Raw genomic sequence first — 56515 nt, 5'->3', positions numbered from 1 at the left:
CGGCGGCGGGCAATTGGCGATGGATGCGGTGACGGCCGATGTCAGGGTGGTTGCTGTTCAAATGGGTGACGAAGTTCGGTGGCAGCTGTCGATTGCCGGAGACGGAAGGCAAGCGAAGCCGGTCGGCACGGTCGATGAGGACGCAGCGTGCGACATCGCTGTTGGTGCACTCAGGATGGTTGCCGAGAAAGGTGGAGAAGCTCACGCGAGAGATTTGCCGGAGAGGCAATTGGCATCTCTCGCAGGCTGGCATTCCTTCGCGCCCCCCTCTGTCCTGACGGACATCTCCCCCACGAGGGGGGAGATCAAGCTCTCATCGCGACCCTCGCCAGTAAACAGCGTTGCAAGAACAGCGCCGGCATCGGAGCTGCCAATCTCCCCCCTTGCGGGGGAGATGTCCGGCAGGACAGAGGGGGGTGGGACGGAGTGCCGTCCTATCGGTCTATTCACCCTGAGAACTGGCCTAGCCCTCGGCATCGGTCTGCCGTTTGGCAGCATGCCGGCGGATAAGATCGTCAGCCTGGCGCAAAGGGCCTTCGCCTTCGGCGCCACGGAAATCCGCCTCGCCCCGGGCCGCGCCTTGCTTTTCCTTGGTCAGCCAGCGGATACCAACCAGCTCCTTCAGGACGCCGCCGCCGCCCTCGGCTTCGTCACCACCCCCGCCGACCCCCGCACCCGAATCGCCGCTTGCCCCGGCACGCCGGCCTGCGCCTCCGGTCGGATCCCCACACGCGACATCGCCGAGGCGATTGCCGTCGGGAATGCCGGCATTCTCGACTTTATCCTGCACATTTCGGGCTGTGCCAAGGGGTGCGCGCATCCCGGCCCGGCAGCACTAACCATCGTCGGCGGCGAAAACGGAGCCGGACTTGTCGTGAACGCGACGGCAAAGGCCCTTCCTGCCGGCTACAGGCCGGGCTATGACGCCGCGCGCGGCATCGGCCGCGTCGCGGCGGTGATCCGCAGCGCAAGATATCCAGGCGAAACCGCCGCCGCTTGCCTGACAAGGCTCGGGCTGGCCGGCATCGCAGAGGCTTACCGACAGGAATGAGCATGGCCGCCTACGACTACATCCACGACGGCACGGCGATCTACGAGCGCTCCTTCGCCATCATCCGCGCCGAGGCCGACCTGTCGCGCTTCTCGGAAGCCGAGGCCGATGTCGCCATCCGCATGATCCATGCCTGCGGCCAGGTCGAAGCATCAAGTCATTTTGTTTTCTCCCCCGATTTTGTTGCCGCCGCGCGCAAGGCACTTGCCGCCGGCGCACCGATCTTCTGCGACGCGGAGATGGTGTCGCATGGCATCACCCGCGCCCGCCTGCCGGCCGGCAACGAGGTGATCTGCACCTTGCGCGATCCGCGCACGCATGAAATCGCCAGGGATATCGGCAACACCCGCTCGGCCGCTGGCATCGACCTCTGGGGCGAGCGCTTGGCCGGCGCGGTGGTCGCCATCGGCAACGCGCCGACAGCGCTCTTTTACCTCCTGGAAAAACTGCGCGACGGCGCGCCGAAGCCAGCGGCCATCATCGGCATGCCGGTCGGCTTCGTCGGTGCCGCCGAATCCAAGGATGCGCTGGCCGAGAATTCCTACGGCGTACCCTATGCCATCGTGCGCGGCAGGCTTGGCGGCAGTGCGATGACCGCCGCCGCGCTCAATTCGCTGGCGAGGCCGGGCCTGTGAACGCCCCCGTCAAGGAAGGATTGGCAAAAGGCCGACTCGTCGGCGTCGGCACCGGTCCCGGCGATCCCGAACTGTTGACGCTGAAGGCCGCGCGCGCCTTGGCGGAAGCCGATGTGGTGGCGTATTTCGCCAAGCGCGGCAACAACAGCAATGCCCGCGCCATCGTCGAAGCGCGCTTCCGGCCGGATATGCTGGAACTGCCGCTGCTCTACCCCGTGACCACCGAAATCGACAAGGATCACGACGATTACCGCTCGCAGATCACCGGCTTCTACGAGGAGTCGGCCGAAAAGGTCGCCGAACATCTCGAAGCTGGCAGGATCGTGGCTGTGCTGTCCGAAGGCGATCCGCTGTTCTACGGCTCCTACATGCATCTGCATGTCAGGCTGGCGCATCGTTTCCCGACCGAGGTTATTCCCGGCATCACCGCCATGTCCGGTTGCTGGTCGGCGACCGGCCTGCCGATCGTCCAGGGCGACGATGTACTGACGGTGCTGCCCGGCACTATGAGCGAATTCGAGTTGAAGCGCCGCCTCGCCGACACCGATGCCGCCGTCATCATGAAGGTCGGCCGCAACCTGCCCAAGGTCAGGCGGGCACTGGAGGCCACCGGCAAGCTGGCACGCGCCGTCTATGTCGAGCGTGGCACCATGGCCGGCAGCGTCTCGATGCAGCTGTCCGACAAGCCGGATGACAAGGCGCCCTACTTCGCCATCGTGTTGGTCGCCGGCTGGTCCGGCCGGCCCGGCGTCCTGGGAGCGCAGGCATGAGCGGCCGCCTCACCGTCATCGGCCTCGGCCCCGGCAATGCCGATCAGGTCACGCCGGAAGCCCGCCGCGCCGTAGCGGAAGCAAAATTCTTCTATGGCTACAAGCCCTATCTCGACCGGCTCGAACTGCGCCCCGACCAGACCCGCGTCGCTTCCGACAATCGCGAGGAACTCGCCCGTTCCAAGGATGCGCTGGTCAAAGCCGCCGAGGGCCATGACGTCGCCGTCGTTTCCGGTGGCGATCCCGGCGTCTTCGCCATGGCGGCCGCCGTCTGCGAGGCGATCGAGGCCGGTCCGGCCGAATGGCGCGCGATAGATGTCGCTGTCGTTCCCGGAATCACCGCCATGCTTGCCGTCGCCGCCCGGATCGGCGCCCCGCTTGGCCATGATTTCTGCGCCATATCGCTGTCGGACAATCTGAAGCCATGGGAGCTGATCGAACTGCGTCTTCTGGCGGCGGCGGGCGCCGGCTTCGTCATCGCGCTCTACAACCCGATCAGCAAGGCGCGCCCCTGGCAGCTTGGCCGCGCCTTCGAATGCTTGAGCGCGATCCTGCCCGGCACCACGCCGGTGATCTTCGGCCGCGCCGCCGGCCGCCCGGACGAACGCATCGAGGTTTTCCTGCTGGCCAATGTCGACGCGCAAAAGGCCGACATGGCGACCTGCATCATCATTGGTTCACCGGAAACCCGGATCATCAAGCGTGGCGACAAGCCGGCGCTGGTCTACACGCCGCGTTCGGCCGCGGGCTCGACGAAATGATCCACCATCGCGGCCAGGGCTTCGACGGTTTTAGCCGAAGGCACTTCCGGCAGCGCTGGCCTGCGGACCATGATCACCTCGATGCCGAGCGCCCGCGCGGCGGCAATCTTTCCGTAGGTGGCCGCGCCGCCGCTGTTCTTGGAAACGACAATCTCGATGCGCCGTTCGCTGAGCAGAGCGCGCTCGTCCGGCTCACGGAACGGACCGCGCGCCAGCAGATAATCAGCATCGGGCACGGCCAGTTTCGGCTCAATCGGATCGACGCTGCGGATGAGATAGCGGTGCTGCGACGCGGCCTCGAAAGCCGCGACCTCTTGCCGCCCAAGCGCCAGGAACACCCGGCGCGGCGTATCGCCAAGCGCCTGCACGGCAGCACCGACCGTATCGACCTCGATCCAGCGGTCGCCTTGGACAGGCTCCCAACCGGGGCGGCGCAAGGCAAGGATCGGCACACCGGTGATCCGCGCGGCTTGTGCCGCGTTGGCGGAGATTCGCGCCGCATAGGGATGCGTGGCGTCGATCAGCAGGCCGATGGACCTGTCCGTGAGGTAAGCGGCCAAACCATCGGCACCGCCAAATCCGCCGCTTCGCACAGGAACGCCTTGAGCGACCGGACTTTCCGTGCGGCCGGCCAGCGACAGCGTGACCGCGGCGCGCGTGACCAGCTTTCCCGCCAGTTGCCGGGCTTCAGTGGTGCCGCCAAGGATCAGGATCGTCTTCATAGGCACCCTAGTGAACCAAGTCGGCGCCGCCCCTCACCCTTACCCTTTCCCCGTGCGGACAGGGAGAGGAGGATCGCCAGCGTTGCGGCTAGTCCCTTCTCACCGTCTCTATACGGGGAGAAGGTGCCGGCAGGCGGATGAGGGGCAGCGCTGGCATGTCAAACAAGAAGCAGCCAACACTTCGATGGCTCACGATCATCGGCATTGGCGAGGACGGTCTAGCCGGTCTCGGCGACGAGGCCAAGCAGCAGATTGCCAAGGCGGAAATCATCTTCGGCGGCAAGCGGCATCTGGCGCTGGTCGCCCCCTTCGCCAAGGGCGAGCCGCGTCCCTGGCCGATCCCTTTCGATGCCGGGATGCGCGACGTGCTGGCGCTGGCCGGCAGGCGCATCTGCGTGCTCGCCTCCGGCGATCCCTTCTTCCATGGCGTCGGCGCCACGCTGGCCCGCAAGGTCAGGCCCCAAGAGATGCATGTCATCCCCGCGCCATCGGCCATTTCGCTGGCCGCCGCCCGGTTGGGCTGGGCGCTGCAGGATATCGAGACCGTCTCCCTGCATGGCCGGCCGCTCGACCTGATCCGGCCGCTGCTGCAGCCGAATGCGCGCATCCTGGCGCTGACATCCGATGGCGAGACGCCGGCGGCAATCGCCCGCCTGCTTGCCGAACTCGACTTCGGCGCCTCGCGGCTCACCGTTCTGGAGGCGTTGGGCGGGCCGAACGAGATCCAACGTTCGGCCCGCGCCGATGCCTTCGACCTCGAAGACATCAATCCGCTCAACGTGCTGGCCATCGAGATTGATTCGAATCCGCAAGCCCGAGTCCTGCCGCTCAGATCGGGCCTTGCCGATCACCTGTTCGACCATGACGGCCAGATCACCAAGCGCGAAATCCGCGCCGTCACCCTTTCGGCGCTGGCGCCGAGGCGCGGCGAATTGCTGTGGGATATCGGCGCCGGCTCAGGCTCCATCGGCATCGAATGGATGCTGGCCCACCCCGCGATGCGCGCCATCGCCATCGAGGCTGACCCAAGCCGCGCCGCCCGCATCGCCCGCAACGCCGCCGCCTGCGGCGTTCCCGGCCTTGTCGTGGTGGTGGGCAGCGCGCCCAAGGAGCTGGCCAGGCTGGACACACCCGACGCGATCTTCATCGGCGGCGGCGGCAGCGACACCGGCGTGCTGAACGCCGCCATCAAGGCGCTGCGCAACGGGGGCCGTCTGGTCGCCAATGCGGTAACGCTGGAGATGGAAGCCCTGCTTCTTGCCCAACACGTCAAATTGGGTGGCGATCTCACCCGCATCGCCATTTCGCGCGCCTCGCCGGTCGGCTCGATGCAGGCCTGGCGGCCGGCGATGCCGGTCACGCAGTGGGCTTGGGTGAAGCCATGATGGGGAGCCGGGTGAAGTCATGATGGTCGCGGGCATCGGCAGCCGGAACGGCGTGAGCGTGGAAGACGTGCTTGCCGCGATAGAAACAGCGCTCGAAGCGCATGGGCTGGCGATTTCCGCCCTTTCGGCACTGGCCACAGCTCCGCTCAAGAAGGATGAAGAATCGATTGCTGCCGCCGGTCGCACGCTGAACCTCCCGGTCATCATCGTCGATGACGCTGCCCTACAGGCTGCCTCGTCGGGGACGCTCAGCAACTCCAGCCTGTCGCAGGAATCGGCCGGCACGCCATCGGTTTCCGAAGCGTCGGCCCTTGCGGTTGCCGGCAAAGGCGCGACGCTGCTCGGTCCCCGGACCGTGCTCGGTCCGGTCACATGCGCCATCGCCATCAGCGGAGACGCGCCATGACCGTCCATTTCATCGGCGCCGGTCCGGGTGCGGCCGACCTCATCACGCTGCGTGGTGCGAGGCTCCTGGCAAGCTGCCCGGTCTGCCTCCATGCCGGTTCGATCGTGGCACCCGAATTGCTGCAGCACTGCGCGCCCGGGACAAAGCTGGTCGACACCGCGCCGATGTCGCTCGACGAGATCGAGGCCGCGTATCTCGATGCCCATAATGCCGGCCATGATGTCGCCAGGCTGCACTCGGGCGATCTGTCGGTGTGGAGCGCGGTTGCCGAGCAGATTCGGCGGCTTGAAAAGCACGGCATCCCTTACACGCTGACGCCAGGCGTTCCTTCCTTCGCGGCCGCCGCCGCAGCACTTCGCCGCGAACTGACCATTCCCGAAGTCGCGCAAAGCCTGGTGCTGACCCGCATCTCCGGCCGCGCCTCGAAAATGCCGCCCGGCGAAACGCTGGCCGGTTTCGGCCGCACCGGCGCAACGCTGGCCATCCATCTTGCCATCCACGCCATCGACCGCGTCGTCGCCGAATTGACACCTTACTATGGCGGTGATTGCCCGGTCGCGATTGTCTTTCGCGCCTCCTGGCCGGACGAGCGCGTGCTGACCGGTACGCTGGAGACGATAGAGGCACGGCTCGCGGCCGATCCGATGGAGCGCACGGCGATCATCTTCGTCGGCCGCTCCCTGGCGGCGGAAGGTTTCGGCGAGAGTTCATTGTACGACGCCCACTACCAGCGGCGTTTTCGCGGACGGGACGGATTGTGAACGGCAGTACCAGCAACAAAGGCGAAAACGCCACGCTCGAACAGGCGCTCGCGCGGCTGAACTTCAAGCCGCGTCCGCTTGAGCCGGGCCATGTCTGGCTGGCCGGCGCCGGTCCCGGCGACCCCGGCTGCCTGACCCTGGAAGTGCTGGCGGCGCTGGCCGAAGCGGATGCGCTGGTCTACGACGCGCTGGTTTCACCTGATGTCGTGGCTGTTGCCGGAAATGCCGAGCGTTTCTTTGCGGGCAAGCGCGGCGGCAAGCCCTCGATGAAGCAGGATGACATCACCGCCCTGCTGGTGCGGCTGGCATGTGAAGGCCGCCGCGTCGTCAGGCTGAAGGGCGGCGATCCCTATATTTTCGGCCGTGGCGGCGAAGAGGCTTTGGCACTGGCACGCGAAGGCATACCGTTTCGTGTTCTGCCGGGCCTGACATCGGGCCTCAGCGCGCTGGCCGCCACCGGCATTCCGGCCACCATGCGCGGCATCAACAAGGCGGTGATCCTGGCGACCGGCCACGCCGCCGGCACAGACGATGACATCGACTGGGCGGCAATCGCCCGCACCGGCCAGCCTGTCGTGGTCTATATGGGCATGGCCAATCTGCCGCTGATAGCAGCGGCACTGCTCGATGGCGGCCTGGCGCCGTCGACACCGGCGGCTGTGATCGTCGCCGCGACCACGCCGCGGGAACGGACCGTCGTCGCCACGCTCGCCACCATTGCCGAGGAAGCGGCCGCTGCCGGCCTCGCCTCGCCGGCATTGATCGTGGTCGGCGGCATCGTCGCCATGCGCGCGGCACTGGCGGGCGGGGTATGACGGCGCGGGCCATCATCATCGGCGCTCCGCGCTCCGGCTCGGGCAAGACCAGCGTCACCATCGGCATTCTGCGCGCGCTCACCCGGCGCGGCCTGAAGGTGCGCGGTGCCAAATCGGGCCCTGACTACATCGATCCCGGCTTCCATACCGCCGCCACGGGCCTGTCCGGCGTCAACCTCGACAGTTGGGCGATGCCGCCCTCGTTGCTCAACGCGCTCGCCGCGCAGGCGGCCGACGATGCCGATTTCGTTATCCTCGAAAGCGCCATGGGCCTGTTCGACGGCATTCCGGCCGCGCCAGGGCGCACCGGTTCGGCCGCCGATCTCGCCCGCCTCTACGGCCTGCCGGTGCTGCTGGTGCTCGACGTTTCCGGCCAGTCGACCACGGCGGCGGCCGTCGCCAAGGGTTTTGCCACTTACGATCCGGATGTGCGCATGGCCGGCGTCGTGCTCAACCGGTTGGGCAGCGAGAGGCACCGGCGGCTTTCCGGCGACGCCATCGAGGCGATTGGCCTGCCGGTGGTCGGCGCCATACTGCGCGATCCCACGCTCAATCTGCCCGAGCGCCATCTCGGCCTCGTCCAGGCCGGCGAATATGATGACCTGATGGCGCATCTGGACAGGCTGGCCGACATGGCGGAGAAGTCGCTCGATCTCGATGCCGTCATGGCGCTGGCAACACCGCTCAATCCGGCAGTCGGCGATTTCACCGATGCGCTGCAGCCGCCCGGTCAACGCATCGCGCTGGCCGAGGATGCCGCCTTCACCTTCCTCTATCCGCATGTCGCGGCCTATTGGCGCAAGGCGGGCGCGGAGATCGTTCCGTTCTCGCCGCTCGCCGACGAAGCGCCCGAAGAGAATTGCGATGTCTGCTGGTTGCCAGGTGGCTATCCCGAGCTTCACGCCGGGCGGCTCGCCGCAGCCGCGAATTTCCGTGCCGGGATGGCTCGTTTCGTGGAGGCGAAGCCCGTCCATGGCGAGTGCGGTGGCTTCATGGTGCTTGGGGAAGCGCTGGAGGATGCCTCCGGCGAAACGCATCGCATGCTGGGCCTGCTTGGCCACGCCACCAGCTTCGCCAGGCGGAAGATGAACCTCGGCTATCGCGAGGCGCGGCTGCGTGCGGACTGTCCGCTGGGGCCGCAAGGCGCGCTGATCCGTGGCCATGAATTCCACTATGCGCAGATGATGGCAACCGGCAATGACGAACCGCTGGCCGACCTCGCCGATGGCCAGGGCAATCCGATCGGCGCTTCCGGCTACCGGCGCGGCCATGTCAGCGGCACCTTCTTCCATGCAATGGCGAGGGCTGGCGCGTGAAGCTTCCAAATCTGATCCTTTCGCCCCGGCAGATCCTCGACGATGTCGCGCTCTGTCTGATGTTTTTTACCCGCCTGCCCCTGCCCGCCCTAGACTTTCGCGGCCGCAGTCTCGCCGCCGCGATCTGGGCCGCACCGGTTGCCGGCGTCGTCGTCGGCTTGATCGGTGCCATCGTCTTTGCCACGGCGGAACGGTTTGGCCTTGCCATGGGGCCGGCGGCCGCCCTTGGCCTCGTCTCAACCGTCATCACCACAGGCTGCCTGCATGAAGACGGACTGTCGGATGTCGCCGACGGATTTGGCGGTGGCAAGTCGCGCGGCCGCAAACTCGAGATCATGCGCGACAGCCGCATCGGCGCTTACGGTGCGGTGGCCCTGGCTCTGTCGCTGCTGATCCGCTGGAACGTGCTTTCTGAATTCACCGACCCCACACAGGCGCTCTTTGCCCTTGTGGCTGCCCACGCCGCCTCGCGCGGGGTGCTTGGCGCCTTCATGCATCTCTTGCCGGCGGCTCGGTCCGACGGCCTGTCGGCCGGCGCTGGTCCCGTCTCGCTCGACACCGCCATTGCCGGCGCCGTGCTTGGCGCGATTCCCCTGCTCCTGCTCGGCTCCGGCGGCGCCATCGCCGCGCTGATCTTGCTTGGCCTGCTGTTTGCGGCGTTCCACGCCCTTTGCCTCAACCAGATCGGTGGCCAGACCGGCGACACGATCGGCGCCCTGCAACAGGTGAGCGAAATCGCGGTGCTTCTCGTCGCTTCCGTCGCCCTTTCCTGATTTTCATTTGGAGACCTTGCCCCCATGCCCTTCAAATCCCTCGATGAATTGCGCGCCGCCTGCCTTGACCTGCCGGCCGGCAGCGATGCCGCGGCAAACGCGGTTGCCCGCCGCCAGGACACGCTGACCAAGCCGCAAGGCAGCCTCGGCCGGCTGGAGAGCCTCGCCGCATGGCTGGCGCGCTGGCAGGGCCGCGACATGCCGAAACTCGACCGGGTGAAGGTGTTCGTCTTCGCCGGCAACCACGGCGTCACCGCTCAAGGCGTCTCGGCCTATCCTTCGGAAGTCACCGTGCAGATGGTGGCGAATTTCGCCGGCGGCGGCGCCGCCATCAACCAGCTCGCCCGCGTCGCCGGCGCCGAACTCGACGTCATCCCACTCGATCTCGATCATCCCACCGGCGACTTCACGCAAGTGCCGGCAATGGACGAGAAAACATTCCTTGCCGCCGTCTCGGCCGGCTATGATGCGGTCACAAAAGACCTTGACCTCGTCTGCTTTGGCGAGATGGGCATCGGCAACACCACGCCGGCCGCCGCCATTTCGGCGGCGCTGTTCGGCGGTGGCGCGGAAAAATGGACCGGGCGCGGCACCGGCGTCGACGACGCCAGCCTGAAGCGCAAGGTGGTCGCCATCGAAGCCGGCCTGAAGCGCCATGCCGCCGCCCTCGCCGACCCGCTGGGGATTGCTGCCGCGCTCGGCGGGCGCGAGCTTGCCGCCATCTTCGGCGCCACGCTGGCCGCACGGCATCTGGGCATACCCGTGCTGCTCGACGGCTTCGTCTGCACCGCCGCGGCCGCTCCGCTGGCAAGGCTGCATCCGACCGGGCTCGCTCACACCATCGCCGCCCATGTTTCGGCCGAATCGGGCCACCGTGGCTTGCTCGAAGCCCTCGATCTGCCGCCGCTGCTCGATCTCGGCATGCGGCTCGGCGAAGGCTCCGGCGCCTGCCTCGCCGTCAACATCGTCCGCTCGGCGCTGGAGTGCCATGCGCGCATGGCAAGCTTTGCCGAGGCAGGTGTTTCGGAGAAATAGGCTCAGGCAGCAAAGGCGGAATTGGCGCTGACGATGCTGCTGCCCTGGAAAAGAGCATTGCTTTCCGGTTGGGCCGTTTCTAAGCCGCGTTTTTCAGCGCGGCCGGTTCGTCAGAGCGCAGCGTCAGCACCGATACACCGGAAGCCGTGACGGCGACGGTGTGCTCGAACTGCGCGGAAAGCGACCCGTCTCTGGTCACGACAGTCCAGCCGTCAGCCTCGGTTCTGACAGTCCGTCGGCCTCGATTGAGCATCGGCTCGATCGTGAAGACCATGCCCTCGCGGAGCACGAGGCCGGTTCCCGGTTTTCCGAAGTGCAGAACCTGCGGTTGCTCATGCATCTCCCTGCCGATGCCGTGACCGCAATAGTCATGCACCACGGAATAGCCATTTTGCTTGGCATGGCGTTCGATCGCCCAGCCGATGTCTCCGAGCCGTGCGCCCGGGCGAACAGCCCGGATGCCCATCCACATGGCCTCGTAGGTGGTCTGGACCAGCCTCCCGGCGGCTGGAGTGACCTCGCCAACGAGATAAGTCTTGCTGGAATCGGCGATATAACCGTTCTTCTCCAGCGTGATGTCGAAATTGACGATATCGCCGTGCCGAAGCACGTCCGATTGCGACGGAATGCCGTGGCAGACCACATCGTTCACCGAAGAATTCAACACAAAACCATAGCCATATTGGCCCTTGCTCGCGGGTCGGGCCTGGAGATCGTGAACGATGAAACGCTCGACCATGTCATTGATCTGAAGTGTCGACACACCGGCGAGTGAGGTTCGATCCAGCAGCCCGAAGACGGACGCCAGCAGCCGGCCGGATTCGGCGAGCAAGGCCAGTTCCCGGGGCTGCTTCGTCATGCTTCGCTGAAAGCCAGTGATTGAGCCGAAACACCTGCGGAACTGAGTTCGCGCTCGATGATCTCCGTGAAACTGAGCGTCGGATTGGTCTCGCACAGCATGCCGACCTTGATCCAATAGGCGGCCTGCGCATTGATCGAACGATACGATACCTTGCTCGTCCTGCGCAGTTGATCGTGCAAATCATCATCAATGTTCACGATGCCCATCGGAAGCTCCATATACGGTTCATATATGGAACATATATATAATAGACGAGAAAGCCAAGGGCATCAGCCGTCACCGCAAGCCGCTTAACAGGCCCTGACTATATGGTCCGCCACGATGGCCAAGTGTCGTTGCAGGTCAAAAGATTACGACAAGACGCATGGCCCGAGACGCGCCAAACGTGTCTCGCTTTCAGGGTCTTTCCACCAAGTCTTTGAAGAATTTGGTGGGTGCGCACAGGATTGAACTGTGGACCCGCTGATTAAGAGTCAGCTGCTCTACCAACTGAGCTACGCACCCACTCGGCCGGCAAAAACCGGCGTTGGCGGGCATATAGCCGCCGATACCGATCCTGTCCAGCCCTGCCGGAATCATTTCCCGACAAATCGTACCGAGGGTCTCTCAAACCTTTGGCGAAGCCCGGCAGATCACCCGAAAAGCTTGCCTTCCGCCACCTTGATTGCATGGCCGCCAATGCGCGCGGAGGCCAGTTTTCCGCCCTCCACGTTGAGTTCCAGGCGGATGCGCGACGGGCGGCCCATTTCGAGCCCCTGCTCGATCCACAGCTGCGAAACCCCGTCCGTCGGGCCGTCGAAATGCATGATGGCGCCGGCAAAGGCCGCCGCCGCCGAACCGGTAGCCGGGTCTTCATAGGAGGGCGTGCCGGGGACGATCATGCGGACATGGAACGCGCTTTCGTGATTCACGGTCTCGCGGCAATAGACGTAGGGACTGGCGAAGGCCCATTCGCTCTTGCGCGGCGCCAGTTCCGACCAGGCCTGGTTGTCCAGCCGGATGCGGGCCGCCGCTTCGAGGTTGGCAACCGGAATGGTCACATACGGCACACCGGCCGACCAGAACGCGACGCGGTGATTCTCGAAACCGATCTCATGCGGCGCCAGCCCGAGCGCGGCGCCGATCGCCTGCGGATCGGCGGACAGGTCCAGGGGTTCCGGCAGTTTGGCGAGATCGAACTCGGCGAAGGTGGCGCGATCATGCTTGCTGACGGCGCAGCGCACCGGTCCGATATTCTCTTCCAGCACGAAAATGCCGGCGCTGCCCTCCCCCTCCAATTCCGTCAGCGCGATGGCCGACCCGACAGTCGGATGACCGGCGAACGGCATTTCATAGTCGGGTGTGAAAATGCGGATGCGGTTTCTATGCTTGGGGTTGTCCGGCGGCAGCACAAAAACCGTTTCCGACAGATTGAACTCGCGCGCTATGGCCTGCATCGCGGCCGTGTCCAGGCCTTTGCAATCCAGCACCACGGCCAACGGGTTGCCGGCCAGCCGCTCGGTCGTAAACACATCGTAAAGCAAGTAATTCCGGGTTTGCATTCCTGCCTCAATCCCAACATGGGCGAAATTTAATTTGATATTTGAACCGTCAAGCCTGATCTGTGCACGGATAGGGACATTGCGCTTCAATAGGGGTCCGACGTGGACCAGATTGTCAATCCGCCAAAGACGGAATCGGGTTCCGCCATCGAGACGGCGCTCGGCCTCGACAGCAAGGGCCGGCGCAAGACGCGCCAGCGCGGCTGGCTCTATGCGCTGCTGACCCTGATCGCGCTGGCCGCCGGTCTTGGCCTGTACCAGTGGTATGCCGGTACGCCGGCCAGGATCGACTACACCACCGTGCCAGCCGCCAGGGCCGACCTCACCGTCCAGGTGTCGGCAACGGGCAAGCTGCAGCCGCTCACCCAGGTCGACATTTCCAGCCAGCTCTCCGGCATCATACGCTCGGTTTCGGTCAACGAGAACCAGCAGGTCAAGAAGGGCGACGTGCTGGCCGCGCTCGACACCGCCAAGCTGCAGGTCCAGATCGAGCGGGCGCAGGCCTCGGCCAAGGCGGCGGCCGCCAATGTCGAGGATGCAAGGGTGACGCTGGCCGAGAACGAGAGCGCACTGGCGCGCGCGGCGGCCCTGACCAAGCGCGGCATGGCCACCGACCAGTCGCTGGAGGCGGCGACCGCGACGCGCGACCGCTCCAAGGCCGCACTCGACAGCGCCCAGGCCAATCTCGCCATCGCCAACGCGGATCTCAAGTCGCAGCAGACCGATCTTGCCAACAGCACCATCTACGCGCCGATCGACGGCATCGTGCTGACGCGCTCGGTCGACCCGGGCCAGACCGTTGCCTCCTCGTTGCAGGCGCCGGTGCTGTTCGTCATCGCCGCGGATTTGAGGAACATGGAACTGGTGGCGGCGGTCGACGAGGCCGATATCGGCGCGGTCAAGCCGGGCCAGCATGCGCGCTTCACCGTCGATGCCTTCCCCGACCGGCCATTCGATGCCGAGATCCGCGACATCTCCTATGCCTCGGTCACGACCGATGGCGTCGTCACCTACAATGCGCGGCTCGAGGTCGACAACAACGAGCTGTTGCTGCGCCCCGGCATGACCGCCACTGTTTCTGTGGTCACAAGGCAAACCAAGGATGTGCTCACCGTACCCGCAACCGCCTTTCGCTATCGCCCGGCGCAACAGGCCGCGCGTGGCTGGAGTCTCAGCGATCTGTTCACCGGCCGCATGGGTCGTCCCGGCGGCAATCGCCAGCGTCAGGCGGCAACGGCCCCCACCGACGGCTCGCGCACGCTCTATGTGCTGGAGAACGGCCGGCCGCATCCGGTCAACGTCAAGATCGGTTCGACCGATGGCGAACTGACCGAGATCACCTCGGGCCTGGAGGAAGGCGCACAGGTGATCACCGCCTCGCAGTTGCGGAGCTAAGCCGTGGCCGCGGGTGCGCCCCTCATCACGTTCGACAAGGTCTGGAAGAGCTATGGCCAGGGCGAGGCTCGGGTGCACGCGCTGGCCAGCGTCGACCTTGCGATCCGGCGCGGTGAATTCGTCGCCATCATGGGGCCGTCCGGCTCCGGCAAGTCGACGGCAATGAACATCATCGGCTGCCTCGATACGCCGACGGCCGGAACCTATTCCTTCATGGGTGTCGACGCCGGCCGGCTCGACCGCAACCGCCGCGCCATGCTGCGCAACCTCTATGTCGGCTTCGTCTTCCAGGGCTACAATCTGCTGGCGCGCACCACCGCCGCGGAGAATGTCGAACTGCCGCTGATTTATCGCGGCGTCGCCGCCCGCGAGCGCCGCGACCTTGCCATGCAGGCGCTGGCCCAGGTCGGCCTTGTCGGCCGCGAACACCACACGCCGGCGGAACTCTCCGGCGGCCAGCAGCAGCGCGTGGCGATCGCGCGCGCCATCGTCACCAGGCCGACCCTTCTGGTCGCTGACGAACCAACCGGCAACCTCGACACTGCCCGCACCCATGAGATCATGGAATTGCTGACGCAGCTGAACAAGGAGCTTGGCTTGACCATCGCCATGGTCACACATGAGGCCGATGTCGCCGAATATGCCGAACGCACAATCCGCTTCCTGGACGGTCACGTCGCCTCCGACACCATGAATCTGGAGACGGCCTGACCATGATCTGGGAAACCGTCCGCCTCTCGCTTCGTTCCATCCGCCGCAACGTGCTGCGCTCGTTCCTGACGCTGCTGGGCATCGTCATCGGCGTGGCCGCCGTCATCGCCATGCTGACCATCGGCTCCGGCACCACGCAAAAGGTCAAGGCGGACATCTCGAAGCTCGGCAGCAACCTGCTGGTCGTCAGGGCCGGCCGCCCTGCAGGTCCGGGAGGCCCGGGCGGGCTTGACCAGGTGGTGCGTCCGTTGGCCGAGAAAGACCTGGCGGCGCTGGTCGCGCATCTCACCGGCGCGCGCGCTGTCTCGCCAGCCTCGCAGAAACAGGTGCGCGTCATCTTCGGCACCGAGAGCCTGACTTCGGGCGTCACCGGCACCGACAGTGCCTATCTCGACGCACGCGACTGGAAGCTGGTGTCCGGCCGCCCCTTCAGCGATTCCGAAACCCGTTCCGGCACCGGCGTGTGCCTGATCGGCGAGACGGTGCGCCAGCAATTCTTCGGCGCCGGCGATCCCGAGGGCGAGATCATCCGCGTCAACCGCACCTCCTGCAAGATCATCGGCCTGCTCGAGCCCAAGGGCTATACCGGCTTCGGCCAGGACCAGGACAACGTCGTTTTGATGCCGCTGCATGCCTATCAGCGTCGCATCGCCGGCAATCGCGATATCGACAACATTTATATCGCCGCAGACGATCGCACGCCAACCAGCGAGTTGCAGCCGCGCGTCGAGGACATTTTGCGTGACGCACGCCGCGTCACGCCCGACCGCGAAAGCGATTTCGCCATCCGCGACATGACGCAGATCGCCGACGCCATGGCCAGCGCCACCACCACCATGACCGGCATGCTGGGCGCGGTCGCCGGCGTCAGCCTGTTGGTCGGCGGCATCGGCATCATGAACATCATGCTGGTCTCGGTCACCGAACGCACGCGCGAGATCGGCATCAGGCTCGCCATCGGCGCGCATGAAAAGCACATCCTCATCCAGTTCCTGGTCGAGGCCACGGTGCTGTCGCTGCTCGGCGGCATCATCGGCATCCTCATCGGCCTGGCACTGGCCGGCCTCGCCTCGGTGACCCTGACCATCCCCTTCGCGCCAAGCCCGGCCGTCATCCTGCTCGCCGTCGGCTTCTCCGCGCTGATCGGAATGGTGTTCGGCTTCTTTCCGGCGCTACGCGGCGCCAGGCTCGACCCGATCGACGCGCTGCGGCACGAGTAGAAGGCACCGAGGCCAGGACTATCCTACTTGCCGCTTTCGAAATGCCACTCGACCAGCGGCTTCATGTGCGGCGCCAGGCCATCCGGAAGGTCGGCGGCATGGCGGATGATCACCGGCCCCTCGATCTCCGGATCGGTTTCGGTGGCAACGAAGGCCGAGATTCGCCGCGCGATCTCGTCGGCCGGTTCCGTCTGGTGATAGCGGCGGAAGATCACCGTACCGCTTGCCGTCGACAGGGCATGGTAGCGCTTGCCTCGTTCGGCATTCGACAGGTCGAGGCCGGTTTCCTCGCGCACCTCGCGGATCATGTTGAAATCGACATCGACCCGCCCGTCGCGGAAGTCGAGCGGCTCGAACGAGCCGGCGGCGAAATAGACGCGGCCGGGACTGACCGTTCGCGCGCCCATACGGATCGCCACCAGCGCGTTGTCGCCGGCCACCAGCATGGCATGGGCATAGGCGTGCTCGGCACCGGAATTCTCGCGCCGCTTGCGCCAGAGCATGAAGGTGGAATAGTTGACCGCATGGCAGCGGCCGACGAGGCGGTTGTCGCCCCAGGCAAGTCGCGAGAGCAACACCACGGTGCCGTCGAACAGCGCCGGATTGGCTGCTATCTCGCGCTGCCAGTTTTCGGCGATTGCGCATTCATTGTCCCGCGCGAAAGGGTGCGGGCCGGGATAGAGCCGGACGTCGATAGTATCGACCGGCAGGATGACATTGCGCGGCAGGTCGAAACTCATCTGTATCAGCCCCGGTGCCGCCTATCGAACCATGTCCAGTGCGATCGCCACCGGGCAATGGTCGGACGCCTTTGGCCGGTCCCAGCCGGCGCGTGGGAAGCGCTCGACCTCCTGGCCTGCCGGAAAGATCGTGCGCCAGGGCTGGCCACTGCGGATGATGTCGGGAACGGCGGTGGCATGCCTGGCCGCCAGTCCCCTGGAGAGCAGGATATAGTCGAGCTGGCAGAGATGCCGCTCTTCGGGCCCACCGGTATGGTAAAAGGTCCAACGGTTCATTTCCGGCCGCCGCTCGACGACGTTCTCGCAGAAGCCGCCAGCCGTCAGCACGTCGATGCTGGACCGGGCCTCGTCGACCACCTCGAAACGGTAGCCGCCGACATCGTCGCCGGCAATCTTCACCCGCTGGCGGTAATCATTCATGTCGCCGCAGATCGCCCACCGCTTGTCGGAGGCGTGCTCCTTGCCGAAGCGCTCCTCGATGATGCGGCGCACCGCTTGCGACTCGGCGATGCGGACCGGCATCGTCGCCTCGCGACCGTCGAGCCCGTTGCGGGGCGGCCCCATCGATTTGAAATGCACGAGATAGAGCGTCAATGGGGCACCGCCCACGGTGATGTCGACTTCAAGGCAGTCGCGCCGGAAGATGCGCTCATTGGCCTGCTTACCGAGCGCCTCAAGTTCCGGCGTGTGCAGCCCGAACTGCTCGTAGGTGACATAGGCATGGCTGGTCATGCGTACGAATTCGATCGGCTGTCCCTGCGCGGTCTCGTTGCGCATCATCACGGCGACGTCGATGCCGCGCGAATCATTGCCTGACGTGGTGTATTTCTGGCGGTAGCCCTGCCCCACCATCTTGAACAGATAGCCGTATTCGAAGGCCTTAAGCGCCTCGATATTGTCGACCTCCTGCATGCAGATGATGTCGGCCCGGGTGGCGGCGATCGCCAGCGCCGTCAGCTGGCGCGTGTCGTCTGATTGCGCGATGGCTCGGGCCTGCTCCAGCATCTTGTACTCGGCCTCGCTCTGGATATCGAACAGCGCCAGCGTCCGATCCTCGTTGAGCTGATTGCGATAGCCGGAAAAATCGAACCTGTTCATCAGGTTCTCGACATTGAAAGTGGCAAGGCGCAGCGACATGCCGTGACCTTTGCCTGCAAGCGGCGGAGAAAACAAGCCGGCAGGGCCACAAGCCCAGATCGTCTGGACCTGTGGCATTTCGCGCCATGGTTGACGGAACCTTTCCGTTCATCCGCCGTTCAGACGCAAACATCCACATTGGCTCCATTCCCAGGGTAGGCGTGGGGCCTGTACCTCTTGGAGAGTGCAATGAACTCGCTCTTTTCTTCCACCATCAAATCCGGGCTGATTGCGCTCGGCATTGTCTCCGGCATAACGGCGCCGTCCGCCGCCGGACCGATCCTGCAGCCGGACCTGTCGATTCCCGCCAGCACAGCGGCGCCGACCGTCACGCCGGTCCGCGAAGACTGGGCGGGCAACAACAACGGAACGTTCAACAACGAATGGAGATGGCGCCGGTCTGGCAACTGGAACCGTGGCAACTGGAACCGCGGCAACTGGAATCGTGGCGACTGGAACCGCGGCGACAATTGGCGTTGGCGCCATCGCCACTATCGCGGCGGCTACTACGATGATGGCGCGGGTGCCGCAATCCTGGGCCTTGGCCTGGGGCTCGGCCTTGGCAGCCTGTACAATAACTACGACTATTATGCGCCGCCGCCGCGCCGCTATTATCGCGCGGGCCGGCTTTCGAGTGCCCATGTCCGGTGGTGCTATAACAGGTACCGGTCGTATCGCGCCTGGGACAATACGTTCCAGCCCTACAATGGCCCGCGCCAGCAGTGCTGGTCGCCTTATAGGTGAGGTGCGACCAGATCGGTCGGGTCGAAATGAAAACGGCGCCGCGAGGCGCCGTTTTTGGCTTGATATCACCCAGGTCTCTGGCCTGGTCCACCAGCTTGGTCCTGAAGATACCTGCGACCGCTGGGCGGAGCCCTTAGTTCTTGGCCTTGTCGACCAGCTTGTTCTTCGAGATCCATGGCATCATGGCCCGCAGCTTGGCGCCGACTTCCTCGATCTGGTGGCTGTCGTTCATGCGGCGGATGCCCTTGAAGCGCGACAGGCCGGCGCGGTATTCCTGCATCCACTCCGAGGTGAACTTGCCGGTCTGAATGTCCTTGAGCACGCGCTTCATCTCGGCTTTGGTCTCGGCGGTGATGATGCGCGGACCCGAGACATACTCGCCCCATTCGGCGGTGTTCGAGATCGAGTAGTTCATGTTGGCGATGCCGCCTTCATAGATCAGGTCGACGATCAGCTTGACCTCGTGCAGGCACTCGAAATAGGCCATTTCCGGAGCGTAGCCGGCTTCCACCAGCGTCTCGAAGCCGGCGCGGATCAGTTCGACCAGGCCGCCGCACAGCACGACCTGCTCGCCAAACAGATCGGTTTCGCATTCTTCGCGGAAATTGGTCTCGATGATACCCGAACGGCCGCCGCCGACGCCGCAGGCATAGGAGAGCGCGAGGTCAAGTGCGTTGCCCGACGCGTCCTGGTTGACGGCGACCAGGCACGGCACGCCGCCGCCCTTCTGGTATTCGCCGCGCACCGTGTGGCCCGGGCCCTTCGGCGCGATCATCACGACATCGACGGTCGACTTCGGCTCGATCAGGCCGAAATGCACGTTGAGGCCGTGCGCGAAGGCGATCGCCGCGCCATCGCGAATGTTCGGCGCGATCTCGTTCTTGTAGATGTCGGCCTGCAGTTCGTCAGGCGTCGCCATCATCATCAGATCGGCCCATTTGGCGGCATCGGCCACGCTCATCACCCTGAGCCCGTCGGCCTCGACCTTCTTGGCGGTCGCCGAGCCGGCCTTGAGGCCGATGGCGATTTCCTTGGCGCCGGAATCCTTCAGGTTGAGCGCATGCGCCCTGCCCTGGCTGCCATAGCCGATGATGGCGACCTTCTTGCCCTTGATCAGGTTGAGATCGGCATCACGATCGTAATAAACGCGCATTTTACTTCCTTCCCGTTTTGAAGCTAGAGCATGATGCCGAAAAGCGTGAAGCGGTTTTCGGACAACATCATGCTCTAGCTCTTTGATTTAGAACTGGATTCAGATTTCAGCTCGACTTGACCTGAAATCATCCGGTTCTAAGGGCCTTGCGGCCCGGTTTTTGCTCCGAAAAGAGCGAGAAACTGCTGCGTCGCCCGGGCGGCGTCGCCGCCGATCGCCGCATCAGTCAATTCCAGCCGGTCGCCGAGCAGCAGACGGATCTGCACGTCCCGGCCAACCAGCCCGAAAAAGGTACGGAACGCCGTCTCGGCATCCGTGAACTCCAGCAGCCCGGCCTTGCGCCCGGCTTCAAGCACCGGCTTCAGCCGTCTCGCCAGTGCGAAACGGCCATTCTCCAGCACGACGGCGCCAAGATCGTCCTTGCCCGATCCAGCATGGCCAACCGCGACCCGGTTCAGAGCGATCGATGTATCGCTCGAAATGACACTGAGCCAGTCAGACGCGAAGCGCTCGAGGCTCGCCGTCAGCGAGGCAAGATCCAGCCCCTTGCCGTCGACCGAAGCAACACGCACCTTCGAGGCCTGCCACTGCACCGTTGCCGTCAGCAGCCCGTCGCGGTCACCGAACCATTTGTACAGCGTTTCCTTCGAGCAGCTTGCCCGTCGCGCCACCGCCGTCATGGTCAGCTTGTCGCCCTCCTCGACCAACAGCCGCAATGCCGCGTCCAGAACGGTCTTCTGCCGGTCCGTCAGCGCCTGGCTGTTGTCGATGTCGGCGTTTGCCAGCAACACGGTCTTTCCTCGGGCAGGCTGGCCAGCAGGCGAGCCGTACCGTACGTTACGGTTCGGCATGCTATGGCGTATTGCACCGGACCTTGCAAGCCCTATTTCTATCCGGACGGTTTCGCTGTCGGCACCCCTGGGGCGAAGAAATGCTGATCGGGTTGCTTGCCTTGACCATAGCCGCCGTTTTCGCCGGCGCCGCGATCTATGTCAGCGTCGCCGAACAGCCGGCGCGGCTTCGCCTTGATGACGGGGCGCTGCTGCGGGAATGGCAACCTTCCTACAAGCGCGGCGCAGCGATGCAGGCGTCGATCGCAATCGTCGCTTGCGTCCTTGGTCTTATCGCCTGGTGGCGGACTGGCGGGCACGCTTTCCTGGCTGGCGCGATATTGATCATCCTGCCATGGCCATGGACCTTGATCGCGATGATGCCAACCAACAGGGTGTTGGAAGCGATGGATGTCGGCGCCGACAATCCGCGGGCCAGGCCCCTGATCGTCAAATGGGGCAATCTGCACCTCGTTCGCGTGGCACTCGGCGTGCTGGCGACGCTGGCCTTTGTCTGGGGCAGTCGTCTGGGCTGATGTCGGGTTCATCCAACGAAACGGTCAGGCCACTGCGCTTCGGCAAGCCCAGCCTGCCTGAACGGATCGATCGCCGTGCCGGCGACCATCGAGGCGAGGAACCGCGGAACCGGCGGGATCTTCGCGATGGTCGCCACCAGCCGGTCGCGGATGAAAGGGCAGCGCCACGTTGGCCCCTTGCCCGGGTTGGGGCTCGTCGAATGCGCGGCATCGCCGATGACAGCCTACCTCCGGCCGACGGGAAGCTTCATCGTGCGCCAACTGGCGGCACAGTCCCTCATGGAGGCAGCCAAGGCAAGCTGGCGCTTTTACGCTTACATCAGGCGCAAGCCGGGCTCAGGCTTGGGCGGCATCAAATCCCTTGCGCGCCTCGCGCACTGCATCGTGGTTGAGCTCGGCCCACTGGAGCAATTGATGTAAGGCGCCGAACATCGACCGGCCCAGATCGGTGAGGCTGTATTCGACGCTCGGCGGCTTGGTCGGGAACACTTCGCGATGCACATAGCCGTCGCGCTGCAGGTCATAGAGTGTCTGGGTGAGCATGCGCTGCGAGATATCAGGCACCAGCCGCCGCAGCTCGCCGAAGCGATAGGGTTGTTCGGCGAGCGCTGCCATCAGCAGCGAACTCCATTTGCCGCTAAGACCCTGGATCACGTCTCTGACCGGGCAGTCGGATAGATCGCCGCCGCCGGTGATCGCTTTGTAGATGTCCAGTTTCGATTTCAGGCTGACGATCCGGCTGTCCATGGCTGGTTCCCTGCGTGTGCCTACCTCCCGAAAAACTGCCTTCTTTACGGGGACTGGTCAATTCCTATTTTAGAGCTGGTCTCTTTTAGAGACCTACGAAAAACCAAAGAGAATCCCGCCCCTTCGGCACAAAATCAGGATCCTTCCATGCCCTTCTCGTCACCGGCGCGTCCGGCCAGCTTGGCCGCAGCGTCGTCAACCACCTGCTGGACACCTTCAAAGTGCCGGCATCCCGGATCATCGCCACCACCCGCACGCCGGCGAGCCTTGCAGATCTCGCCGCGCGCGGCGTCACCGTGCGGGCAGCCGATTTCGACGATCAGGCATCCCTCCCAACGGCCTTCGCGGGCGCCGACCGCGCGCTGATCATCTCGACCAACGAATTGGCTATCCAGGGAAAGCGGCGCGCGCAGCAGGTCACAGCGGTCGCGGCAGCGAGGCAGGCCGGCGTCAAGCACCTGCTTTACACCTCCTTGCCCAACACCGAGCCCGGTTCGCCCGTGCTCTTCGCGCCCGACCACTACGGCACGGAACAGGCCATCAAGGCGACCGGCATCGCCTACACGATCTTCCGCAACGGCTGGTACGCCGAGAACCTGTTTGTGGCCCTGCCACAGATCCTGGCGTCCGGACATTGGTATACCTCGGCCGGCGACGGCCGTATTTCCTATTGCGCACGCGACGACATGGCGACCGCCATCGCCGCCGGGCTCGCCTCCGGCAACGGTGAGAACAAGACCTACACACTGACCGGCCCCCAGGCCTACACTGTCGCCGAGGTCGCGACGCTTGTCAGCGACGTCACCGGCAAGTCGATCGAGGTTGTGCAACTGTCCGACGAGGCCTTGACCGAGGGAATGAAGGCGGCAGGCTTGCCGGACCCGATTGCCCGGCTTCTCGTCTCCTTCGATGCCGCCACCCGCGCCGGCGATCTCGGCATGGTCACGGATTCGGTCGAAACGCTGTCCGGCCGCAAGTCGACGTCGCTGAAGCAGTTCCTGAAGGCCAACGAGTCCGTGCTGGCGGGCTATAGCAATTCCAGGAAAATTGCGTAGCGGTTCCCCGTTCGGGGTTGCGTAAAAAAAGGAGTTAGAGCGGGTCGACGATTCTATCGAACGCTGAACGCTCTAAGTCGGCCCGGCGGGAATCGGATTAGATTCCCGCCGCGCTATTTCGATGTCTTGAGCAGGCCAAGCCGGATCAGGCTTTCGCCGGTCGCCGCCAGCGCGTCTTCCTGAGACCGCGGCACCCAGCCGAGCATGCTGACCGCCTTGGCGTTGGTGGCATTCTTGACCTTGCCCAATTCCGTCACGAGCTGCGCGACTTCCGGGTTGAACAATCCGACCACCCGCACCAGCCAATCGGGAAGCTGCCTTGTCGAGACGCGCGCCGCCGCACCGCCGAGCTGCGTTTTCAAGGTCCGCGCCATTTCCCGCACCGTCATGAAATCGCCGGCGACGGCGAGAAACCGCTGCCCCTTGGCAACGGGATTGGTCATGGCACGCACATGCAGCTCCGCCACGTCGCGTGCGTCGACAACGCCGAAGGACAGGCGCGGCAGCCCCGGCATGGCGCCATTCATCATGCGCTGGACAAATTCGGTGGAGGTCGAATGGTCCGATCCCAGAACCGGCCCGAAGATTCCGACAGGATTGACGACCGCAAGCTCCAGCCTGCCGCCCTCGGCGGCGATGAAATCCCAAGCCGCGCGCTCGGCCAGCGTCTTCGATTTCACATAAGCGCTGACCTTGCCCGTCGGATCGGTCCAACTCTCCTCGGCGAACGGCCGCCCGTCGGGCGGCATCTTGCCATAGCCAATGGCCGCGAAGGATGAGGTCAGCACGACGCGTTTGACGCCGGCGTCCCGTGCCGCCCGCAATACCCGCAATGCACCCTCACGCGCCGGAACGATCAGCTCATCCTCATGCTTGGGCACGCCGGGCGGAAATGGCGAAGCGACATGAAGCACATAGACGCAGCCGGTCACCGCTTGCAGCCAGCCAGTGTCACTCATGAGGTCGGCGACGGCAAAGGACAGCCTGTCGGCCGGTTCGGCGCCGCCAACCTTGATCATGGCCAGGACATCGGCTTCACGCTTGGCGGAGCGCACTGTCGTGCGCACGCGGTAGCCCGCCTTCAGCAATTCGAGGATGCAGTGGGCGCCTAGGAAACCAGATCCGCCGGTGACAAGCACCAGTTCGCCGCTCATGCCCGCCTCCGCATCTGTTCATATCAAGAGCAATTCCAGGAAAAAGTGCGTGCGGTTTTCCGTTCGGAATTGCCTAAACCCAGAAATCAAAGTGGTTCAGGCCCCTGAACCACGCTTGATGATCGAGCTCGTCAGATCGCCACCTGCGTTCCGATCTCTACCACACGTCCGGTCGGAATCTGGAAATATTCGGTCGCGTCGGCCGCCGTGCGCGCCAGGCCGATGAACAGCCGGTCCTGCCACACCGGCATGCCGGAATTGGGCGAGGCTTTCAGCGAACGCCGCGACAGGAAGAAGGATGTCGTCATGATGTCGAACTTCCAGCCCTGCTTGCGGCAGATGGCCAGCGCGCGCGGAATGTTGGGCTGTTCCATGTAGCCGAAGGTCAGCGTCACTCGCATGAACAGCTCGTTGACCGTCTCCATCTTGACCCGCTCGCTGTCGGGCACCACCGGCTGCGGCGCCGTCACCACCGAAAGGATGACGTTCTGCTCGTGCAGCACCTTATAGTGCTTCAGGCTGTGCATCAGCGCGGTTGGCGCGCTGAGCGGATCGCTGGTCAGGAACACGGCGGTGCCGGAAACCAGATGCGGCTTCTTTTTCAACAGATTGCCAGCGAGGAAATCGAGCGGGATCTCGTTGCGACGCGTCTTGTCGAAGAGGTAGCGGCTGCCGCGCACCCAGGTCCACATTCCCAGCACGATCGCGAAGGCCACGACCAGCGAGGCCCAGCCGCCTTCGAACACCTTGACGATGTTGGAGGCAAAAAAACCGACGTCGATCAGCGCAAAGAGCGCCGTCAATCCAATCGCCGGCCACAGGTTCCATTTCCAGATTCGCGTCATGATGACGAACAGCAGCGTCGTCGTCACCAGCATGTTGCCGGTAACCGATATGCCGTAGGCCGACGCCAGCCTGCTGGACTCGCCGAATCCGACCACCAGCATCATCACCACCAGCGCCAGCAGAAGGTTGACGCGCGGCATGTAGATCTGGCCGGACTGCTTTTCCGACGTGTGCAGGATTTCCAGACGCGGCAGCATGTTGAGCTGCACCGCTTGCCTAGTCAGCGAGAAAGCGCCCGAAATCACCGCCTGGCTGGCAATCACCGTCGCAGCGGTCGCCAGCACGACCATTGGGATCAGTGCCCAACCCTCGTTCATTTCGAAGAACGGATGGCCGACGATGCCGCCATTGGCCAGCACGAAAGCTCCCTGTCCGGCATAATTGAGCAGCAGGCAAGGAAACACGATCCACAGCCAGGCGAGCACGATCGGCTTGCGGCCGAAATGGCCGAGATCGGCGTAAAGCGCTTCAGCGCCGGTGACAGCCAGGAAAACAGCGCCGATCGTCACGAAGGAAACGTCGGGCGAATGGATCAGGAAGGCGACGATATAATGCGGGCTGATCGCCCAGAGGATTTCCGGGTCGGCGACGATGTGGTTGACGCCGGAAAGGCCGATGGCAAGGAACCACACAGCGGTGACCGGGCCGAAGACCAGCCCGACGCCGCCGGTGCCGAAACGCTGTACCGCGAACACCGCGGCAAGGATGACCAGTGTAAGCGGCACGACATAGGGCTGGAACGCGGGCGTGACGACATTCATGCCTTCGACCGCCGACAGCACCGAAATCGCCGGCGTAATGACGGCGTCGCCGAAAAACAATGAGGCGCCGACGATGCCGATGCCGAGAATGACAGCCGAGCGTTTTGGGAAACTGCCGCGCGCCAGCGCCATCAGCGACAGCACCCCGCCCTCGCCGCGGTTATCCGCTCTCAGCACGAACATGATGTATTTTATTGTTACCGTGATCGTCAGCGACCAGATGATCAGCGACAGCACGCCGAGAATATCGGCACGATTGGCAACATTGCCACCGGACGAGGCATGCAGGGCTTCGCGGAAGGCATAGATCGGGCTGGTGCCGATATCGCCATAGACGACGCCAAGCGCGCCCAGCATCAACACCTTGGTGCTGTGCTGTTCGATTTCGGGATGGCTCGACTGTTCGACGGGTTCTGCCTCACTACCAGGGTTGGCAAGGGCCATGGACGACACTCCGATAAGCGCGCGGTGCTCTACGCTTGCTGCAATGCAATATCAAGTGCCGCTGCGTGATGGCTCCCATGCCGGAAGCGCTGGGCTGCTCGGCAAACGGCCGGGCACCCGACATGCGCGGACCAAAACCACCGACACTACGTTGCTGGCGCCAGCAGGATTTGCCGCATAGGCCTTAAATAGCCACTTGCGTGCCGATTTCCACGACGCGGCCCGTCGGAATCTGGAAATATTCGGTCGCGTCGGCCGCCGTGCGCGCCAGGCCGATGAACAGCCGGTCCTGCCACACCGGCATGCCGGAATTGGGCGAGGCTTTCAGCGAACGCCGCGACAGGAAGAAGGATGTCGTCATGATGTCGAACTTCCAGCCCTGCTTGCGGCAGATGGCCAGCGCGCGCGGAATGTTGGGCTGTTCCATGTAGCCGAAGGTCAGCGTCACCCGCATGAACAGCTCGTTGACCGTCTCCATCTTGACCCGCTCGCTGTCGGGCACCACCGGCTGCGGCGCCGTCACCACCGAAAGGATGACATTCTGCTCGTGCAGCACCTTGTAGTGCTTCAGGCTGTGCATCAGCGCGGTTGGCGCGCTGAGCGGATCGCTGGTCAGGAACACGGCGGTGCCGGAAACCAGCTGCGGCTTCTTTTTCAACAGATTGCCGGCGAGGAAATCGAGTGGGATCTCGTTGCGACGCGTCTTGTCGAAGAGATAACGGCTGCCGCGTATCCACGTCCACATGATCAGCCCCATGAGGCAGGCAACGGTGATCGAAACCCAGCCGCCTTCGAGGATCTTGACGACATTGGCCAGTAAGAAGCCGCTGTCGATGACGCCGAACAGCAAGGTCAGCGCCAAAGCGAGCGCCAGCTTCCATTTCCACATCTTGCGCATCACCACGAACAGCAGGATCGTCGTCATCAGCATTTCGCCGGTCACCGAGATGCCGTAGGCGGAGGCCAGCGAGCTCGAACTGCCGAAGCCGACCACCAGCAGCATCACCCCCATCGCGATGAGCAGATTGACGCGGGGCATATAAATCTGCCCGAGCTGCATTTCGGAGGTATGCTGCACCTCGATGCGCGGCAGAAGGTTGAGCTGCACAGCCTGGCGGGTCAGAGAAAAGGCACCCGAAATGACCGCCTGACTGGCAATGACCGTCGCGGCCGTTGCCAGCCCCACCATCGGCATCAGCGCCCAGTCAGGCAGCATCTGGAAGAATGGATTGGTCGGTTTACCGTTATTGGCGAGCACAAACGCGCCCTGCCCGAAATAGTTGAGCAGCAGGCAGGGGAACACCACGGAAAACCATGCCAGCACGATCGGCTTGCGTCCAAAATGGCCGAGATCGACATAGAGCGCCTCGGCCCCGGTCACCGCCAGGAACACCGCGCCGACAGTGACGAAGGCAGCTGTGGGTGTGCTGACGAGATAAGCAACCGCGTAATAGGGATTGATGGCCAGGAGGATCGATGGATCATCCATCAGGTGATAGAGCCCCGCAACGCCGATGGCCAGGAACCACAACGCCGTCACCGGCCCGAACACCGCCGCCACCTTTCCGGTGCCGAAGCGTTGCACGGAGAACAGGACGGCCAGGATGAGAAGCGTGATCGGCACGACATAGGCATCCAATGTCGGAGTCACCACTTCGAGGCCTTCGACCGCGGACAGCACCGAGATGGCTGGCGTTATGATCGAATCACCGAAGAACAGCGCCGCCCCGCAAAGGCCGATAGCGAGGATCAGTCGCGCGCCTTTGGGATAGGCGCTGCGCGCCAAGGACATCAGCGAGAGCGTGCCGCCTTCGCCCTTGTTATCGGCACGAAGCACGAAGGCGACATATTTTATGGTCACGATGATCGTCAGCGCCCAGACGATCAGCGACAGCACGCCAAGCACGTGAACCCGTGTATCGATGCCTGGCGAAGCATGGAGCGCCTCGCGGAAGGCGTAAATCGGGCTCGTGCCGATATCGCCATAGACGACGCCGAGCGCGCCCAGCATCAGAACCTTGGTGCTGTGCTGCTCAACCCCGGAATGACTCGATTGCTCGACGGGTTCAGCCTCGCTACCGCGATTGGCAAGGTCCATCGACCACTCCCTGACAAGCTCGGGGCGCTTCATGCATGCTGCGATACGATATCAATTGCACGCCATGGCCGCCAATATCCGCAAAGCGAAGCTACCCCTACCACCCGCAGGCCTTCAGGAACCGACCCACCGTACCGGCCATGCCATACTCCAACGCGTCGGCTGTCAACCCATGTCCTATCGACACTTCGGCCAATGCCGGTATGCGTCGGACAAGGTCAGGCAGATTGCCTACCGTCAGGTCGTGCCCGGCATTGACCTGAAGGCCGGCGGCAAATGCCGTGTCGGCTGTTTTCCCCAATCTTTCCAGCTCCTTGGCCGCCTTTGCGGAATCGGAATGGTAACTGCCATAGGGACCGGTATAGAGTTCGATCCGGTCGGCACCCGTATCACGCGCGGCCGCAATGCCGGCGGGATCGGCATCGGAAAACAGCGACACCCTGAAACCGCCCTTCTTCAGACGCTTGACGATCGGTGACAGGAACGCGGCGTCGGCGACGAAGTTCCAGCCATGGTCGGAGGTTGCCTGCGCCGGATCGTCGGGAACCAGCGTCACCTGCTCGGGTTGGTGCATTTCCACAAGCGCCAGGAAATCCTCGGTTGGATGGCCCTCGATGTTGAATTCCGCCTTGGGGAACTCATCGTCGATCAGTGCCCTGATCTTGGGCAGGTCGGAACGCCGCGTGTGACGCTCGTCGGGACGCGGATGGACGGTCAGCCCATGGGCTCCAGCCGCAAGCGCGATGCGGCCAAGCCCGATCATATCAGGCCATGGCAGGTCGCGCCGGTTGCGCAGCATGGCGATGGCGTTGAGGTTGACAGAAAGCTTGGCGGGCATGGTTTGGCGTCCGTGAAACAGGCGATCGAGGCGCGCCACGCTCATTCGTTCCGGCACGGCGCATTGAGACGGCGCATCTATAGCGTCTTTGACGGGAACAGATAGGGCCTTTCCGGTGTTCCAGAAGACCAAATACTCCACGAAACGGAGGCACCACCTTGAATTTCCTCCAATCCGTGCCGGCGATCCGCCGCATCGAGACCAGCCGCGACGACCTCTTTGCCATCGATGTGGTCGGCCATGTCTCGGCCGCCGATGCCGAGAACCTGTTCGGCCTGCTGGAGGCGGCCTATTTGCTCCATCCGCGGATCGACGTGGCCGTGCGCATAGTCGATCACGAGGGCGTCGATTGGGCCGATATCTCCGATGAGACCATCAAGAAGGGTGCCGTCCACGCATTGGAACATATTGGCCGTTGCGCTGCGATCGGCGCCCCTGACTGGACGCCGAACGCACGACACGCCTTGCCTGCTTCATCGCCCGTCGAATTCAGGCATTTCGAGCTCGAGGACGAAGCCGCTGCCTGGGAGTGGCTCGGGGCGCGGCCGACGAGTGAGGAGGCCACGGCCGCTCCAGAAAGAGGATGAAACGGTTCTCCCGGCTACCGCCGATCCCTTCTATCTCACGATGGTCAATCGTTCGGCGGCCCGCGTAATCGCGGTATAAAGCCAGCGCTGACGCGTTTCCTTGAAGGCCCAGCTTTCGTCGAACAGCACGATCTCGTTCCACTGAGAGCCCTGCGCCTTGTGCACGGTCAGCGCATAACCATAGTCGAAATCGTCGAATCGCTTCTTCTGCTGCCAGGGGATGTCGGCGTCCGGATCCTCGAACGCCGCCTTGAGCAGCTTGATCTTGGCGACGCCGCGGTCCGGATCGTCCTCTTCCGGCGACACCAGAAGATTGATGCCAGGCTTCACCGTCTCGCGCGATGAGGTCATCACTTTCCAAAGCGACCCGTTGAGCAGCCCCTTGGCGGGATCGTTGCGCAGGCACACCAGCTTGTCGCCAGCCTGCGGATAATCGGCGTTGAACCCCTTGAGTTCACGCAGACGCTGGTTGTAGCGGCGGCGCGTCCGGTTGGTGCCGACCAGCACCTGGTCGGCCTTCAGCACCAGTTCCTGGTTGACGTGTTCCTTGCCGATCACCTGCGCCGTGCCATAGTCGCCGCGCATGAATTCGCGCCCCTCGCGCACGTCGAGCGCCAGCCGCAGGATCGGATTGTCGCGCGCCTGCCGGTGGATTTCGGTGAGCAGGAAGTCTGGCTCATGATCGGTGAAGAAGCCGCCGCCCGAAATCGGCGGCAACTGGCCCGGGTCACCCAGCACCAGGATCGGCGTGCCGAAGCTCATCAGGTCGCGGCCGAGCTGTTCGTCGACCATCGAGCATTCGTCGATGATGACCAGCTTGGCGCGCGAGATCGGGCTCTGCCGGTTGAGCGAAAAAGTCGGCGACATCGAGGTCTTGCCGGTCACCTCGTCCTCGACCGACTCCTCGCCCTTGGGCCTGTAGATCAGGGAATGGATCGTACGGGCGTTGACCGCACCCTTGGAGCGCAGCACCTGCGCGGCCTTGCCGGTGAAGGCGGCGAACTGTACCTGTCCGTCGACATGTTCGGCAAAATAGCGCGCCAGCGTCGTCTTGCCGGTGCCGGCATAGCCGAACAACCGGAACAGCTGCGGCATGCCGGCCTTGAGCCAGCGGGCGACCGCTTGCAGCGCCTCGTCCTGTTGGGGTGAAAATTCCATCTGATCGTGTGACCGGATTCGCAAGGCAAAGACAAGATAGCCGCCACCATCATCGCTATTATCGGCGGCGAACTCCCATGGCTACCTATCAGCCACGATTGAGAACGTAAAGGGAACACGATCTCCCCGCGTGATCACCTGGAAGCGCGCGGATCGTTCTCCAGCAAGATCGGCTTGCCGTGCGGCGTGGCATGCGCGGCGCGTTCCCAAGCCTGTGCCATCGCATCGACATCGGGCTTGGCGGCCAGTCCCTTGGACGCAAGCAGGCTTTCCAGCGCCGCCAGCCAATGCTCGTAATAGTCATGGCCGTCCGCCGCCGCCCGGCTTCTTCACCTCGGCCGACAGCGCCTGTGCCCACTCGCCCCACGAAAACAGGCCCTTGTCGTGCAGCGCCACCGTCATGGCGAAGGCCTCGGCCTGCCAGGGTTCGGCGAAAACGGGCGCGTCGAAACCGGCGGGCAGATCGTTGGCCGGCATGGTCGCCTCAGGCCGGCTCAAGATAGCTCTCCCAGGCGTCGATGGAGACAGTCAGGGTCGGGTCGGCGCCCTCGCCCCAGATCTCACCACCTTCGAAAACCACAGTATAGACCCATTGCGGATTCTCGCCCCGCCCGTGCGCGTTGGTGTCGGGAAAGACGAAGCCGTCATGCACCGCCTCGACGAGGCCCTGTTTGTCACGCGCGTAGCGCGGCAGCCTGGTGTGGCCGGCCGGATTGAAATTCTTCGTCCGCACGACATCGCCGGCCTTGAAGCGCGGTGCTGTCCCGACCGCGCGGTTGCAAGGACCGCCCTTGGCCAGCACGGCGGGCACATCGGCTGCCTTCAGCACCTTTTTCGGGGTTGCCGCCGCATCGAGCGCCTCGCTCGCCCTGAGGTCGCGGTCGCTGATGAACCCGTGTCGCTTGAGCAGGGTCTCCAGTGCCTTGATCCAGATCTGATAGTAGCTTGAAGCATAATAGTCGGCCGGGTGCAGCGATTCCCGCGCGTGCCGGCTCTCGTCGATGTTCCACGCGCCCATGGCGCCGGCGCAGAGCGTCACGCCGAGCGCCCGCCTTTCCCAATCGGCATGGAAATACGGTTCATCCCTTTCGGGCGCCACCGGCCCGAACCCCATTTGTCCGCCGAGATCCTGCGGCCCGTTCATGCCGGCTCCCTCGCCTGCGCCGTGCCGATCATCGCATCCCGGCTCACCAGCTCGGCGAGCTCTTCCTCGCTCCAGCCTTGGGTGTCGTCCGGCCGCATCGGCACCACGAGATAGCGCAGCTCCGCGGTCGAATCCCAGACGCGTATCTTTGTTGCGGATGGCAACGTCAGCCCGAATTCCTCGAGCACGCCGCGCGGATCGATCACCGCGCGCGACCGATAGGGCGGCGCCTTGTACCAGACCGGCGGCAGGCCGAGCACCGACCATGGATAGCAGGAGCACAGCGTGCAGACGACGAGGTTGTGGGTGTCCTCCGTATTGAAGACAGCCTGCATGTGTTCGCCTTGCCGCCCGGTGTAGGAGAGCGATGCGATCGCCGCGGTTGCGTCGCTTTTCAGCCAGGCGGCGAACTCAGGGTCGGTCCAGGCCCTGGCCACCACCCTGGCGCCGTTGCGCGGACCGATCTTGGTCTCGTAGGTGTCGACGATGACGTCGATCGCGGCGGGGTCGATCAGACCCTTGCGGGTCAGGATGGTTTCTAGCGCCCGAACCCGGGCAGCAAACGGATCGAGTTCGTTGTCGTGGTCATGATCATGGGACATGGCGACAAATTACGGCTCCGGTCCGCTGGCCGCAAGCAAGACGGCTTGGGCCAGCGAGGACGAAGCGAACTCTCTATTCCGCGGCCGCCTTTTGCGGCTCGCCTTGCGTCTCGTCGTCGGCGTCGAACAGCGAGGGCTGATCCCCTGATTCGACCAGGCGCAACTCGGCCTTGCGCTTAGGCATGAGCCCGAGCAGCCAGCCCGAGAAATTTTCCATGTAGACGTAGATCACGGGTGTCACGAACAGCGTCAGCGCCTGCGAAGCAAGCAGGCCGCCGACAACGGCAACGCCCAGCGGCTGGCGCAATTCGGCGCTGGCGCCGGTGCCAAGCGCGATCGGGAACGTGCCCATAAGTGCTGCCAGCGTCGTCATCATGATCGGCCTGAAACGCATAAGGCAGGCCTTGTGGATGGAATCCCTGGCTGACATGCCTTCACGTCGGAGCTCCAGCGCCACGTCGACCATCATGATGCCGTTCTTCTTGACGATGCCGATCAGCATCAGGATGCCGATCACCGCGATGACTGACAGGTCCATGCCGGCGAAGCGCAACGCAACGAGCGCTCCTAGCACCGCTGATGGCAGGCCGGTGAGAATGGTGAGCGGGTGGATGAAGCTCTCGTACAGAATGCCGAGCACGATGTAGATGGTCAGGATCGCGCCGCCGATCAGCAGGCCCTGGTTGGCAAGCGAATCCTGGAAGGTCTTGGCCGTGCCGGCAAAGGTGGTCGAGATCGCCGTCGGCATGCCGATCTGCTCTTTGAGCGCGTTGATGCGCGTCACGCTGTCGCCGAGCGCCACGCCTTGCGGCAGGTTGTAGGAAATCGTCACGGCCGGAAGCTGGCCGAGCTGGTTGACCGTCAAGGCACCGGCCGTGCGGTCCACCCGGGCGAAGGCGCCAAGCGGCACCAGAGAGCCGCTCGCCGTCCTCATCTGGATGGCGAGCATGCGCTCGGGCGACCATTCGATCTTGGGATCGAGCTCGGTGATGACTTCGTAGCTGTCGGCCGAGCCGAAGATCGTCGAAACCTGGTCGGTGCCGAACCCGCCATAGAGGGCGGAGCGCAGCGTGTCGGTATCGATGCCGAGCTGGGCGGCCTTGTCGCGATCCACCACCAGCGACGCCTGCAGCGCATTGTTCTGCAGATCGCTGGTGACGTCGGTGAAGGTCGTGTGGTCGGCGGCCATCGCATCGTTCAGTTTCTGCGCCCAGATATCGGTCTGGCCGGTATCGAGGCCCTGAACCACGAGCTGATAGGCGCTGGCCGACGAGCGCGAACCGAGCCTCAGGTTCTGCACCGGCTGCATGTAGGTCTCGATGCCTGCCACGCCGGCCAGCTGCTTGCGCAGATCCGAAAGCACCTTTTCAATGTTCGGCCGCTGGTCCTTGCCCTTGAGCTGGACGAAAAGCTGCCCCTGGTTGAGCGCATTGTTGCCGCTGCCGGCCGACCACGCCACATGGTCGACATAGGGCGAATGCGAGAAGACGCTGGCCACCTGCCCTTGCAGCTTGGCCATGGCATCGAACGAGATGTCCTGGCGCGCGATGGTCGTCACCGATATCTGGCCGATGTCCTCCTGCGGGAAGAAGCCTTTCGGCGAGATCTGGACCAGCCATACCGACGCCGCCGCGGTGCCGATGAAGATGAGGAATACCAGGAAGGTGTGCCGCAGGCAGAAGCTCAAGAGCCAGTCGTAGCTGCGTGTGACGAGATCGCGCCTGTGGCCAGCGCTGTGCGCCTCGCGATCGGCCTTGGTCACCGACAGCAACCGCGAACACAGCATCGGCGTCAGCGTCAGCGACACGAACATCGACGCCAGGATGGCGACCGTCACCACGACGGCGAACTCGTTGAAGATGCGCCCGATCACGCCGCCCATGAGAAGCACGGGAATGAACACCGCCACCAGCGAGATCGAGATCGAGATGATGGTGAAGCCGATTTCGCGCGCGCCCTTCAGCGAGGCGTCGAAGGCCGACAGCCCATCCTCTTCCATGTGGCGGAAGATATTCTCCAGCATCACGATGGCATCGTCGACGACGAGGCCGACGGCGAGCGTCAGGCCCATCAGCGATATGTTATCGATGGAAAAGCCGAACAGGAACATCGCGCCAAGCGTGGCGATCAGCGAGATCGGCACCGCCACGGCCGGGATGATGGTGGCCGTCACCCGGCGCAGGAACACGAAGATCACCATGACCACCAGCGCGATGGTCAACAGCAGTGTGAACTGGACGTCGTTGACGGCCTGGCGGATCGAGGTCGAACGGTCATTGAGCAATTTGATGTTGGCGGCGGCCGGCAGCTGGTCCTGGAAGGACGGCAACATAGCCTTGACCCTGTCGACGACGTCGACCGTGTTGGCGTCGGGCTGGCGCTGCACCGCCATGATGATCGCGCGGGTACCATCGTACCAGCTCGCCGTCGTCGTGGTCTGCACCGAATCGACGACGCGCGTCACCTCGCCCAGCCGCACCGGATGGCCGTTCTTGGTGGCGATGATGAGGTTGGAAAATCCCGCTGCGTTGGTCAGCTGCGTGTTGGCGGTGATGGTGAGCTGCTGCTTGTTGTTCTGCAGCACGCCGAGCGGCGTGTTGCTGTTGGCCGACGAGATCGCCGCCTGCAGCTGGTCGATCGAGATGCCGCGCGCGGCGAGCGCGGTCGGATCGATCTGGATGCGCACGGCATATTTCTGCTGGCCGAAGATCGAGACCTGCGCCACTCCGTCGATGGTCGACAGCGATGGTGAGATGACGTTTTCCGCGAAAGCGTCGAGATCGGTCAGCGGAACCGTGTCGCTGACCAGCGACATCAAGAGGATCGGCGCGTCGGCTGGATTGACCTTGCGATAGCTCGGCGGCGAGGTCATCTGCGGCGGCAATGATTTCTGCGTGCGCGCGATCGCCGCCTGAACGTCCGCCGCGGCCGCGTCGATGTTGCGGTTGAGCACGAACTGGATGGCGATCGAGGTCTGGCCGAGCGAGTTCGTGGTCGAAATGGAATCGATGCCGGCGATGGTCGCGAACTGCTTGATCAGCGGCGTCGCCACCGATGTCGCCATGGTTTCCGGTGAGGCGCCGGGCAACTGGGCCGAGACGTTGACCACCGGGAATTCGGCGCTGGGCAGCGCCGCCACAGGCAGGAACTTGTAGGCAAACAGTCCGCCCAGAATGAGGGCGAACGACATCAGAAGGGTGGCGACGGGCCTGCGGATGCAGAATTCGGAAATCATTGGGCCACCTCGCCGGCCTTGCCGGCTTGCGCGACCTTGGCTGAGGCCTGGTCGCCGGACCCGGCCGCCGCCTTGCCTTCATGCACCGCGGCACCATTCTTCAATCGCGTCTGGCCTTCGACAACGACCTTCTCGCCGCTTTTCACACCATCGCTGATGGCGCTGCTCTGGCCAACGGTCAGCGCCACCTGCACCGGTCGCATCTCGACCGTGTTGTCCGGCTTGACCACATAGACGAACGGTCCCTTCTGGCTGGGCTGTACCGCGACGGTCGGAACGGATGTCATGTGCGGCATGATGCCGGCTTCCAGGACGACATTTACATACTGGCCGGGCCACAGTGAGAGATCGGCGTTTGGAATGCTGGCCCGCGTGGCGATTGTGCCAGACGCGGTATCGACGCTGGAATCGACGAAGTCGAGCGTGCCCTTGCCGATCGGCTTCGGGTCGTCGTCCTTGGTCAGGGTCACCGCCCCTTGCTGCGGATCAGCGAGCGCCTTGTGCAGCAGCGCCAGATTGCTTTCCGGCAGATTGAAGTTCACTTGCAGCGGGTCGATCTGGGTGATGGTGACGAGCGGGGTCGCCGTGCTGCTGTTGCCATTGCTGACGGTGACGAGATCGCCGACGGCGACGTTGACCGCGCCCAGCCTGCCGGCGATCGGCGCCGTGATCGTAGCATAGCTCAGTTGGACGGTATCGGCGTCGATCGTTGCCTTGTCGGCATCGATGGTTGCGGTCGCCGCTTTCTGCGCCGCCAGCGCCTGGTCATAGGTCTGCTGCGTGCCGGCCTGCTTGGCCACCAGATCCTTTGCGCGAGAGAGATCGGCCGTGGCGCTGGTCAGCATGGCCTGGTCCTTGGCGAGCGTCGCCTGGTCCTTGGCAAGCTGCGCCTTCAGCGCCCGGTCGTCGAGCGAAAACAGGACGTCGCCGGCCTTCACCATCTGCCCGTCCTTGACGTCGATCGACACGATCTGGCTGGAGACGCGCGCGTTTATATTGACCACGGCGGGAGAGGAGACGAAGCCGATGGCATAACGCCGGATCGGGAAATCAGCCGTCGTCGCGGTCGCAGAAACGATCGAGGCCGAGCGGGCGCCATTGCCGCCGGCCGCCTGTTTGTCCGTTGCCCCCTTGTCTGCTGCTGTCTTGTCGGCTGCTGTCTTGTCGGCTGTCTGCGTGCCGGTTGCCGCCTTGTCCGCTACCGCGGCCTGCTTTGCGCCGATGAACTGCTCGACCTTGCCCAGCGTATCGGGAGACACATAGAGCCAGGCCGCGCCTGCACAGGCGGCTGCCAGCAATGAAAGAATGACTTTTCCACGCATCGTCAAGGGTCCGCTCCGTCCGACACGCCATAGCCAGGTGGTCGTATTCTAGCTCATTTCACGGCACCTGCCGCAATTTCGCTGAATAGATAGGACACGCGTTGGGCGGAAAAGGGCCAAAACACGGCATTACGAAGATTTAATGTGCACTGCACAATCGCTGTGCAGGCTGCCGCATCCGCGGATCAGGGTCTATCGACCCCCGGATTGTGCTACCGCAGCATCGGCCACAGCGTCGCCGCCAGCAGCACGCCCATGGCGATATTGAACCATTTCAGCCGCGCCGGATCCGACAGGAAACCGCGCAAAGCCGTACCGAAGCCCGCCCACACCGAGACGCTCGGCAGATTGACGATGGTGAAGGCTACAGAGATCAGCACCACAGACCGGAATGGGTGCTCCGGATTGCTGTAGACGGCCATGGCGGTGATCGCCATCACCCAGGCCTTGGGATTGACCCACTGGAACGCCGCCGCATCGATGAAACGCATCGGCTGCCCCTTCGCCTCCCCCTTGCCGCTGAGCGAGCGCGACATGGCGATCTTCCAGGCAAGGTAGAGCAGGTAGGCGGCACCGGCGATCTTGAGCGCGGTGTGCAGTGCGGGAAACGCCGTCAGCAGCGCGCCAAGACCAAGGCCCACGGCGAGCAGCAGGACAAGAAAGCCGATGCTGATGCCAAGCATATGCGGCACGCTCCTGACTAGGCCGAAATTCACGCCCGAAGCCAGCAACATGAGATTGTTCGGCCCCGGCGTGATCGAGGTCACGAAGGCGTAGACCAGCAGAGCGAGGAATGCGTCGAGGGACATCGGGATCACAAGGTCTGCAATGTTTACTCTTGTCGGCTGCCTCGCAAAGGCCAGCCGCCGGGCGGTGGCAAGCCATGCTTTTCAGCAAAGGCGTTTCCGGCTACCGCGCGCCCTACATGCCTTGCGGGCCGCGATTCATCGCCGCCACGCCGGTGCGGCAGATTTCGACCAGGCCGAGCGGCTTCATGATGGCGATGAACTGGTCGAGCTTTGAGCCCTTGCCGGTGATCTCGAAGATGAAATGCTCGGTGTTGGCGTCGATGACGCTGGCGCGGAAGGCGTCGGCCAGCCGCAGAGCCTCGACGCGGGCCTCGCCGGTGCCGGCAACCTTGACCAGCGCCAGTTCCCGCTCCAGCGGCCGCTCCTGGCCGAATTCGTGCGACCGCACGGTGAGATCGACCACGCGGTGGACCGGCACGATGCGCTCGAGCTGGTGCTTGATCTGCTCCAGCACATGCGGCGTGCCGCGCGTCACGATGGTGATGCGCGACAGATGCTTCTCATGCTCGGTCTCGGAGACGGTCAGGCTCTCGATGTTGTAGCCGCGCCCGGAAAACAGGCCGATGACCCGGGCAAGAACGCCTGGTTCATTGTCGACCAGCACGGAAAGCGTGTGGTTTTCCGGCCGCTCCGTCTCCTTGGCGATGAAGTAGGCGGAACCGGTGGGTTGAAGGTGCTGTGCGTTCATGACCTGGATCTCAAATTCTTGATCTAATTATTTGTTTGCGCACGGCCTCTTTCGACAAGGCCTGCCCTGGCTCGTCGTCTACACCAGTTCCCTGCCCTTGGCATCGATGGCGTTGGCCACGGCCTCGTCGGTCGCGTCGTCCGGCAGCAGCATCTCGTTATGAGCTTTGCCCGAGGGGATCATCGGGAAGCAATTGGCGAGGTTCGCCACGCGGCAGTCGAACAGCACTGGCTTCCTGACCGAAATCATTTCCTTGATGGCGTCATCCAGCTCGTCCGGCTTCTCGCAGCGGATGCCGTGGCCGCCATAGGCTTCGGCCAGCTTGACGAAGTCCGGCATCGCCTCGGTATAGGAATGCGACAGCCGGTTGCCGTGCAGCAGTTGCTGCCACTGGCGCACCATGCCCATATATTGGTTGTTGAGGATGAAGATCTTGATCGGCGCGTCATACTGCACCGCCGCACTCATCTCCTGCATCGTCATCTGCACCGAGGCGTCGCCGGCGATGTCGATCACCAGCGCGTCGGGATGCGCGATCTGCACGCCGAGTGCGGCCGGCAGGCCGTAACCCATCGTGCCCAGTCCGCCGGACGTCATCCAGCGGTTCGGCTTCTCGAAATGATAGTGCTGCGCCGCCCACATCTGATGCTGGCCGACCTCGGTGGTAATGTAGGTGTCCCTGTCCTTGGTCAGTTCGTAGAGCCGTTGGATGGCGTATTGCGGCATGATCACGTCGTGGTTCATCTTGAACGCCAGCGAGTCGCGCCCGCGCCATTTAGCGATCTGCTCCCACCAGGGATAAAGCGCCTTCTTGTCGATCTTGGCGGTCGCCCGCCACAGCCGCACCATGTCCTCCAGCACGCGGCCGACATCGCCGATAACAGGAACATCGGCATGAACGTTCTTGTTGATGGAGGACGGATCGATGTCGATATGGATCTTCTTCGAGTTCGGCGAAAACGCGTTGAGCCGCCCGGTGATGCGGTCGTCGAAACGGGCGCCGATACAGACCATCACGTCGCAGTCGTGCATGGCCATGTTGGCTTCGTAGGTGCCGTGCATGCCCAGCATGCCGACCCAGTTCTTGCCCGATGCCGGATAGGCGCCGAGCCCCATCAGTGTCGAGGTGATCGGGAAGCCGGTGAGGTCGACCAGTTCGCGCAGCAGGTGGCTCGCTTCCGGGCCGGAATTGACGACACCGCCGCCTGAATAGATGATCGGCTTCTTGGCACCGGCCATCAGTTCGACCGCCGCCTTGATCTTCTCCAGGTCACCCTGGACCTTCGGCTGGTAGCTGGTGCGCGGCGCGATCTGCGGCGGGACATAAAACCCCTTGGCGAACTGCACGTCCTTCGGAATGTCGACCACCACCGGACCGGGACGGCCGGTCGTGGCGACATGGAAGGCCTCATGGATGGTCGCGGCGAGGTCGTTGACGTCCTTGACCAGCCAGTTGTGCTTGGTGCAGGGGCGCGTGATGCCGACCGTGTCGCACTCCTGGAACGCATCGGAGCCGATCAAGGAGGTCGGCACCTGCCCCGTCAGGCAGACGAGCGGAATCGAATCCATCAGCGCGTCCTGCAGCGGCGTCACCGCATTGGTGGCGCCGGGCCCGGAGGTCACCAGCATGACACCGGCCTTGCCGGTCGAACGGGCATAGCCCTCGGCGGCGTGGCCGGCACCTTGTTCGTGCCTGACCAGAATGTGCTCGACCTCGTCCTGCTGGAAAATCTCGTCGTAGATCGGAAGGACCGCGCCGCCGGGATAACCGAAGACATGCTTGACGCCATTGTCCTTCAGCGCCTGCACCACCATTTCGGCGCCCGTCATTTCACGTCGCCCGTTCTGTCCATTGCTCATCGGTCTGGTCCCGTACTGTCCGCCATCTGGCGTTTGCTGGTCGTCTAGTCGTGTTTCAGGCAATAAAAAAGGCCCCCGAGGGAGCCTGTGTGTTGCGCATGGGAGGTTTTCGCCCGGCGGTTACACCGCCTTGCCCACGCGCCTTCCTACGAGAATGAGTGCCTTTTTCATGGTGGCGGACAATAGGATTGGTTCCACGCCGCTGTCAACGGCGAATGTGAATGGCATGAACGCGAATGAGCGGCGGGCTTACGGTCGGACGGCATGATCAGTCGTCACGAGACAAATACCCGGTCGGGTTTCGGTAAGCCATTGAAAACATGCCAAACTATTGGAGGGCGTGACGCAGCGAAGCTTTTGACGGGATACTTTGTCCATGTTGGACCGCCCCACCCGGCCACAATAGCTCGACCAAGAAGCGTTTCGAATCCGGAGGAAATTCATGCTCGACAAAGCCCCCAACAAAAAGCTTTCCGACCTGCTCGATGCGTTCGGTGGCGCTCTTGACGTCGGCGACATAGACAAGGCGGTCGGTTGTTTCCAGGAAGACTGCTATTGGCGCGACCTCGTCACCTTCACCTGGAACATCAAGACCATGGAAGGCCGTGACCAGGTCCGCGACATGCTGAATAGCCAGTTGTCGAGGACGAAACCCTCGCACTTCGCGCTCGCCGAGGGCGAGGATGCGACCGAGAGCGGTGGAGTGATCGACGGCTGGATCAGCTTCGAGACCGAGGTTGCGCGCGGTTTTGGCCATATCAGGCTGAAGGACGGCAAGATCTGGACGCTGCTGACCACCATGGTCGAACTGAAAGGTCACGAGGAGCCGGCGGGCTTCGCGCGGCCGATGGGCGCCAAGCATGGCTCCGGCAAGAACCGTCCAACCTGGAAGGAAGAACGCGAGAAGGAAGCGGCGGAACTCGGCTTCAAGACACAGCCCTACACGGTGATCATCGGCGGCGGCCAGGGCGGCATCGCGCTTGGTGCGCGCCTGCGGCAACTCGGCGTGCCGACCATCATCATCGAGAAGAACGAACGCGCCGGCGACAGCTGGCGCAATCGCTACAAGTCGCTCTGCCTGCACGATCCGGTCTGGTATGACCATCTGCCCTATATCGATTTCCCCAGAAACTGGCCGGTGTTCTCGCCCAAGGACAAGATCGGCGACTGGCTGGAAATGTACACCAAGGTGATGGAGCTGAATTACTGGTCGTCGACAGAGGCCAAGAGTGCGTCCTACGACGACAAGGAAAAGGAATGGACTGTGGTGGTGCACCGCGACGGCAAGGACATCACCTTGAAACCGAAGCAGTTGGTGCTGGCCACCGGGCAGTCCGGCAAAGCAAACCTGCCCAAATTCAAGGGTATGGAAAATTTCAAGGGCGACCAGCACCACTCCTCGCAACATCCCGGTGCCGATGCCTATGCTGGCAAGAAGGCGGTGGTTATCGGTTCGAACAATTCCGCCCACGACATATCAGCGGCACTTTGGGAAGCGGGCGCTGACGTGACCATGGTGCAGCGCTCGAGCACCCATATCTCCAGGTCCGACACGCTGATGGAAATCGGGCTGGGTTCCCTCTATTCGGAACAAGCGGTGCAAAACGGCATCACCACCGCCAAAGCCGACCTGATCTTCGCCTCCCTGCCCTACAAGATCCTGCATGAATTCCAGATCCCGGCCTATGCCGAGATGAAGAAACGCGACGCGGCCTTTTACAAGGGGCTCGACAAGGCCGGCTTCATGCTCGACTGGGGCGAGGACGAGTCTGGCCTGTTCATGAAGTATCTCAGGCGCGGCTCCGGCTACTATATAGATGTCGGCGCCTCGCAGTTGATCATCGACGGGTCGATCAAGCTGAAGAGCGGTGTCGACGTGAAGGAGATTAAGGAGCATTCGGTCCTGCTTGGCGATGGCACAGAACTGCCCGCCGATCTCATCGTGTACGCGACCGGCTATGGTTCGATGAACGGCTGGGCGGCCGACCTGATCTCGCGTGAAACCGCCGACAGGGTCGGCAAATGCTGGGGCCTCGGTTCGAACACCACCAAGGATCCCGGCCCGTGGGAAGGCGAACTGCGCAACATGTGGAAGCCGACCCAGCAAGAGGCGCTGTGGTTCCACGGCGGCAATCTGCACCAGTCACGGCACTATTCGCAGTTCCTGTCGCTGCAGCTGAAGGCCAGGCAAGTCGGTGTGCCCACGCCGGTCTACGGGTTGCAGGAAGTCCACCACAAGGGCTGAAGCAAAGAGGTGGATTGGGACGGAAGCCCGGTTGTGTCGGGCTTCGTCCTTATGTCGTCCTTTGGGACGCGAACTTTTCCACGACGCGCTGCAGCAAAGGCACATAGTCGCGAAACGCCCGCGTCTTCATATTGGCGATCTTGCCGCGCTCGTCCCAGATGCGAACCCTCACCGCTTCCTCATGGAACGGGTTCTTGCGGAACTCGGCCACCTCCTCGGCACTCATCGGTCCGCCCTGCAACGACAGCGTATGCACCGAAGCCGGCGACAGCTTGGAGAAATAAGTCGGATCGGTGGCGCAGAGATAACGCTTGGCCGCGACGTGCAGCCTCACGCACTCGACGATGACCGGCGGGAAGAACGGCGCCAGCACCTCGCCGCCGGCTTCGTCATGATGCTTGTCCTCGACATCGTCGGGCGAATAGGTGCCGAACTCGCTGGTGTAGTGGCCGATGTCGTGCAGCAGGGCGGCGGCCACCAGCACCTCCGGCGCTCCATCCTGCTCCGCCAGCCAGGCGCCCTGCAGCATGTGTTCCGACATCGTCACCGGCTCGCCGAGATAGGATTCCGCACCCCGGCGCTCGAAAATGTCGGCGATGAATTCGACGATATTGCCCGCGTTCAGATCCTGACCGCTCATTCCGCGGCCTCCTTGAAGCCGTGCTCGATCGCCGCCAGCGTCGACAACAGGCCGTCCTTGTCGGCGTAGCATCCCTGCAGCCAGCGCTTGCCTGTGCCGGAGAAAGCCTTGCGGGCATGCATGACCCGTGTGTTGTCGACGATGAACGCCTGGCCCGCCTCCAGCTTGAAGGTCACTTCGAAGGACGGATCCTCGATCAGTTCGGCGAACCGGCGATAGGCGCCATAGTAAGCGTCCATGTCTGCGAACGGCACGTCGACGACAGGCGCCAGCGAGCGGTTGTTGAAGCGGATGCAGATCAACTCGCCATCCGGTCCAAGCTCGATCATCGGACGCTTGGATTGCAGCCGAACGCCGGATGAGCCGGCATATTCGAAACGCGCCGGACAGGAACTCAACAGCCGGAAGCCTTCAGGGTTCTCGGTCTGCAGCGCCGCCGCGACGGCAAAACCGTCGACAACGCTGGATTCCCCACCCTCTACCGTATTCTCGATGCAGGACAGGATCTGCAGGGTCGGCACCGGATCGCGGTATGGGTTGTCGGTATGCGCCTGGAGGCCGAGATTGGTGTAGGCGAGATTGTTCGGGTTGACCTCGGCGCGCACTTCGAACCAGCGACCGTAATTGGTCTCCCTGATGTAGCCGAACAGATCGGAGACCTTGCACAATGCCCCGGATTCGGTGGGCAGGCCGTCCATCACGGCAAAGCCATAGGTCCTCACCGCCGAAAGCCACTCGCGCAGAACTGTACGATCACGGCTGGCAGCAGCGTAGCCGGCGCGTGGGATCGAGTTTTGCATGCTGGCCTTGGTCCAGCGCACAATATCCTCTCCGGTCCAGCCAGCCCCGCGCGCCGTATCGCGATCGTAGGCATTGGCGCTCAACCAGGCAGCCGGAAAGCTGACGGTCTTCTGCTCCGGCACGAAGCTGATCTCGAGGGCATCGCCCATGATCGCGGCCGCACCGATCTTCGTGTCGGCCGGAATGTCCAGGATGGTGATCAGGCGCTGGCCGTTGCCGGCGCTGCGCGTCTTGTCGTCCAGCGCATTGTCGCGCAGCCACATGGCATGAAAGCGGGTGTGCCTCCCGTCCTGCCAGCCAAGTTCGATTGTTCTGCCGTCGTCGCCAACCAGCGCGTGGGTCAACATGGAAATACTGTTCCTGTCCGTTACGGCCCACGGGCCGATCCGTGGGTTTCGAATGCATGTTGACCGCGCGAACGGCATAACTCAAATTATCGTTTTTTGGCCAATAACCGCAAATAGCTAATGGCTCGAAAATCCATTCCCTCCCTGCCCCCACTCGACTGGCTGCGCAGTTTCGAGGCCTCGGCACGGCTGTCGAACTTCACGGCGGCCGCGGCCGAACTCGGCCTGACACAGGCAGCCGTCAGCCAGCATATCCGGCTGCTCGAGGAACGATTGAAGACGCGCCTGTTCTCGCGGCTGGCGCGTGGTGTCGCGCTGTCGCCGGAGGGCGCCGCCTATCTGCCGCACATCCAGTCGGCCTTCGCCACCATCTCCAGCAGCACGACGGAACTGTTCGAACCCCGCGCCGTCCAGACCGTCTCGATCCGGGTGCCGATCTCCTTCGCTCTGCTGGTGCTGGTCCCGGCGCTGCCCGATCTTGCCGAGGCGCTGCCGCGCATCCAACTCGATCTTGTGACGATCCATCGCCCGACCGACTACGACCTGCCGGGCTCCGCGCTCGACATCCGTTTCGGCAACGGATCCTTTCCCGGACGCGAAGCCGACAGGCTGACGGCCGAGCGGCTTGTGCCGGTGGCCAGCCCGGCCCTGGCCGGCGCCGCCGACTGGACGTCCCTGCCGCTGCTTCTGGTCGCCGGCGCGCGCGAGATGTGGGCGGAATGGTTCGCGGCGGCCGGATTGGCCGGCCACCCCCAGCGATCCCACCGCTTCGACAGTTTCGTCGCCGCGATGGAAGCGGCGAGTGCCGGCGCCGGCGTGCTTCTGGGGTCGCGGCCGCTTGTCGACGCGGCACTCGAAAACAGGACCTTGGTGCCGCTTTCCGATTTCGAGCTCTCCAGCACCTCGGGCCATTTCCTGACCAGGGCGCCGACCGTGCGCCTGACCAGTGCCGAGCAGGATTTCCGCCGCTGGTTGCTGAGCCGCCTCTCCAGTGCGGCTTCGGCCTGACGGCGCGGAACTACCGGACGATGAGGCGATACGCTTCCAGTAGATCAGCGTGCCTGTCAGCCCACCATGCGGCTTCAGCGCATAGTCCGGTATTTCGCCAGTCAGGGTGAAGCCGAGTTTTTCGTAGAGGCCCGAAGCACCTTCCTCGGTCGCCGTGTCCAGGACTAGCAACGTGCGCCCCCTCTCGGCGGCGAGACGCTCGGCCGCCCTCATAAGGCGCGTTCCGATCCCCCTACCCCGGTGTTCGGCCGATGTCATCAGCTTGGCGATCTCGGCCCGATGCGGCTGGTTGGGCGGGCAATCGAGCAGCAAGGTGACGGTGCCGACCAGTGCCCTGCCATCCCACGCGCCAAGCACCACCCTCTCGCCTCTTGCCGCCGCGGCCAGCGACCTCTCCCAGAATGCACTTGCCGCCTCCGGCGCCAACGGATGCATAAAGCTGACAGAGCCGCCGGCGGCAACCGTTTCGACAAGCAGGTCAGTCAGCATCGCCAGCGTTTCAGCATTGACGCTCAGCACTCCGATTTCGATGGAATTCATGCCTGGTCCTCTGGAGATGACGCGACGTGGGCTCGAGGCCGTCAGCCGAGATGGCGCACGCGCCGTCGCTTGCGCGCGGCCTTGATGGCGCTGATGCGCTCGGTGTCGTCTTGCCGTCTGCGCTCCAGGATCTCGAGTGTGTATTCCTCGTAGGTCAGGCCCAGCCGTTCGGCCTTGTCCGTGCGCATCAGCATGACGTCGTGGCTCGGCGCCTTCCATGCCTTGGCGTGCGCGGCCTGCCAGGCCAGGAAGATGTAGGGGTCGCCCTGCCCCATGGCGGCCCCTTGGAGTCGTCAAGCGGCGGCCCCCCATTGTGGGAGCGCCTTGGCCGTTTCGCCATGATCTCAGCCCCTGACCAGCGCCACGAGATAGTCGACGTCCGCCTCCAGGGCATGGAAGGTGCAGTCCGACGGCGCGCCGAGTGCCAGGCAGTCACCAGATTCGAGCCGGTGCACCACATCGCCCTCGGTGAATTCGAGCCGCCCGGAAACCAGCCAGATCTGCTGCTTGATGAAGGCATAGGAGGCCGCGGGCAAGCTCACCTTGGCGCCCGCCGGCAAATGCACCTTGATCAGTTCGAGCGGCATGTCGCTGGTCGGCGACAAATGCCGCCTGACATAGCCCGTGGCAGGATCGCGCCACACCGGCTGGTCGGCCTCGCGCAGCACCCCGCCGCCTTGCAATTCCGCCCGCGCGATGAGGGTCGACAGCGTCATGCCGAAGGCCGCCGCGATGCGCACCAGAAGGGTCGCCGTCGGGCTCGTCATGCCGCGCTCGATCGTGCTCAGCATCGCCTTGGAAACGCCGGACCGCGCGGCGAGCTCGGCCAATGACCAGTCCCGCATGGTCCGTTCCGTGTGGATTCGGCTGCCGATGCCCAAGGAAATACTGTTCGCTATACCATTCATTCGTACAATATAGCGAAACTCGGACGATGAAGAAGAGCCATTTGCGACAATTTTCAACAGGCGCTTAATCCTCCTTACACCATCCAGCCTCATCCGAACTTAACCCCATCCCGCTAGGGTCCATGCTCCAGGGAAAATAGGGATTGGCCTGTCCATGTATGTCGAACGCGAAGCTTCCGTCGGAGAACCGACATCGCAGGAGCGCCGCAACGCAGAGCAGAACGACCGGCGCATCCTGGGCAATGTCGTGCAATGCGACGGCGCGCGCGCCACTATCAGCGCCTATGCCGACGACATTGATGGCGCCGTCACCGGCCTGTGGACGGTCGGCAAGATGATCTCTATCAATCTGGGCACGACGCGAACCGTCGGCCTGGTCTATGCCATCGGCAAATCGGACCGCGCCTGGAGCAATGAGGGCCAGAACGCTATCGAGGTCAGCATCGAGCTGATCGGCGAAGTCCGCGACGCGGCCGAACCCGGCGCCAAGCCGATCTTCGACCGCGGCATCACCACCTATCCGCACATTGGCGCCATCGCGCACCGCATCCGCAGCCGCGATCTCCAGGCCGTCTACGACCTGGCCGGGCGGCATTCCATCACCATCGGCTCGCTGTCGCAGGACGACGCGATCGCCGCCAACATCGCCATCGACGACACGCTGGCGCGCCATTTCGCCATCGTCGGCACCACCGGCGTCGGCAAGTCCACCGCCGTCTCGCTGCTGCTGCGCAAATCGATCACGGCGCGACCCGACCTGCGCATCCTGATCCTCGACCCGCATAACGAGTTCGCGGCCTCGCTGCCCGAATATTGCGTCAAGGTCGATTCCAAGACGCTCGACCTGCCGTTCTGGATGTTCCGGCTGGAGGAATTCGCCGAAGTGCTGTTTCGGGGCCGTGAAACGGTCCCGGAAGAAATCGACGCTTTGCGCGATCTCATTCCGCTCGCCAAGAATCTCTACCGCAACCCGAGCTCGGGCACCTATCTCAGGCGCGGCAACGATGCGCTGACCGCCGATACGCCTGTGCCTTACCGCATCGCCGACCTGCTCAAGCACATCGACGAGCGCATGGGCATGCTCGAAAGCAAGAACGACCGCCCGACGCTCAAATCGCTGAAGACGCGGATCGAATCGGCGGCCGCCGATCCGCGCTACCGCTTCATGTTCAGCTCGCGCCTGATCGAGGACACCATCCACGAGACGATCGGCAACATTTTCCGCGTGCCGCATCACGGCCGCCCGGTAACCTGCTTCGAGATGGCCGGCATGCCCTCCGAAGTGGTCAACTCCGTCTGTTCGGTGCTGGCGCGCCTGGCCTTCGACCTCGCTCTGTGGAGCGAGGGCAAGCTGCAACTCCTGTTGCTGTGCGAGGAAGCGCACCGCTACATGCCGGCCGATGCGCGCCTCGGCTTTGCGCCGACACGCCACGCGCTGTCGCGCATCGCCAAGGAAGGCCGCAAATATGGCTGCTACCTCGGCGTCGTCACCCAGCGTCCGGGCGAGCTCGACCCGACCATCCTGTCACAGTGCTCGACGTTCTTCGCCATGCGGCTCGCCAACGAGCAGGACCAGGCGATCATCCGCTCGGCCATCGCCGACTCGTCCGCCTCCACGCTTGCCTTCCTGTCGTCCATGGGCCAGCGCGAAGCCATCGCCTTCGGCGAAGGCGTGGCGACGACGATGCGGCTGAAATTCGAAAGACTGCCGGCGCATTTGATCCCCGGCACGTCCAGGCGCGAAGAAACCGCGTCGCCGAAGAGCGGCGACGATGTCGACCTGGTGGCGATCGTCGAGCGACTGCGAAACGTGCCAAAACCACAGCAGCAGGCGATGGCCTTCGCCGAGGTGGTCGATTCCGGCCGGCAGGCCGGTGATCCTGATTATCGCAAGCCGGCAACCGCTCGCGTCCAGTCGGACGACGATTTCGACACGCGCTATGGCCTCAAGCCCGCCACCTTCGGCCTGCGTCCCCAGAACGATTGAACCTGCAGCTTGCGGACTTCGTAGGCCACCTTGGTTAAATCCCGTCAGGGAATTCGTCAGGCTGAGTCCGGGTGGTGCTGTTTTCGAGAACCGAAGCGGAGCGGACATTCAGTCCGTGAGCACCGGAAGCGCAGAAAACAGCGGCAGACGGCCAGCCTCACGAATTCAATGATGGGATTTTAGGCGCAGACGCGGTTGCGGCCTTGCCTCTTCGCTTCATAGAGCTGGCGGTCAGCCCGGCGATAGAATTCCTCGGCGGTCTCCTTGCGGTCCCAAACGGCAAGGCCCACGCTTGTCGTGATCTTAAGCCGGACATTGCCCGAAAGGATCGACATGTTGGCGACCGCCCTGCGGATGCGCTCGGCGAATTTGGCCAGCAGTTCCGCCTCCATATTGGGCGTGACCACGGCGAACTCCTCGCCGCCCAGCCGTGCCACCACGTCGTGGTAGCGTGTCATGTCCTTGAGGCAGTTGGCGACAGCCCTGAGCACCTCGTCGCCGACATCATGGCCATGGGTGTCGTTGACCTGCTTGAAATGGTCGAGATCGAGGATCATCAGCCCGACCGGCTTTTCGATGCGCCGGAACTCCTCGAGATATTCCTTCAGCGCATCATCGAAATAGCGCCGGTTCTGCATGCCGGTCAGGCCGTCTGTCAGGGCGGCGTGCTCGAGCGTTTCGGAGCGGGCGCTGAGTGAAACAGTCATGGCGCGCAGCTTGCCTTCTTCCGTCGCCTGTTTGCGGATCAGCGGATAGATGAAGAAGATGCCGAAAAACAGCGCGGTCGCAAGCAGCACGCCCGTCGCGAACAACAGCTTGTTGAGGTAGATGACCTTGTCCAGGCCCGAGGCCGTATGGAGTTCGGTGGCGAAGGATTGCAAGAGCCCATAAGCGTGCAGCGTCACCAGGCCGGCGGCCAGGATCACGAAGATAAAGACGAAGAAAGCGGATTCCGCCTTATGGAAACGCATCTGCTCCCCGATGGAAAAGTACCCATCGACCTTATGGCACGGACCGACTTACGGAGCGTTAATTCCAACAACTTCGGCGGGAACCCTTCCCTCGATATCGACTTTTTAAGTTGCATTAGCAACCAGCGTTGAAATCTTGGTTTCGAGATCGTCACCCGGGCACAGTCTTTGCCATTCAGGCCCCAGCTGATGTCGAAACCAGGTCGCCTGCCGCTTGGCATATTGCCGTGTTGCGATCTTGGCGCGTTCGATCGCCTCGGGAAAACTGGATTGTCCGGCCATCGCGGCCTGCAGTTCGCGAACGCCGATCGCCTTCATCGCCGGGAGATCCGGATCGAGGCGAAGGGCCGCTAATTGCCTGACCTCCTCCAGCGCACCCTTGTCCAGCATCTGGTCGAAGCGCCTTTCGATGCGATCAACCAGCGCCGCCCGGTCCGGCTCGATGACCAGGAAACCGGCCGTCTGCCTGTCGATGAGAGGGCGACCGCGCGCGGCCTGCCAGTTCAGGATCGATCGGCCGGAGGCGTCGAGCACCTCCAGCGCCCGCACGATGCGCTGGCTGTCGGTTGGCTTCAGCTGCATGGCGGCTCTCGAATCTTCGCGCAGCAACAAGGCGTGCAGCTTGACCGCGCCTTGCTCCTTCAGCTCATAGCGCCAACGGTCGCGGATCGGCTGCGGAATATCGGGCATTTCCGAAATGCCTTCGGCAAGCGCGCGAAAATAAAGGCCGGTGCCGCCGACGAAGATCGGCCGCCGCGAGAGCGTTCCGTCGTCGATGAGTTTCATCACGTCGCGCAGCCAGGCGCCGGTCGAATAGGCGCTGCCGGGATGGACGTGCCCGTAGAGAAAATGCGGCACGCGTGCGAGCTCGGCCGCCTCCGGCCTCGCGGTCAACACGTCGAGAACAGAATAGCCTTGCATGGAATCGGTATTGACGATGACGCCGCCCGTGCGCTCGGCCAGATCGAGCGCCAGCGCCGACTTGCCGCTGGCGGTCGGCCCGGCTATCAGGATCGCGTTCTTCACGCGGCCTTCGCCCGCATCCGTGCCGGAATTTTCGATGCCGCTCATTGCCACGCTTGTTTCCCGTCCCGCCGACCGCGCCCTGTCGCCGTCGCTTGCGAATATGGCCTCGCGCTCGGTGGGCGCAAGCACTGTCGTCTGGCTGGCAGAAGGAATTGCCTGCGATCTCGCTTTGCCGCAGGCGGTCGACACCACCTATATCACCGCTACGCTGCGCACCGCACTGGCCGCCGAACCGATCGATGTGATCGTCCAGCAGGCCGAGACGCGTCGCAAGAAAATCCTCCTCGCCGACATGGATTCGACCATGATCGATCAGGAATGCATCGACGAACTGGCCGACGAGATCGGCGTCAAGGAGCACGTCGCCTCGATCACCGCGCGGTCGATGAACGGTGAGATCGCCTTCGAGCCGGCGCTGCGCGAACGCGTGGCGCTGCTCAGGGGCCTCGATGCCGCCGTCGTCGACCGCATCGTCGCCAACCGCATCACATTGGCCTCGGGCGGCCGGGCGCTGGTCCGGACCATGCGCGCCAACGGCGCCTGGACAGCGCTCATCTCGGGTGGCTTCGAGGTCTTCACCACGCGCATCGCCGATATGCTCGGCTTTCAGGAAAACCGCGCCAACCGCCTGCTCGAACAGGACGGACGCTTCACCGGGTTGGTTGGCGAGCCGATCCTCGGCCGTGCCGCCAAGGCCGAGGCGCTGCTCGAAATCGCGGCGCGCCTGGAATTGACGCCGGCCGACGCCATTGCCGTTGGCGACGGCGCCAACGATCTCGACATGATCCGCCTCGCCGGCACCGGTGTGGCGCTTCATGCCAAGCCAGCCGTGGCGGCGCAGGCCAAGGTTCGCATCGACCATGGCGACCTCACCGCGTTGCTCTATGTCCAAGGCTATCGTCAGGAAGAGTTTGTGCAATGAAACCCATGCGCACCGAACGCCTCATCCTGCGCAACTGGGAAGAGCGCGATCGTGAGCTCTTCCATCGCATCAACTCCGATGATCGCGTCATGGAGTTCTTCCCGTTCCGCCGCGACCGCGCCGCCGCGGACGCCAAGATGGATCAGGTCCGCGCCTGGGTCGATGCGGATGGCTATGGCTTCGCCGCTGCCGAGATTGCCGCCACGGGCCAGTGCATCGGCTTTGTCGGGCTCTCAGGAACCGAGGATATGGACGTCCTGCCGGCTGGCACGATCGAGATCGGCTGGCGGCTGGCGCCCGAATTCTGGGGCAAGGGCTATGTCACCGAGGCCGCCGAGGCGTGGCTGGACTATGGCTTCGAGACATTGAACGTCGACGAAATCGTCTCCTTCGCCGTCGCCGAAAACCACCGCTCGACCGCCGTCATGAAACGCCTCGGCATGACGACCGACCCGTCGGCTGATTTCGATCATCCCGGCATTCCCGAGAGCCATCCCGCACTCAAGCGGCATATGCTCTACCGGCTCTCGCGCGCCGAGTGGCAGGCGCGAAAAAAGGCGGCCGGTTAGCCGCCTTTTAGAAGTCGCTCGATTGAAAGCTCAATCCATCCGGATCGTCACGAAGCGCAACTCACCCGTCTTCGACGCGAGCATCAGCAGCGCGTTCTTGCGGCCCTGCTCCTTCAGCGCGCCGATCCGGTCCATGACGTCCTTGGGCGTGGCGACCGATTCCTGCGCGATCTCGGTGATCACCTCGCCCGGCTGGATGCCGCGCTCGGCAGCGGCGGAATCCTTGGCCACGTCGGTGATGACGACGCCCGAGACATCGGCGGCGATGCTGAACTTCTTGCGCGTCTCGTCGTTGAGCTCGCCGACGGTCATGCCAAGCACTGATGCGGTCGAGACGGCCGGAGCCTTGTCGCCGCCCTTGTCCTGATTGGTATTGCCCGGCTCGCCGCTTGCGAGCTTCTCGCCATCCTCAAGCCGGCCGAGCGTCACCTTCACGGTCTGCTCGACACCCTTGCGCACGATCAGCACGTCGACGGCCTTGCCGACGGGGCTTTCGGCGACCACGCGCGGCAGGTCGCGCATTTCATGGATGTCCTTGCCATCGAACTTGATGATGACGTCACCGGCCTGGATGGTGCCGTTGTCGACGGGACCGCCCTTGATGACGCCGGCGACCAACGCGCCCTTGGCCGTGGTCATGCCGAGGCTTTCGGCGATGTCGTCCGTCACCGGTTGGATGCGCACGCCGAGCCAGCCGCGCCGCGTCTCGCCATACTGGCGCAACTGGTCGACAACACCCGAGGCGAGCTGCGAGGGGATGGAGAAGCCGATGCCGATCGAGCCGCCGGACGGCGAAATGATCGCCGTGTTGATGCCGATGACCTCACCGGCGCTGTTGAACAACGGTCCGCCCGAATTGCCCCGATTGATCGCGGCATCAGTCTGGATGAAGTCGTCATAGGGACCGGAATTGATGTCGCGGTTGCGCGCCGAGACGATGCCGACCGTGACCGTGCCGCCAAGGCCGAACGGATTGCCGACCGCCATCACCCAGTCGCCGACGCGCATCTTGGTGGAATCGCCGAATTTCACCGCGGTCAGCTTGTGGCCTTTCGGATCGACCTTCAGCACCGCGACGTCGGTCTTGGTGTCGGTGCCGACCAGCGTCGCCTTCAGCGTCACCCCATCCGAGAAATTGACCTCGATGTCGTCGGCATCGGCGATCACGTGGTTGTTGGTGACGACGATGCCTTGTTCGGCGTCGATGACGAACCCCGAGCCCAGCGACTGCACCTTCTGCGCGCTGTTGTCCTTGCCGCCGCCGCGATTCTTGAAGAAATCGTCGAAGAAGTCCTGGAACGGCGAGCCTTCGGGAAGCTGCGGCATCGGCACGGCACCCGGACCCTCCGTGCCCTTCACCGTCTGCGAGGTCGAGATGTTGACCACCGCGCCGAGCAGGCCTGCCGCGAGGTCGGCCACCGAAGCAGGCCCGTCATTGGCGAATGTCGGCGTCACGAAGGACGGGATGGCGACGGTGCCGACAAGAAGCGCTGCCGTGCCAGCGATGAACGTCCGCCGTACCGTGCGCAAAAGCAGTGTGGATGTCATCGAGAGGCCTCCCGGTATTCTGAGAAAGAAAGCGCAACGGCGAAAACACCGTGCTGCGCCATGTTGGCAAAAAATACGGCACGTTTGCGGCTAGGACTATCCGCGGAGGATAAATCCTCCGTTAGCGCCAAGACGAAAACCGGCCGCCTCACCCGCCTCGCACCAGCCAGACGATGCCGACACCGATGGCGACCGCGGCCAGCCCGGCGATCCGCAACGCATTCTCCGGCATCGACAGCACCTCGCCCGCGAGCTTCCTCGCGAAGGCGGGAAAGCCGCCATAGACCAGGCCCTCTATGACGAGGACCAGGCCTATCGCCGCGAAGAAATCCTGCACCGGCCGTTACTGGCCCGTGCTGGGTTGTGTCGTCGGCGCGGCAGGCGCGGCAGGTGCCGGCGCTGGTTTCGCCGGCCCTTCCTTGCCATCGGGGTCGCGGAAGTAGCGGAAGAACTCCGAACTCGGCGACAGCACCATGGTCGTCCCGGTATTGTCCAGCGCCGTGCCGTAGGCGTTCATCGACCGATAGAAATCGAAGAAGGCCGGATCGCGCTTGTAAGCGTCGGCGAAGGTGGCGCTGCGTTGGGCCTCGCCCTCACCGCGCAGGATCTCGGACTCCTTCTGCGCTTCGGCGATAATCTCGACGACCTCGCGGTCGGCGCGAGCGCGGATGCGCTGCGCCGCCTCGTTGCCGCGTGCCCTGAGTCTTTCGGCCTCGGCCAGACGTTCGGCCTTCATGCGATCGTAGGTCTGTTGCGAGACCTCGGCCGTGAGGTCGGTGCGGCGGATGCGGACATCCTCGATCTGCAGACCGAGCGAGGTGGCGTCGGGCCGGAGCTGATCGCGCACTTCGCGCATCATTACCGCGCGCTCTTCGGAGAGGGCGGCCTCGAAGTCGCGCAGACCGTAGACGCGGCGCAAGGCGGCGTCGAGACGGGTCCTCAGCCGGGCTTCGGCCAGTTCGATCTGGCCGGACACGGCAGCACGGAACACACGCGGATCCGAAATGCGGTAGGCGATGAAGGCATCGACCTCGTAGAACTTGCCGCCCGAAACCTGGACGCGGATGTTGTCGAGGTCGAAACGCAGCACCCGGTTCTCGATCAGTTGCACCGTGTCGGCGTCAAAGAACGAGAACGGCGCCTTGAAGTAGATGCCGGGTTCGGTCTTGACGTCGACGATTTCGCCGAAGCGCAGCACCAGCGCCTGCTGGCGCGCATTGACCACGAAAACCGACGAATAGATCAGGAACAGGATAACCGCCGCGATAACGACGAAGACGGGAAGACGGTTGCCCATCACCGGTTACCTCCCGTGTTCGCGCCAGGCGCGGCTGATGCAGGCGCTTTCTGCTGCAATGCCGGCAGCGGCAGATAGGGAACGACCCCTTGCCCGTTGCCCTGCTCGACGATGACCTTGCCGGAGTCCTTCAGAACCCTCTCCATGGTTTCGAGATAGAGGCGCTTGCGCGTCACGTCGGGCGCCTTGGCGTATTCGTCGTAGACGGAGATAAAGCGCTGCGCCTCACCTTCGGCTTCCTGCACCACCCTGTTCTTGTAGGCGGCCGCGTCTTCGCGGATCTGTGCGGCCTCGCCGCGCGCCTGACCCAGCTTCTGGTTGGAATACTGGTTGGCCTGCTCGACGAACTTGTCCTCGTCCTGTTCGGCGCGCTGCACCTCGTCGAAGGCGTCAGCCACTTCGCGCGGCGGCGCCGCGTCCTCGATCGAGATGGCGTTAACCTGCAGACCGGCCTTGTAGCCGTCCAGCGTTGTCTGGATGATCTCGCGCACCGAGGCCGCAATGCCCTGGCGGTCGTCGCGGAAGATATCCTGCGCCGGCCTGCGGCCGACGGCTTCGCGCATGGCGCTTTCGGCGACCTGCCGCAGCATGCCGTCCGGATCGGAGACGTCGAACAGATAGGCCCGGGGATCGGAGACCTGATAGGCCACCGAAAACTGCACGTTGACGATGTTCTGGTCGCCCGACAGCATCAGGCCGTTGCCGCTGGTGTTGCCGCCGCCGATATCGACGAGCTGCTCGGAAATCTTGGCCGTCTCGACGGTTTCAAGCGGCCACCAATGGAAATGCAGGCCGGGCTGCGACAGTTGGGCCTTCGGCTTGCCAAAACGCAGTTCGACCGCGACCTCGTCGGGCTGCACGGTATAGACAGCCTGGAACGCCCACAGAACGACCAGCACCGCGGCGATCAGCCCGAACACGGCCGGACTGGCGCCACCGCCGCCGGGCAGAGCGCGCCGCAACCGGTCCTGGCCGCGGCGGATGATGTCTTCAAGATCGGGAGGCGAGCCCTGCGGGCCGCTCGGTCCCTTTGGCCCCTGCCCCCAGGGTCCCTGATTG

Annotated in this window: 51 protein-coding genes, 1 tRNA gene and 6 pseudogenes (1 of these 58 cut by a window edge); 23 read left to right on the top strand and 35 right to left on the bottom strand. The window is 63.8% G+C overall.

Annotated features, from left to right (window positions below):
• From cobG to FJ548_RS15130, 4 genes and pseudogenes are all read left to right on the top strand, one after another.
• Positions 1 to 1048, top strand: a pseudogene (cobG, locus tag FJ548_RS15145) (precorrin-3B synthase) (its annotated part extends 410 nt beyond the left edge of the window); the annotation flags it as partial.
• A 5-nt stretch (positions 1049 to 1053) separates the two neighbouring features.
• Positions 1054 to 1686 carry a precorrin-8X methylmutase gene (locus tag FJ548_RS15140; protein ID WP_140778264.1) on the top strand — a complete coding sequence of 211 codons (633 nt, stop codon included), beginning with the start codon at positions 1054 to 1056 and terminating at the stop codon, positions 1684 to 1686.
• Positions 1683 to 2456, top strand: coding sequence for a precorrin-2 C(20)-methyltransferase (locus FJ548_RS15135; protein ID WP_140778263.1), 774 nt, complete (start codon positions 1683 to 1685; stop codon positions 2454 to 2456). The genes FJ548_RS15140 and FJ548_RS15135 overlap by 4 nt, the downstream gene beginning before the upstream one ends.
• Positions 2453 to 3217, top strand: coding sequence for a precorrin-3B C(17)-methyltransferase (locus FJ548_RS15130; RefSeq protein ID WP_140778262.1), 765 nt, complete (start codon positions 2453 to 2455; stop codon positions 3215 to 3217). The genes FJ548_RS15135 and FJ548_RS15130 overlap by 4 nt, the downstream gene beginning before the upstream one ends.
• Here FJ548_RS15130 and FJ548_RS15125 read toward each other — a convergent pair.
• Positions 3181 to 3939 (bottom strand): cobalt-precorrin-6A reductase, encoded by a 759-nt coding sequence (locus FJ548_RS15125; protein ID WP_140778261.1) that lies wholly within the window; start codon positions 3937 to 3939, stop codon positions 3181 to 3183. The genes FJ548_RS15130 and FJ548_RS15125 overlap by 37 nt on opposite strands.
• A gap of 155 nt (positions 3940 to 4094) precedes the next feature.
• Between FJ548_RS15125 and cbiE the strand changes: the two genes are divergently transcribed.
• Genes cbiE through cobT form a run of 7 tightly spaced genes read left to right on the top strand, consistent with a single transcriptional unit; the run spans position 4095 to position 10430 of the window.
• Positions 4095 to 5324 carry a precorrin-6y C5,15-methyltransferase (decarboxylating) subunit CbiE gene (gene cbiE, locus FJ548_RS15120; protein ID WP_140778260.1) on the top strand — a complete coding sequence of 410 codons (1230 nt, stop codon included), beginning with the start codon at positions 4095 to 4097 and terminating at the stop codon, positions 5322 to 5324.
• Positions 5325 to 5343: 19 nt separating this feature from the next.
• Entirely contained in the window at positions 5344 to 5730 is a 387-nt protein-coding gene (locus FJ548_RS15115; RefSeq protein WP_140778259.1) for a cobalamin biosynthesis protein, read from the top strand.
• Positions 5727 to 6491, top strand: coding sequence for a precorrin-4 C(11)-methyltransferase (gene cobM / locus FJ548_RS15110; protein WP_140778258.1), 765 nt, complete (start codon positions 5727 to 5729; stop codon positions 6489 to 6491). The genes FJ548_RS15115 and cobM overlap by 4 nt, the downstream gene beginning before the upstream one ends.
• Positions 6488 to 7306 carry a uroporphyrinogen-III C-methyltransferase gene (cobA, locus tag FJ548_RS15105; RefSeq protein ID WP_140778257.1) on the top strand — a complete coding sequence of 273 codons (819 nt, stop codon included), beginning with the start codon at positions 6488 to 6490 and terminating at the stop codon, positions 7304 to 7306. Before cobM ends, cobA begins: the two co-directional genes overlap by 4 nt.
• Positions 7303 to 8622, top strand: coding sequence for a cobyrinate a,c-diamide synthase (locus tag FJ548_RS15100; protein ID WP_140778256.1), 1320 nt, complete (start codon positions 7303 to 7305; stop codon positions 8620 to 8622). Before cobA ends, FJ548_RS15100 begins: the two co-directional genes overlap by 4 nt.
• Entirely contained in the window at positions 8619 to 9395 is a 777-nt protein-coding gene (locus tag FJ548_RS15095; protein WP_140778255.1) for an adenosylcobinamide-GDP ribazoletransferase, read from the top strand. Before FJ548_RS15100 ends, FJ548_RS15095 begins: the two co-directional genes overlap by 4 nt.
• A gap of 24 nt (positions 9396 to 9419) precedes the next feature.
• Complete coding sequence (cobT, locus tag FJ548_RS15090) at positions 9420 to 10430, top strand: nicotinate-nucleotide--dimethylbenzimidazole phosphoribosyltransferase (protein ID WP_140778254.1); 1011 nt, start codon at positions 9420 to 9422, stop codon at positions 10428 to 10430.
• A 79-nt stretch (positions 10431 to 10509) separates the two neighbouring features.
• Here the strand turns inward: cobT and map are convergent, their stop codons facing one another.
• From map to FJ548_RS15070, 4 genes are all read right to left on the bottom strand, one after another.
• Positions 10510 to 11289, bottom strand: coding sequence for a type I methionyl aminopeptidase (gene map, locus FJ548_RS15085; protein WP_140778253.1), 780 nt, complete (start codon positions 11287 to 11289; stop codon positions 10510 to 10512).
• The gene (locus FJ548_RS15080) at positions 11286 to 11498 is read right to left on the bottom strand and encodes a ParD-like family protein (protein WP_140778252.1); all 213 of its coding nucleotides are present in this window, start codon (positions 11496 to 11498) and stop codon (positions 11286 to 11288) included. Before FJ548_RS15080 ends, map begins: the two co-directional genes overlap by 4 nt.
• Before the next feature lie 222 nt (positions 11499 to 11720).
• Positions 11721 to 11796, bottom strand: a tRNA-Lys gene (locus FJ548_RS15075).
• A gap of 128 nt (positions 11797 to 11924) precedes the next feature.
• The gene (locus tag FJ548_RS15070; protein ID WP_140778251.1) at positions 11925 to 12833 is read right to left on the bottom strand and encodes a PhzF family phenazine biosynthesis protein; all 909 of its coding nucleotides are present in this window, start codon (positions 12831 to 12833) and stop codon (positions 11925 to 11927) included.
• 102 nt (positions 12834 to 12935) lie between these two features.
• On the opposite strand from FJ548_RS15070, the gene FJ548_RS15065 reads away from it, so the two are divergent.
• Genes FJ548_RS15065 through FJ548_RS15055 form a run of 3 tightly spaced genes read left to right on the top strand, consistent with a single transcriptional unit; the run spans position 12936 to position 16159 of the window.
• Positions 12936 to 14228 (top strand): efflux RND transporter periplasmic adaptor subunit, encoded by a 1293-nt coding sequence (locus FJ548_RS15065; RefSeq protein ID WP_140778250.1) that lies wholly within the window; start codon positions 12936 to 12938, stop codon positions 14226 to 14228.
• A gap of 3 nt (positions 14229 to 14231) precedes the next feature.
• Positions 14232 to 14939, top strand: a complete 708-nt coding sequence (locus FJ548_RS15060; RefSeq protein WP_140778249.1) for an ABC transporter ATP-binding protein — start codon at positions 14232 to 14234, stop codon at positions 14937 to 14939.
• 2 nt (positions 14940 to 14941) lie between these two features.
• Positions 14942 to 16159, top strand: a complete 1218-nt coding sequence (locus FJ548_RS15055; protein WP_140778248.1) for an ABC transporter permease — start codon at positions 14942 to 14944, stop codon at positions 16157 to 16159.
• Between the two features lie 23 nt (positions 16160 to 16182).
• On the opposite strand, the gene FJ548_RS15050 is transcribed toward FJ548_RS15055, so the two are convergent.
• Both FJ548_RS15050 and FJ548_RS15045 read right to left on the bottom strand, forming a co-directional pair.
• Positions 16183 to 16899: a hypothetical protein gene (locus FJ548_RS15050; protein ID WP_140778247.1), complete on the bottom strand. Its 717-nt coding sequence runs from the start codon at positions 16897 to 16899 to the stop codon at positions 16183 to 16185.
• Between the two features lie 21 nt (positions 16900 to 16920).
• Entirely contained in the window at positions 16921 to 18036 is a 1116-nt protein-coding gene (locus tag FJ548_RS15045; RefSeq protein ID WP_140778246.1) for an endonuclease/exonuclease/phosphatase family protein, read from the bottom strand.
• Between the two features lie 189 nt (positions 18037 to 18225).
• Between FJ548_RS15045 and FJ548_RS15040 the strand changes: the two genes are divergently transcribed.
• A complete protein-coding gene (locus FJ548_RS15040) occupies positions 18226 to 18780 on the top strand; it encodes a BA14K family protein (protein ID WP_140766001.1) in 555 nt (184 codons plus the stop codon).
• A 133-nt stretch (positions 18781 to 18913) separates the two neighbouring features.
• Here the strand turns inward: FJ548_RS15040 and ilvC are convergent, their stop codons facing one another.
• On the bottom strand, positions 18914 to 19933 hold the full coding sequence (gene ilvC / locus FJ548_RS15035; RefSeq protein ID WP_140778245.1) for a ketol-acid reductoisomerase: 1020 nt from the start codon (positions 19931 to 19933) through the stop codon (positions 18914 to 18916).
• A 137-nt stretch (positions 19934 to 20070) separates the two neighbouring features.
• A complete protein-coding gene (locus FJ548_RS15030) occupies positions 20071 to 20724 on the bottom strand; it encodes a TetR/AcrR family transcriptional regulator (RefSeq protein WP_140778244.1) in 654 nt (217 codons plus the stop codon).
• Positions 20725 to 20867: 143 nt separating this feature from the next.
• Here FJ548_RS15030 and FJ548_RS15025 point away from each other — a divergent pair, with 143 nt between their 5' ends.
• The gene (locus FJ548_RS15025) at positions 20868 to 21299 is read left to right on the top strand and encodes a DUF1772 domain-containing protein (protein WP_181168801.1); all 432 of its coding nucleotides are present in this window, start codon (positions 20868 to 20870) and stop codon (positions 21297 to 21299) included.
• Between the two features lie 8 nt (positions 21300 to 21307).
• Here the strand turns inward: FJ548_RS15025 and FJ548_RS15020 are convergent.
• Both FJ548_RS15020 and FJ548_RS15015 read right to left on the bottom strand, forming a co-directional pair.
• Positions 21308 to 21553, bottom strand: a pseudogene (locus FJ548_RS15020) (FAD-dependent monooxygenase); the annotation flags it as partial.
• 82 nt (positions 21554 to 21635) lie between these two features.
• Positions 21636 to 22046 (bottom strand): helix-turn-helix domain-containing protein, encoded by a 411-nt coding sequence (locus FJ548_RS15015; RefSeq protein WP_140610442.1) that lies wholly within the window; start codon positions 22044 to 22046, stop codon positions 21636 to 21638.
• 152 nt (positions 22047 to 22198) lie between these two features.
• Here FJ548_RS15015 and FJ548_RS15010 point away from each other — a divergent pair.
• Positions 22199 to 23101: pseudogene (locus FJ548_RS15010) on the top strand (SDR family oxidoreductase); the annotation flags it as partial.
• A gap of 113 nt (positions 23102 to 23214) precedes the next feature.
• Here FJ548_RS15010 and FJ548_RS15005 read toward each other — a convergent pair.
• From FJ548_RS15005 to FJ548_RS14990, 4 genes are all read right to left on the bottom strand, one after another.
• Positions 23215 to 24255, bottom strand: a complete 1041-nt coding sequence (locus tag FJ548_RS15005; protein ID WP_140778242.1) for an aldehyde reductase — start codon at positions 24253 to 24255, stop codon at positions 23215 to 23217.
• Positions 24256 to 24386: 131 nt separating this feature from the next.
• Positions 24387 to 26306, bottom strand: coding sequence for a potassium transporter Kup (locus FJ548_RS15000; protein WP_140765997.1), 1920 nt, complete (start codon positions 26304 to 26306; stop codon positions 24387 to 24389).
• Positions 26307 to 26490: 184 nt separating this feature from the next.
• Positions 26491 to 28404: a potassium transporter Kup gene (locus FJ548_RS14995; protein WP_140778241.1), complete on the bottom strand. Its 1914-nt coding sequence runs from the start codon at positions 28402 to 28404 to the stop codon at positions 26491 to 26493.
• 97 nt (positions 28405 to 28501) lie between these two features.
• On the bottom strand, positions 28502 to 29242 hold the full coding sequence (locus FJ548_RS14990) for a pyridoxine 5'-phosphate synthase (protein ID WP_140699860.1): 741 nt from the start codon (positions 29240 to 29242) through the stop codon (positions 28502 to 28504).
• A 158-nt stretch (positions 29243 to 29400) separates the two neighbouring features.
• Here FJ548_RS14990 and FJ548_RS14985 point away from each other — a divergent pair, with 158 nt between their 5' ends.
• Positions 29401 to 29829 (top strand): STAS/SEC14 domain-containing protein, encoded by a 429-nt coding sequence (locus tag FJ548_RS14985; RefSeq protein ID WP_140765995.1) that lies wholly within the window; start codon positions 29401 to 29403, stop codon positions 29827 to 29829.
• A 30-nt stretch (positions 29830 to 29859) separates the two neighbouring features.
• Here FJ548_RS14985 and FJ548_RS14980 read toward each other — a convergent pair whose 3' ends face one another.
• The 9 genes and pseudogenes from FJ548_RS14980 to FJ548_RS14940 all read right to left on the bottom strand — a co-directional run bounded on the left by FJ548_RS14980 (position 29860) and on the right by FJ548_RS14940 (position 40647).
• Positions 29860 to 30987 carry an ATP-dependent RecD-like DNA helicase gene (locus FJ548_RS14980; RefSeq protein WP_140778240.1) on the bottom strand — a complete coding sequence of 376 codons (1128 nt, stop codon included), beginning with the start codon at positions 30985 to 30987 and terminating at the stop codon, positions 29860 to 29862.
• 134 nt (positions 30988 to 31121) lie between these two features.
• Positions 31122 to 31464, bottom strand: a pseudogene (locus tag FJ548_RS14975) (nitrile hydratase accessory protein).
• Positions 31465 to 31471: 7 nt separating this feature from the next.
• On the bottom strand, positions 31472 to 32131 hold the full coding sequence (gene nthB, locus FJ548_RS14970; protein ID WP_140778239.1) for a nitrile hydratase subunit beta: 660 nt from the start codon (positions 32129 to 32131) through the stop codon (positions 31472 to 31474).
• The gene (nthA, locus tag FJ548_RS14965; RefSeq protein WP_140778238.1) at positions 32128 to 32733 is read right to left on the bottom strand and encodes a nitrile hydratase subunit alpha; all 606 of its coding nucleotides are present in this window, start codon (positions 32731 to 32733) and stop codon (positions 32128 to 32130) included. Before nthA ends, nthB begins: the two co-directional genes overlap by 4 nt.
• Before the next feature lie 73 nt (positions 32734 to 32806).
• Positions 32807 to 35968, bottom strand: coding sequence for an efflux RND transporter permease subunit (locus tag FJ548_RS14960; RefSeq protein ID WP_140765991.1), 3162 nt, complete (start codon positions 35966 to 35968; stop codon positions 32807 to 32809).
• On the bottom strand, positions 35965 to 37290 hold the full coding sequence (locus FJ548_RS14955) for an efflux RND transporter periplasmic adaptor subunit (protein ID WP_140778237.1): 1326 nt from the start codon (positions 37288 to 37290) through the stop codon (positions 35965 to 35967). The genes FJ548_RS14960 and FJ548_RS14955 overlap by 4 nt, the downstream gene beginning before the upstream one ends.
• 212 nt (positions 37291 to 37502) lie before the next feature.
• Complete coding sequence (locus FJ548_RS14950; RefSeq protein ID WP_140778236.1) at positions 37503 to 38099, bottom strand: LysE family translocator; 597 nt, start codon at positions 38097 to 38099, stop codon at positions 37503 to 37505.
• A gap of 112 nt (positions 38100 to 38211) precedes the next feature.
• A complete protein-coding gene (gene ilvN, locus FJ548_RS14945; RefSeq protein ID WP_013894763.1) occupies positions 38212 to 38787 on the bottom strand; it encodes an acetolactate synthase small subunit in 576 nt (191 codons plus the stop codon).
• A gap of 78 nt (positions 38788 to 38865) precedes the next feature.
• Positions 38866 to 40647, bottom strand: coding sequence for an acetolactate synthase 3 large subunit (locus FJ548_RS14940; RefSeq protein ID WP_140778235.1), 1782 nt, complete (start codon positions 40645 to 40647; stop codon positions 38866 to 38868).
• 442 nt (positions 40648 to 41089) lie between these two features.
• Between FJ548_RS14940 and FJ548_RS14935 the strand changes: the two genes are divergently transcribed.
• Positions 41090 to 42892, top strand: coding sequence for an NAD(P)/FAD-dependent oxidoreductase (locus FJ548_RS14935; protein ID WP_140778234.1), 1803 nt, complete (start codon positions 41090 to 41092; stop codon positions 42890 to 42892).
• A 49-nt stretch (positions 42893 to 42941) separates the two neighbouring features.
• Here FJ548_RS14935 and FJ548_RS14930 read toward each other — a convergent pair whose 3' ends face one another.
• Together FJ548_RS14930 and FJ548_RS14925 are read right to left on the bottom strand one after the other, a co-directional pair.
• Positions 42942 to 43532: an HD domain-containing protein gene (locus FJ548_RS14930; RefSeq protein WP_140778233.1), complete on the bottom strand. Its 591-nt coding sequence runs from the start codon at positions 43530 to 43532 to the stop codon at positions 42942 to 42944.
• The gene (locus FJ548_RS14925) at positions 43529 to 44680 is read right to left on the bottom strand and encodes a gamma-butyrobetaine dioxygenase (protein WP_140778232.1); all 1152 of its coding nucleotides are present in this window, start codon (positions 44678 to 44680) and stop codon (positions 43529 to 43531) included. Before FJ548_RS14925 ends, FJ548_RS14930 begins: the two co-directional genes overlap by 4 nt.
• Positions 44681 to 44800: 120 nt before the next feature.
• Here FJ548_RS14925 and FJ548_RS14920 point away from each other — a divergent pair, with 120 nt between their 5' ends.
• Complete coding sequence (locus FJ548_RS14920; protein WP_140778231.1) at positions 44801 to 45688, top strand: LysR family transcriptional regulator; 888 nt, start codon at positions 44801 to 44803, stop codon at positions 45686 to 45688.
• A gap of 15 nt (positions 45689 to 45703) precedes the next feature.
• Here FJ548_RS14920 and FJ548_RS14915 read toward each other — a convergent pair.
• The 3 genes and pseudogenes from FJ548_RS14915 to FJ548_RS14905 form a co-directional block, all read right to left on the bottom strand.
• Positions 45704 to 46228, bottom strand: a pseudogene (locus tag FJ548_RS14915) (GNAT family N-acetyltransferase); the annotation flags it as partial.
• A 41-nt stretch (positions 46229 to 46269) separates the two neighbouring features.
• A pseudogene (locus FJ548_RS14910) lies at positions 46270 to 46568 on the bottom strand (hypothetical protein).
• Positions 46569 to 46572: 4 nt separating this feature from the next.
• Positions 46573 to 47136, bottom strand: coding sequence for an XRE family transcriptional regulator (locus FJ548_RS14905; protein WP_140778230.1), 564 nt, complete (start codon positions 47134 to 47136; stop codon positions 46573 to 46575).
• Between the two features lie 154 nt (positions 47137 to 47290).
• Between FJ548_RS14905 and FJ548_RS14900 the strand changes: the two genes are divergently transcribed.
• Entirely contained in the window at positions 47291 to 49123 is a 1833-nt protein-coding gene (locus FJ548_RS14900) for an ATP-binding protein (protein WP_140778229.1), read from the top strand.
• A gap of 179 nt (positions 49124 to 49302) precedes the next feature.
• On the opposite strand, the gene FJ548_RS14895 is transcribed toward FJ548_RS14900, so the two are convergent.
• Entirely contained in the window at positions 49303 to 50094 is a 792-nt protein-coding gene (locus FJ548_RS14895) for a GGDEF domain-containing protein (RefSeq protein WP_140607883.1), read from the bottom strand.
• Between the two features lie 105 nt (positions 50095 to 50199).
• The gene (miaA, locus tag FJ548_RS14890) at positions 50200 to 51165 is read right to left on the bottom strand and encodes a tRNA (adenosine(37)-N6)-dimethylallyltransferase MiaA (RefSeq protein WP_140778228.1); all 966 of its coding nucleotides are present in this window, start codon (positions 51163 to 51165) and stop codon (positions 50200 to 50202) included.
• Between miaA and serB the strand changes: the two genes are divergently transcribed.
• Complete coding sequence (gene serB / locus FJ548_RS14885) at positions 51155 to 52042, top strand: phosphoserine phosphatase SerB (RefSeq protein ID WP_140778227.1); 888 nt, start codon at positions 51155 to 51157, stop codon at positions 52040 to 52042. The genes miaA and serB overlap by 11 nt on opposite strands.
• A complete protein-coding gene (locus FJ548_RS14880) occupies positions 52039 to 52611 on the top strand; it encodes a GNAT family N-acetyltransferase (RefSeq protein ID WP_140778226.1) in 573 nt (190 codons plus the stop codon). The genes serB and FJ548_RS14880 overlap by 4 nt, the downstream gene beginning before the upstream one ends.
• Positions 52612 to 52641: 30 nt before the next feature.
• On the opposite strand, the gene FJ548_RS14875 is transcribed toward FJ548_RS14880, so the two are convergent.
• The 4 genes from FJ548_RS14875 to hflK all read right to left on the bottom strand — a co-directional run.
• Positions 52642 to 54159, bottom strand: a complete 1518-nt coding sequence (locus FJ548_RS14875) for a DegQ family serine endoprotease (RefSeq protein WP_140607892.1) — start codon at positions 54157 to 54159, stop codon at positions 52642 to 52644.
• Between the two features lie 148 nt (positions 54160 to 54307).
• Positions 54308 to 54496, bottom strand: coding sequence for a DUF2065 domain-containing protein (locus FJ548_RS14870; protein WP_140607894.1), 189 nt, complete (start codon positions 54494 to 54496; stop codon positions 54308 to 54310).
• Positions 54497 to 54502: 6 nt separating this feature from the next.
• On the bottom strand, positions 54503 to 55456 hold the full coding sequence (locus FJ548_RS14865) for a protease modulator HflC (RefSeq protein ID WP_140699630.1): 954 nt from the start codon (positions 55454 to 55456) through the stop codon (positions 54503 to 54505).
• Positions 55456 to 56515, bottom strand: a 1060-nt coding sequence (gene hflK / locus FJ548_RS14860; protein ID WP_140778225.1) for an FtsH protease activity modulator HflK, incomplete at its 5' end; no start/stop codon positions are given. The genes hflK and FJ548_RS14865, both read right to left, overlap by 1 nt.

It is taken from the genome of Mesorhizobium sp. B2-4-17, from assembly GCF_006441275.1.
Classification (GTDB): domain Bacteria; phylum Pseudomonadota; class Alphaproteobacteria; order Rhizobiales; family Rhizobiaceae; genus Mesorhizobium.
The sequence above is the reverse complement of the archived record's forward strand: the minus strand, read 5'-3'. Positions and strand labels throughout refer to the sequence as shown.

Excerpts from the sequence above, each read along its gene's own strand:
- FJ548_RS15140 (WP_140778264.1), top strand. The coding sequence starts at position 1,054 with ATGGCCGCCTACGACTACATCCACGACGGCACGGCGATCTACGAGCGC.
- FJ548_RS15130 (WP_140778262.1), top strand. The coding sequence starts at position 2,453 with ATGAGCGGCCGCCTCACCGTCATCGGCCTCGGCCCCGGCAATGCCGAT.
- FJ548_RS15125 (WP_140778261.1), bottom strand. The coding sequence starts at position 3,939 with ATGAAGACGATCCTGATCCTTGGCGGCACCACTGAAGCCCGGCAACTG.
- cbiE (WP_140778260.1), top strand. The coding sequence starts at position 4,095 with ATGTCAAACAAGAAGCAGCCAACACTTCGATGGCTCACGATCATCGGC.
- FJ548_RS15115 (WP_140778259.1), top strand. The coding sequence starts at position 5,344 with ATGATGGTCGCGGGCATCGGCAGCCGGAACGGCGTGAGCGTGGAAGAC.
- cobM (WP_140778258.1), top strand. The coding sequence starts at position 5,727 with ATGACCGTCCATTTCATCGGCGCCGGTCCGGGTGCGGCCGACCTCATC.
- FJ548_RS15100 (WP_140778256.1), top strand. The coding sequence starts at position 7,303 with ATGACGGCGCGGGCCATCATCATCGGCGCTCCGCGCTCCGGCTCGGGC.
- cobT (WP_140778254.1), top strand. The coding sequence starts at position 9,420 with ATGCCCTTCAAATCCCTCGATGAATTGCGCGCCGCCTGCCTTGACCTG.
- map (WP_140778253.1), bottom strand. The coding sequence starts at position 11,289 with ATGACGAAGCAGCCCCGGGAACTGGCCTTGCTCGCCGAATCCGGCCGG.
- FJ548_RS15080 (WP_140778252.1), bottom strand. The coding sequence starts at position 11,498 with ATGGGCATCGTGAACATTGATGATGATTTGCACGATCAACTGCGCAGG.
- FJ548_RS15070 (WP_140778251.1), bottom strand. The coding sequence starts at position 12,833 with ATGCAAACCCGGAATTACTTGCTTTACGATGTGTTTACGACCGAGCGG.
- FJ548_RS15055 (WP_140778248.1), top strand. The coding sequence starts at position 14,942 with ATGATCTGGGAAACCGTCCGCCTCTCGCTTCGTTCCATCCGCCGCAAC.
- FJ548_RS15050 (WP_140778247.1), bottom strand. The coding sequence starts at position 16,899 with ATGAGTTTCGACCTGCCGCGCAATGTCATCCTGCCGGTCGATACTATC.
- FJ548_RS15045 (WP_140778246.1), bottom strand. The coding sequence starts at position 18,036 with ATGTCGCTGCGCCTTGCCACTTTCAATGTCGAGAACCTGATGAACAGG.
- FJ548_RS15040 (WP_140766001.1), top strand. The coding sequence starts at position 18,226 with ATGAACTCGCTCTTTTCTTCCACCATCAAATCCGGGCTGATTGCGCTC.
- ilvC (WP_140778245.1), bottom strand. The coding sequence starts at position 19,933 with ATGCGCGTTTATTACGATCGTGATGCCGATCTCAACCTGATCAAGGGC.
- FJ548_RS15015 (WP_140610442.1), bottom strand. The coding sequence starts at position 22,046 with ATGGACAGCCGGATCGTCAGCCTGAAATCGAAACTGGACATCTACAAA.
- FJ548_RS15005 (WP_140778242.1), bottom strand. The coding sequence starts at position 24,255 with ATGAGCGGCGAACTGGTGCTTGTCACCGGCGGATCTGGTTTCCTAGGC.
- FJ548_RS15000 (WP_140765997.1), bottom strand. The coding sequence starts at position 26,306 with ATGGCCCTTGCCAACCCTGGTAGTGAGGCAGAACCCGTCGAACAGTCG.
- FJ548_RS14995 (WP_140778241.1), bottom strand. The coding sequence starts at position 28,404 with ATGGACCTTGCCAATCGCGGTAGCGAGGCTGAACCCGTCGAGCAATCG.
- FJ548_RS14990 (WP_140699860.1), bottom strand. The coding sequence starts at position 29,242 with ATGCCCGCCAAGCTTTCTGTCAACCTCAACGCCATCGCCATGCTGCGC.
- FJ548_RS14980 (WP_140778240.1), bottom strand. The coding sequence starts at position 30,987 with ATGGAATTTTCACCCCAACAGGACGAGGCGCTGCAAGCGGTCGCCCGC.
- nthB (WP_140778239.1), bottom strand. The coding sequence starts at position 32,131 with ATGAACGGGCCGCAGGATCTCGGCGGACAAATGGGGTTCGGGCCGGTG.
- nthA (WP_140778238.1), bottom strand. The coding sequence starts at position 32,733 with ATGTCCCATGATCATGACCACGACAACGAACTCGATCCGTTTGCTGCC.
- FJ548_RS14960 (WP_140765991.1), bottom strand. The coding sequence starts at position 35,968 with ATGATTTCCGAATTCTGCATCCGCAGGCCCGTCGCCACCCTTCTGATG.
- FJ548_RS14955 (WP_140778237.1), bottom strand. The coding sequence starts at position 37,290 with ATGCGTGGAAAAGTCATTCTTTCATTGCTGGCAGCCGCCTGTGCAGGC.
- FJ548_RS14950 (WP_140778236.1), bottom strand. The coding sequence starts at position 38,099 with ATGTCCCTCGACGCATTCCTCGCTCTGCTGGTCTACGCCTTCGTGACC.
- ilvN (WP_013894763.1), bottom strand. The coding sequence starts at position 38,787 with ATGAACGCACAGCACCTTCAACCCACCGGTTCCGCCTACTTCATCGCC.
- FJ548_RS14940 (WP_140778235.1), bottom strand. The coding sequence starts at position 40,647 with ATGAGCAATGGACAGAACGGGCGACGTGAAATGACGGGCGCCGAAATG.
- FJ548_RS14935 (WP_140778234.1), top strand. The coding sequence starts at position 41,090 with ATGCTCGACAAAGCCCCCAACAAAAAGCTTTCCGACCTGCTCGATGCG.
- FJ548_RS14930 (WP_140778233.1), bottom strand. The coding sequence starts at position 43,532 with ATGAGCGGTCAGGATCTGAACGCGGGCAATATCGTCGAATTCATCGCC.
- FJ548_RS14925 (WP_140778232.1), bottom strand. The coding sequence starts at position 44,680 with ATGTTGACCCACGCGCTGGTTGGCGACGACGGCAGAACAATCGAACTT.
- FJ548_RS14920 (WP_140778231.1), top strand. The coding sequence starts at position 44,801 with ATGGCTCGAAAATCCATTCCCTCCCTGCCCCCACTCGACTGGCTGCGC.
- FJ548_RS14905 (WP_140778230.1), bottom strand. The coding sequence starts at position 47,136 with ATGAATGGTATAGCGAACAGTATTTCCTTGGGCATCGGCAGCCGAATC.
- FJ548_RS14900 (WP_140778229.1), top strand. The coding sequence starts at position 47,291 with ATGTATGTCGAACGCGAAGCTTCCGTCGGAGAACCGACATCGCAGGAG.
- FJ548_RS14895 (WP_140607883.1), bottom strand. The coding sequence starts at position 50,094 with ATGCGTTTCCATAAGGCGGAATCCGCTTTCTTCGTCTTTATCTTCGTG.
- serB (WP_140778227.1), top strand. The coding sequence starts at position 51,155 with ATGCCGCTCATTGCCACGCTTGTTTCCCGTCCCGCCGACCGCGCCCTG.
- miaA (WP_140778228.1), bottom strand. The coding sequence starts at position 51,165 with ATGAGCGGCATCGAAAATTCCGGCACGGATGCGGGCGAAGGCCGCGTG.
- FJ548_RS14880 (WP_140778226.1), top strand. The coding sequence starts at position 52,039 with ATGAAACCCATGCGCACCGAACGCCTCATCCTGCGCAACTGGGAAGAG.
- FJ548_RS14875 (WP_140607892.1), bottom strand. The coding sequence starts at position 54,159 with ATGACATCCACACTGCTTTTGCGCACGGTACGGCGGACGTTCATCGCT.
- FJ548_RS14865 (WP_140699630.1), bottom strand. The coding sequence starts at position 55,456 with ATGGGCAACCGTCTTCCCGTCTTCGTCGTTATCGCGGCGGTTATCCTG.